At 66.2% G+C, this 53169-nt stretch carries 45 protein-coding genes, 2 tRNA genes and 1 pseudogene (1 of these 48 only partly in view); 24 read left to right on the top strand and 24 right to left on the bottom strand.

The genetic code is table 11. The features are described from left to right. From C5O79_RS30950 to C5O79_RS38700, 3 genes are all read left to right on the top strand, one after another. On the top strand, positions 1-131 hold a 131-nt coding region (locus C5O79_RS30950; protein WP_240687930.1), incomplete at its 5' end, for a putative glycoside hydrolase. Then, positions 77-2464: an exo-beta-N-acetylmuramidase NamZ domain-containing protein gene (locus tag C5O79_RS30945; protein WP_174242096.1), complete on the top strand. Its 2388-nt coding sequence runs from the start codon at positions 77-79 to the stop codon at positions 2462-2464. The genes C5O79_RS30950 and C5O79_RS30945, both read left to right, overlap by 55 nt. A gap of 490 nt (positions 2465-2954) precedes the next feature. Next, on the top strand, positions 2955-3125 hold the full coding sequence (locus C5O79_RS38700; RefSeq protein WP_236862294.1) for a hypothetical protein: 171 nt from the start codon (positions 2955-2957) through the stop codon (positions 3123-3125). A 228-nt stretch (positions 3126-3353) separates the two neighbouring features. On the opposite strand, the gene C5O79_RS30935 is transcribed toward C5O79_RS38700, so the two are convergent. The 4 genes from C5O79_RS30935 to C5O79_RS30920 form a co-directional block, all read right to left on the bottom strand. Further along, a complete protein-coding gene (locus C5O79_RS30935; protein WP_046545930.1) occupies positions 3354-3584 on the bottom strand; it encodes a hypothetical protein in 231 nt (76 codons plus the stop codon). 115 nt (positions 3585-3699) lie between these two features. Then, positions 3700-4809 (bottom strand): class II histone deacetylase, encoded by a 1110-nt coding sequence (locus C5O79_RS30930; protein WP_122474077.1) that lies wholly within the window; start codon positions 4807-4809, stop codon positions 3700-3702. Positions 4810-4825: 16 nt separating this feature from the next. After that, a complete protein-coding gene (locus C5O79_RS30925; protein ID WP_046545928.1) occupies positions 4826-6025 on the bottom strand; it encodes an MFS transporter in 1200 nt (399 codons plus the stop codon). A 21-nt stretch (positions 6026-6046) separates the two neighbouring features. After that, positions 6047-7093, bottom strand: a complete 1047-nt coding sequence (locus tag C5O79_RS30920) for a porin (RefSeq protein ID WP_122474076.1) — start codon at positions 7091-7093, stop codon at positions 6047-6049. Between the two features lie 302 nt (positions 7094-7395). Between C5O79_RS30920 and C5O79_RS30910 the strand changes: the two genes are divergently transcribed. Next, positions 7396-8541 carry a helix-turn-helix transcriptional regulator gene (locus C5O79_RS30910; protein ID WP_046545926.1) on the top strand — a complete coding sequence of 382 codons (1146 nt, stop codon included), beginning with the start codon at positions 7396-7398 and terminating at the stop codon, positions 8539-8541. A gap of 97 nt (positions 8542-8638) precedes the next feature. Beyond that, positions 8639-9637, top strand: coding sequence for a 2-dehydropantoate 2-reductase (locus C5O79_RS30905; RefSeq protein WP_047850748.1), 999 nt, complete (start codon positions 8639-8641; stop codon positions 9635-9637). Positions 9638-9809: 172 nt separating this feature from the next. Here C5O79_RS30905 and C5O79_RS30900 read toward each other — a convergent pair whose 3' ends face one another. Continuing rightward, positions 9810-10259: a MarR family transcriptional regulator gene (locus tag C5O79_RS30900; RefSeq protein ID WP_039367176.1), complete on the bottom strand. Its 450-nt coding sequence runs from the start codon at positions 10257-10259 to the stop codon at positions 9810-9812. Positions 10260-10321: 62 nt separating this feature from the next. Then, on the bottom strand, positions 10322-11467 hold the full coding sequence (locus tag C5O79_RS30895; protein ID WP_122474075.1) for a glycerate kinase: 1146 nt from the start codon (positions 11465-11467) through the stop codon (positions 10322-10324). 388 nt (positions 11468-11855) lie between these two features. Here C5O79_RS30895 and tig point away from each other — a divergent pair, with 388 nt between their 5' ends. The 7 genes from tig to C5O79_RS30855 all read left to right on the top strand — a co-directional run bounded on the left by tig (position 11856) and on the right by C5O79_RS30855 (position 20698). Beyond that, positions 11856-13202 (top strand): trigger factor, encoded by a 1347-nt coding sequence (tig, locus tag C5O79_RS30890; protein ID WP_046545923.1) that lies wholly within the window; start codon positions 11856-11858, stop codon positions 13200-13202. 140 nt (positions 13203-13342) lie between these two features. Then, entirely contained in the window at positions 13343-13996 is a 654-nt protein-coding gene (gene clpP / locus C5O79_RS30885; RefSeq protein ID WP_010092137.1) for an ATP-dependent Clp endopeptidase proteolytic subunit ClpP, read from the top strand. 164 nt (positions 13997-14160) lie between these two features. Further along, positions 14161-15432, top strand: a complete 1272-nt coding sequence (clpX, locus tag C5O79_RS30880; protein ID WP_006489345.1) for an ATP-dependent Clp protease ATP-binding subunit ClpX — start codon at positions 14161-14163, stop codon at positions 15430-15432. 197 nt (positions 15433-15629) lie between these two features. Next, a complete protein-coding gene (lon, locus tag C5O79_RS30875) occupies positions 15630-18053 on the top strand; it encodes an endopeptidase La (RefSeq protein WP_011352361.1) in 2424 nt (807 codons plus the stop codon). Positions 18054-18258: 205 nt separating this feature from the next. Further along, positions 18259-18334 (top strand) — tRNA-Val (locus C5O79_RS30870). Positions 18335-18357: 23 nt separating this feature from the next. Next, positions 18358-18434, top strand: a tRNA-Asp gene (locus C5O79_RS30865). A gap of 329 nt (positions 18435-18763) precedes the next feature. Beyond that, a complete protein-coding gene (locus C5O79_RS30855; RefSeq protein WP_046545922.1) occupies positions 18764-20698 on the top strand; it encodes a SurA N-terminal domain-containing protein in 1935 nt (644 codons plus the stop codon). Between the two features lie 70 nt (positions 20699-20768). Here the strand turns inward: C5O79_RS30855 and C5O79_RS30850 are convergent, their stop codons facing one another. Further along, complete coding sequence (locus C5O79_RS30850; RefSeq protein ID WP_039367155.1) at positions 20769-21443, bottom strand: arylesterase; 675 nt, start codon at positions 21441-21443, stop codon at positions 20769-20771. On the opposite strand from C5O79_RS30850, the gene C5O79_RS30845 reads away from it, so the two are divergent. Next, the gene (locus C5O79_RS30845; protein ID WP_047850750.1) at positions 21442-22155 is read left to right on the top strand and encodes an ABC transporter ATP-binding protein; all 714 of its coding nucleotides are present in this window, start codon (positions 21442-21444) and stop codon (positions 22153-22155) included. The two genes, C5O79_RS30850 and C5O79_RS30845, sit on opposite strands and share 2 nt — an antisense overlap. A 68-nt stretch (positions 22156-22223) precedes the next feature. Here the strand turns inward: C5O79_RS30845 and pgi are convergent, their stop codons facing one another. The 3 genes from pgi to C5O79_RS30830 form a co-directional block, all read right to left on the bottom strand. Further along, positions 22224-23846, bottom strand: a complete 1623-nt coding sequence (gene pgi, locus C5O79_RS30840) for a glucose-6-phosphate isomerase (protein ID WP_122474074.1) — start codon at positions 23844-23846, stop codon at positions 22224-22226. Between the two features lie 111 nt (positions 23847-23957). Continuing rightward, positions 23958-25505: an NAD(P)H-hydrate dehydratase gene (locus C5O79_RS30835; RefSeq protein WP_122474073.1), complete on the bottom strand. Its 1548-nt coding sequence runs from the start codon at positions 25503-25505 to the stop codon at positions 23958-23960. A gap of 52 nt (positions 25506-25557) precedes the next feature. Beyond that, positions 25558-26859 carry an FAD-dependent oxidoreductase gene (locus C5O79_RS30830; RefSeq protein WP_122474072.1) on the bottom strand — a complete coding sequence of 434 codons (1302 nt, stop codon included), beginning with the start codon at positions 26857-26859 and terminating at the stop codon, positions 25558-25560. A gap of 330 nt (positions 26860-27189) precedes the next feature. Here C5O79_RS30830 and purL point away from each other — a divergent pair, with 330 nt between their 5' ends. Together purL and C5O79_RS30820 are read left to right on the top strand one after the other, a co-directional pair. Further along, entirely contained in the window at positions 27190-31254 is a 4065-nt protein-coding gene (gene purL, locus C5O79_RS30825; RefSeq protein ID WP_122474071.1) for a phosphoribosylformylglycinamidine synthase, read from the top strand. 5 nt (positions 31255-31259) lie between these two features. Next, complete coding sequence (locus C5O79_RS30820; RefSeq protein WP_046546367.1) at positions 31260-31805, top strand: N-acetyltransferase; 546 nt, start codon at positions 31260-31262, stop codon at positions 31803-31805. A gap of 177 nt (positions 31806-31982) precedes the next feature. Here the strand turns inward: C5O79_RS30820 and C5O79_RS30815 are convergent, their stop codons facing one another. From C5O79_RS30815 to C5O79_RS30795, 5 genes are all read right to left on the bottom strand, one after another. After that, positions 31983-32765 (bottom strand): peptidylprolyl isomerase, encoded by a 783-nt coding sequence (locus tag C5O79_RS30815; protein ID WP_046545916.1) that lies wholly within the window; start codon positions 32763-32765, stop codon positions 31983-31985. Between the two features lie 18 nt (positions 32766-32783). Then, entirely contained in the window at positions 32784-33092 is a 309-nt protein-coding gene (locus C5O79_RS30810) for a BolA family protein (RefSeq protein WP_046545915.1), read from the bottom strand. A 1-nt stretch (position 33093) separates the two neighbouring features. Further along, positions 33094-33624: a septation protein A gene (locus C5O79_RS30805; protein WP_011352350.1), complete on the bottom strand. Its 531-nt coding sequence runs from the start codon at positions 33622-33624 to the stop codon at positions 33094-33096. Between the two features lie 124 nt (positions 33625-33748). Beyond that, positions 33749-34180 carry a peptide-methionine (R)-S-oxide reductase MsrB gene (gene msrB, locus C5O79_RS30800; protein ID WP_046545914.1) on the bottom strand — a complete coding sequence of 144 codons (432 nt, stop codon included), beginning with the start codon at positions 34178-34180 and terminating at the stop codon, positions 33749-33751. A 44-nt stretch (positions 34181-34224) separates the two neighbouring features. Further along, positions 34225-35793: a protein adenylyltransferase SelO gene (locus C5O79_RS30795; RefSeq protein WP_046545913.1), complete on the bottom strand. Its 1569-nt coding sequence runs from the start codon at positions 35791-35793 to the stop codon at positions 34225-34227. 146 nt (positions 35794-35939) lie between these two features. Here C5O79_RS30795 and C5O79_RS30790 point away from each other — a divergent pair, with 146 nt between their 5' ends. The 5 genes from C5O79_RS30790 to C5O79_RS30770 all read left to right on the top strand — a co-directional run bounded on the left by C5O79_RS30790 (position 35940) and on the right by C5O79_RS30770 (position 43438). Next, the gene (locus C5O79_RS30790) at positions 35940-37586 is read left to right on the top strand and encodes a 3-(methylthio)propionyl-CoA ligase (protein WP_122474070.1); all 1647 of its coding nucleotides are present in this window, start codon (positions 35940-35942) and stop codon (positions 37584-37586) included. Between the two features lie 214 nt (positions 37587-37800). Beyond that, positions 37801-39885 (top strand): 3-hydroxyacyl-CoA dehydrogenase NAD-binding domain-containing protein, encoded by a 2085-nt coding sequence (locus C5O79_RS30785; protein WP_122474069.1) that lies wholly within the window; start codon positions 37801-37803, stop codon positions 39883-39885. A gap of 40 nt (positions 39886-39925) precedes the next feature. After that, complete coding sequence (pncA, locus tag C5O79_RS30780) at positions 39926-40558, top strand: bifunctional nicotinamidase/pyrazinamidase (RefSeq protein ID WP_046545910.1); 633 nt, start codon at positions 39926-39928, stop codon at positions 40556-40558. 39 nt (positions 40559-40597) lie between these two features. Beyond that, positions 40598-41776: an acetyl-CoA C-acyltransferase gene (locus C5O79_RS30775; protein WP_046545909.1), complete on the top strand. Its 1179-nt coding sequence runs from the start codon at positions 40598-40600 to the stop codon at positions 41774-41776. A gap of 261 nt (positions 41777-42037) precedes the next feature. Further along, positions 42038-43438, top strand: coding sequence for a GGDEF domain-containing protein (locus C5O79_RS30770; RefSeq protein ID WP_046545908.1), 1401 nt, complete (start codon positions 42038-42040; stop codon positions 43436-43438). Between the two features lie 170 nt (positions 43439-43608). On the opposite strand, the gene C5O79_RS30765 is transcribed toward C5O79_RS30770, so the two are convergent. Then, complete coding sequence (locus tag C5O79_RS30765) at positions 43609-45753, bottom strand: hypothetical protein (protein WP_122474068.1); 2145 nt, start codon at positions 45751-45753, stop codon at positions 43609-43611. 798 nt (positions 45754-46551) lie between these two features. Here C5O79_RS30765 and C5O79_RS30760 point away from each other — a divergent pair. Next, positions 46552-47082: an isochorismatase family protein gene (locus tag C5O79_RS30760; RefSeq protein ID WP_122474067.1), complete on the top strand. Its 531-nt coding sequence runs from the start codon at positions 46552-46554 to the stop codon at positions 47080-47082. A gap of 185 nt (positions 47083-47267) precedes the next feature. Here the strand turns inward: C5O79_RS30760 and C5O79_RS30755 are convergent, their stop codons facing one another. The 8 genes and pseudogenes from C5O79_RS30755 to C5O79_RS30720 form a co-directional block, all read right to left on the bottom strand. Next, positions 47268-48191, bottom strand: a complete 924-nt coding sequence (locus tag C5O79_RS30755) for a recombination-associated protein RdgC (RefSeq protein WP_047850762.1) — start codon at positions 48189-48191, stop codon at positions 47268-47270. A 259-nt stretch (positions 48192-48450) separates the two neighbouring features. Then, entirely contained in the window at positions 48451-48735 is a 285-nt protein-coding gene (locus C5O79_RS30750) for a hypothetical protein (RefSeq protein ID WP_081421133.1), read from the bottom strand. Positions 48736-48870: 135 nt separating this feature from the next. Beyond that, positions 48871-49086, bottom strand: coding sequence for a hypothetical protein (locus C5O79_RS38695; RefSeq protein ID WP_082138556.1), 216 nt, complete (start codon positions 49084-49086; stop codon positions 48871-48873). A gap of 496 nt (positions 49087-49582) precedes the next feature. Continuing rightward, positions 49583-49789, bottom strand: coding sequence for a hypothetical protein (locus C5O79_RS30740; RefSeq protein ID WP_046545903.1), 207 nt, complete (start codon positions 49787-49789; stop codon positions 49583-49585). A 9-nt stretch (positions 49790-49798) separates the two neighbouring features. Continuing rightward, entirely contained in the window at positions 49799-50011 is a 213-nt protein-coding gene (gene rpsU, locus C5O79_RS30735) for a 30S ribosomal protein S21 (protein ID WP_039367060.1), read from the bottom strand. Positions 50012-50044: 33 nt separating this feature from the next. Continuing rightward, on the bottom strand, positions 50045-50254 hold the full coding sequence (locus C5O79_RS30730; RefSeq protein ID WP_039367051.1) for a hypothetical protein: 210 nt from the start codon (positions 50252-50254) through the stop codon (positions 50045-50047). Positions 50255-50301: 47 nt separating this feature from the next. Further along, positions 50302-50586, bottom strand: a complete 285-nt coding sequence (locus C5O79_RS30725; RefSeq protein WP_046546366.1) for a hypothetical protein — start codon at positions 50584-50586, stop codon at positions 50302-50304. A gap of 385 nt (positions 50587-50971) precedes the next feature. Next, a pseudogene (locus C5O79_RS30720) lies at positions 50972-51187 on the bottom strand (transposase); the annotation flags it as partial. 370 nt (positions 51188-51557) lie between these two features. On the opposite strand from C5O79_RS30720, the gene C5O79_RS30715 reads away from it, so the two are divergent. The 3 genes from C5O79_RS30715 to C5O79_RS30705 form a co-directional block, all read left to right on the top strand. Then, positions 51558-51872, top strand: coding sequence for a Dabb family protein (locus tag C5O79_RS30715; RefSeq protein ID WP_039367048.1), 315 nt, complete (start codon positions 51558-51560; stop codon positions 51870-51872). Beyond that, positions 51869-52348 carry a PaaI family thioesterase gene (locus tag C5O79_RS30710; protein WP_046545900.1) on the top strand — a complete coding sequence of 160 codons (480 nt, stop codon included), beginning with the start codon at positions 51869-51871 and terminating at the stop codon, positions 52346-52348. Before C5O79_RS30715 ends, C5O79_RS30710 begins: the two co-directional genes overlap by 4 nt. Before the next feature lie 173 nt (positions 52349-52521). Continuing rightward, a protein-coding gene (locus C5O79_RS30705) for an alpha/beta hydrolase (RefSeq protein ID WP_047851135.1) crosses the window boundary here: on the top strand, positions 52522-53169 show its 5' portion. 312 nt of this gene lie beyond the right edge of the window; only the first 648 of its 960 coding nucleotides appear in the window; the start codon lies at positions 52522-52524; the stop codon falls past the right edge of the window.

Genomic DNA, 53169 nt, shown 5'->3' with positions numbered 1-53169 from the left:
CGTTCGACCGGCGCGCATTCGACGCGGCGGATATCCGTGCTCAGGTGGACGCCGCCGACGCGGCCGGCACGGACGGATGGATGCTGTGGAATCCGCGCAATCGCTACGATCCCGCTGCGCTGCCGCGTTGACCGGCGCGCTGCTGTCGGCGCTGCTGCCAGCCGATGCACATGCCGCGCCCGATGCGGGGTTGGCGACGATGCCGCAACGGCAGGCTGCCGCGATCGATGCGGCAATCGCGGCCGAGATCGCCGACGGTCATCTTGCCGGCGCGGTGGTCGTGGCGGGCGACGCGGACGGCGTGCAGGTGCGCGTGGCGCGCGGCCTGCGCGTGACGGGCGAGCACGCCGAGGCGATGACGGCCGATACCGTCTTCGATCTCGCGTCGCTGACCAAGCCCGTGGCGACGGCCGTCGCGATCCTGCAGCTTGCGGAGCGCGGCCTGCTGAGCCTCGATGCGCCGGCCGCGCGCTATTGGCCCCCATTCGCCGCGCACGGCAAGCGCGCCGTCACAATCCGCCAACTGCTCGCGCACGTGTCGGGACTGCCGGCCGGCGTGTCGTCGTCGCGCGTCCTGCGCAGCCGTGCCGCGGTGCTCGCCGACATCGTCGCGATGACGCCCGCGGAGCCGCCCGGCACGCGTGTGCGCTACAGCGACGTCAATTACGTGGCGCTTGGCGAGATCGTCGAGCGCGTGTCGGGACAGCCGCTCGACGCGTGGTGCGCGGCACACGTATTCGTGCCGCTCGGCATGGCCGACACCGCATTCAGGCCCGGCCCCGCGACGCTGGCACGTGTCGCGCCGACGATCGTTCGCGATGGCCGGTTGCTGCGGGGGCGTGTGCACGATCCGGTCGCGGCGGCGCTGGGCGGCGTCGCGGGCAAAGCGGGGCTGTTCGCAAGTGCCGACGACCTCGCGCGCTTCGCGCGCATGCTGTTGAACGGCGGCACCCTTGGCACGACACGTGTGCTCGGCGCCGCGAGCGTCGCCGTGCTTGAGACGCCGGCCACGCTCGACGCCGAAGGCGACTGGCATACGCCAGGCTGGCAGGTGGGTGCGCCGCTCGTCGCGAACCGCTACCGGGTGCCGCCGGCCGGCGCGCTGCAGCATCTCGGCTACACGGGCACGGGGCTGTGGATCGATCCTGTGACGCACCGCTTCGCGATCGTGCTGACGAGCCGGCTGTATCCGGATGAAACCGGCACCGCGATGCCGCTGCGCGCGCTCGTGCTCGGCATCGTATCGAGCGCGGCCGGGCCGGTCACGTCTTCGCTAATCGCGACGCGCGTGCCGACGATGGCGGCGGCCGTCGCGCAGGCTGGCCGGTTGCCGGTTTCGCGCGGGCCGGTACTGGCCGGTATCGACGTGCTCGCGGAGAGCGGCTTCGCCGCGGTGGCAGGCAAGCGAATCGCTCTCCTGACGAATCGAAGCGGATTCGACCGGTTCGGCCGGCGTACGGCCGACCTGCTCGTGCAGGCGCCGGGTGCGCGGCTCGTCGCCCTGTTCGCGCCCGAGCACGGGCTCGGCACGGACGTCGACGAAACGTTCGGCGATACGACCGACGCCGCGACCGGCGTGACTGTCCACAGCCTCTACAGCGACCGACGCGGGATCGCGCCCGAGTGGCTTGCCGGCGTCGACATCGTGGTGATCGACCTGCAGGACGCTGGCGTGCGCTTCTTCACGTACCTGGCCACGCTCGGCTATGCGCTCGAGGCGGCGGCCGCAGCGCACCGCCCGGTGCTCGTGCTCGACCGCCCGGACCCGCTGGGCGCCGACGTGGTCGACGGCCCCGTGGCCGATGCGGAGCCGGCCACGTTCACCAATTACTACCCGTTGCCGCTGCAGCCCGGCATGACACTCGGCGAACTTGCGCGGCTCTTCAACGCGCGCCTGCGCATCGGCGCGGCGCTCACCGTGGTACCGATGGCGAACTACACACGCACGATGCGTTTCGACGATACCGGGCTCGGCTGGGTACCGCCGTCGCCGAACCTGCGCGACGGTGCGGCAGTCTCGCTTTATCCGGAAACGGGGCTCATCGAGGGGGCGGCGCTCAGCGTCGGGCGGGGGACTCCAACGCCGTTCGGCGTAATCGGCGCGCCGTGGATCGACGGGCGCATCCTCGCCAGCGATCTTCGAGCGATGGGGCTCGCTGCGACGTTCACGCCGGTCCGCTTCGTGCCGACGGAGGGGCCGTATCGCGGCAAGCTGTGCGACGGTGTGCGGATCGAACGGCGGTCCGGTGCGACGCGACCGGGCGAAATCGGGCTGGCACTTGCACTGACGCTGCACCAGCGTTATCCGGCGCAGTTCCAGATCGATGCGATACGTGTGTCCATCGGCTCGCGGGAAGTTACCGACATGCTCGAAGCGGGGCAGCCGCTCGACGAAATCGAACGTGTCGTCGAAGCACAAAATGCAGTGTTCGCGCGCGAGCGTGCAATGTTTCTGCTGTACTGAGTTCGAACCGGCTCGAGTAGTTGGGATCGATCGAGCGGCCGTCTTTGTTTCTTCGGCTGGCCGACTTTGCAGCCGGTCGTTCTATACTTGACATAATTAACACTCTCGTCGGATCTGCTGGGGCTTGGGTCAGTCCTACGACCGAGTGCTGAGTATTACCGAGGACACGAACAGAGCTTCGGCAATCCCAGGAACGTGTAATGGGGGCAACTATGGGGGCCACTTCTGAGCGACCAAAGCCCATCTGCTTGATAGTAAAGGCTCAGATTCACTAGTTCGAATCAGGCCTCAGCACCAGAAGTCGGATGCGCCTCAGTCCGAGGCCGTTCACCCAAAAGCGCTGTCGGTCGATTGACCGCAGCGCTTTTTTGTTGATGCTGGTGTTTTTCCCGGTACGAGAGCCAGGGCAAGCGGTGCGCGAATATTCGTGCCGCGTGTAATATCGTGTTCGCTTCCCCTATAAGAAACACAATTACGCCGAGGGCCATCGATGAAAAACACCGTCCGCGTTCCGATTTTCGTACTGGCGCTGATACTCGCTGCGCCGGCATTTGCCACGACGCCCGCCGACAACATAGCCTGGAGCGCACAAGCCTGTGCAGCGGTTCGTCATGCCCCCGGAGTGTTATGTCTACTCGAAGCGGCAGATTTCGAGCGATGAGTCGTTGACGACGGAACGTGTGCAGATAGCGGCCGCCAGGTTCCTGACCGGCACTGGGCCCACCCTCGTTATCGGCGGGACCCGGGGCACAGTCCCCGATCCGTGTGCGTCCTCGGGCCTGTGACCGGCCCGCAAGCGAACTGCGGGAATTCCCGCCTCATCTGAAACAAGCCGGATACCAGCGCCGCGCGTCGCCCGACCCGCGGCGCTTCATCATTCCAGGCGCGCTTATTCCCAGAAACTGCGGATCGCGACCGCCACGATCACCGGCACCGAGAACACCAGCGGGATCGCGAAATACTGCGCTTCGCGATCGACGACCCAGCTATAGATCACCCACGCCGCGCCGATCGCGAACGTGATGAGGCCGACCGTCACGGCGGCGATGTTCAGGACCAGCTTCGAAGGCTGGCGGCGCGTCTTGGCCTCGTCATTGTTATCGCGCGGGGACGATTTCATCGGAAGAGTGCGGCTTCGGGCCGAAACGGGGATAAAAGCACAGGAAACCCCATCCACTCCAATCGCGCAAGAGGGGCCGGCGCCGGCCGGCCCTCGTCGCGTCCGCCGGCGCGCTTTACAACCCGAACGACGTAGCCAGTTCGTCGAGCAATTCACGCTGGAACGCTACGAACCGCTCGCCCGGCTGCTGCGCGATCGCGAGGTCGAGCATCGGATCGGCGACGTCGGTCCGAACACCCGCCAACTCCTCGACGATCGCGAGCCCGCAGAACGGCACGTACGCCTCCGAATAGCCGCCTTCGTGCACGATCACGAGCCGGCCGCCGCAATGGCGTTGCGCGGCTTCCTTTGCCGCCTGTGTCATGAACCGGTAGCTGTCGGTGTGCAGCTGCATGCGCGCGAGCGGATCGACTGCGCTCGCGTCGAGGCCGCTCGCGATCACGATGAGCTCGGGCCGGAAACGCTCCAGCGCCGGCAGCACGATTCGCTCGAACGCGTAGCGATACGCATCGTCGCCGCTACCCGCGAGCAGCGGCACGTTCAGGTTCGCACCGACGCCTGCGCCTTCGCCGCGGTCATCGGCGCCGTTGTAGCCGGGCGGGAAGCAGCGGTCCTGATGCAGCGAGATCGTCAGCGTGTCCGGATCGTCATAGTAGATCGACTGCGTGCCGTTGCCATGATGCACGTCCCAGTCGATCACCGCGACGCGCTCGACGCCGTGTTTCGCGCGGGCGGCCTCGATCGCGATCGGGATGTTCGCCAGCAGGCAGAAGCCCATCGGGCGATCGCGCAGGCAATGATGGCCGGGTGGTCGCGACAGCGAGAAAGCGTTTGCCGCACGTTCGCCGAGGACCGTATCGACGGCCGCGATCGCGAGTCCGGCCGACAACGCGGCGATCTCGTAGCTGCCCTTGCCGAACGGCGCGAGGTCGCCGAGGTCGCCGCCATTCGCATCGCTGAGTGCGCGGAACGCGTCGAGATAGTGCGCGGGGTGAATGCGCAGCAGGTCGGCGGTCGTGGCCGGCCCGGCGCCGCGCAGGTCGAGCTGCGCGGCCAGGCCCGATGCCTGCACGAGCGACAGGAAGCGGCGCTTCGAATCGGGCGATTCGGCGTAGCCCGCGCTCGACGGCGGCTGGACCCAGCCGCCGACCGGGAAGAACAGCGCGTGCGTGCCGCCGGTATGCCAGAAAGTGCGTTCGTCGGTGAAGAAGGCAGTGCGATTCATGGATGTGCGTGACCTGTCACGGTTGGGTGGAAATGGAAGGGCGCGTCCGGCGGTCGATGTGGCGCAGCGCGGCGAACGACACGATCGCGACGGCCGTCGCGGCCGTGAACAGCACGCGCATCGTGCCGCCTGCGTCGAGCATCAGCCCGGCGAGCAAGGGGCCGGCCGCGAGGCCCGCGCCGATCACGAAATTGAGCGTGGCCACGAGGCGCCCCGACGTGTCGATCTGCGCGACGGTCGCGAGGATGAACGGCAGTACGAACGTCCACGCGAACTTGAATGCGAAGATCGCCGCGCTGTAGCCGCCGGCATGCCGCATCACGGCGAGCGCGACGAGCGAGGCCGCCAGCAGCGCGTAACCGGCCGCGAGCATCGCGCGCCGGGCAAGCCGGCCGCCCGCGCAAGACGCGAGCGCCGCACCGGCGATGCCCATCACGCTCGCGATCGCGAGTACGTTGCCGGTCGACTGCGGATCGAGCCCGGCTTCGGCCGCGGCGCGGCTTGCGAACGTCCACACGCTGCCGATCGCGAGATAGAACGTCAGCACCGCGCCGATCGCGAGCACGACGAAGCTTTGCGGTGTATGCGCCGCAGCGTTGCGCGCGAGCGTGGCTCGCGCGCCCAGTGAGGGCGGAAAGCCGCGCGACAGTGGCGCCGCGAGCAGCGCGAGTGCGGCGAGCGCGACATACAGCGCGCGCAGCCCGAACGCCGCGAACACATGCGGCAGCACGAACAGGCCGATCGCGCCCGCGATCAACTGGCCGACGACCCACAGGCCGTACACGCGGTCGCTGTTCTCGCTGGTTGCGGCGCTCGTCATGCAGAGCACCATCAGCGAGCCGCCGCCGAGCGCGGTGACGGCGCGCAGCGCGAGCAGCGCGACGAAACCCGGCATCCACAGTGCGGTCAGCAGGTTGCCCGCGCCGAACAGCGCGATGGCGAATGCGGCGACGCGGCGCGCGTCGACCCGGCCGAGCCACAGGTACGACGGCACGGTCGCCAGGCTGAACGCGCCGAGTTCGACGAAGAAGTAAGTGCCGATCTGCGACGCGGACAACCCGAGCTGCGTCGCGAGCTGGCCCGCGACGGCAGGCGCCACGAGCAGCAGCAGCGGCGTGACGGCCGCGAACACGACGAGCGCGACGAGCGTCGAGCGCGCGAAGGCCGATGCGCGGCCGGCGGGCGGGAGTGCGGCATCCGGGGACAGGGTTTTCATGGCGGGATCTCGTTGGGGAAATCAGAACAGGTGGTACATGCCGACCATCGCGCCGAACTGCGATGAACCGGCGAGCGGCGTCGGGTCGTATTCGTAGACAGTTTGCGAACTCTGGCCGCTGTTGCGCGCGTAGCCGAGGTTCACGTACGCGACGGTGCGTTTCGACAGCGCGTACGTGGTGCTCGCGATGAACAACGTCGGGTGGCCGATCGCCGGCGTGCGCGAGTCGGTGTGATAGACACCCGCGTTCAGGCCGATCTCGCTCGACATCTGGTAGCGCGCTCCACCCCAGACGATCGTGCGCGCCGCGTCGAGGTCGCCGGTCAGGCGTTCGACGCCCGCATGGACGGTGAGCGGCAGTGTGGCGAACGCATAGCGCGCGGCGAGCGTGCCGAGTTCGCGGCGGCGCGCTGACATGTCGTCGCCTGCGGAAACATCGCCGTGTGCCTGATGCAGCACCGCGCTGACCGACAGGCCGTTGCTCGTGTACTGGCCGCCGAGCTCGAGCACGCGTCCGGCGCGCGTATTGCCGGCGACGCCGGACGTCGCGGCAAGCGCCTCCACGTCGAAGCCGGCGAACGTCGGCGACTGGTACTTGACCGAGTGGTCGACGAAGTTCGCGTTCATCGGCACGATGACGCCCTGGCCGCTGTACGACGCGTACCAGAGCGGGTCGTAGAACAGCGTCTTGTCGAACAGCACGCTGAACTGCCGGCCGAGCGTGACGGTGCCGACGGGCCCCGCGATGCCCACGTACGCGCCGCGGAAGAACGCATAGCCGGGCACGGTCGAGGTGCCGTCGTTGAGGTTGAGGCCCTGTTCGAGCTTGAACAGCGCACGCCAGCCGCCGCCGAGATCCTCGTGGCCCTTCAGGCCGATCTGCGAAGGCAGGATGCCGTAGTTCTGCAACTGCACGGCCGAGTGGCGTCCGTCGGCACGCGTCAGGTATTGCATGCCGGCGTCGAGCGCGCCGTACAGCGTGAGACTCGACTGCGCGTGCGCGGCAGCGCCGCACGCGGCAAATGTCGCGACGGCCGCGGCCGTGCGGATGAAGCGGGGTTTCGTCACGTGGAGTTCTCCATACCGTCCTGCATCGGTTTGTCGTTGGTGTTGTCGCGACGCAGTGTCCGCAGCGGGAAAACCTTCGAACAGTCGTACAGATGAACGGTGTGGAAAACCCGTGGTGCACGACATCCACACGGCGCGCTGCCGTGCCGCGGCGTGCTGCGGAGCAGCAACCTGCCGTGCACCGTTCAAATGGATGGGGCTGGCGCCCGTTCCGGCACCGTGGCCCGTCAAAAAAGCCGCTCGCTATAATCGGCCGGTGTCGTTGCGCACATCAGCAGCCCGATCGGGCAGGGGAGCGGAAGGTGAGGATCACGACGGATTTCGGGCAGGATCTCGATGCGCTGCGCGACGTGCCGGCCGCCATCGTGCTCGACGATTTCGCCTGGCCGCCGCTGCCGTCCCGGCGCGCCGATTTCGACGGCGTCACGCGCGGCGACGCATCGCAGCGCGAACTCGGGCTGATGCTGCTCGACCTGTACGCGGTTGCCGCCCGATCCGGCATCGGCGAATTCGAATACCGCTTCTTTTCGCTGCTGCAGGCGCTTATCCCGTTCGACGCCGCATGGACGGGCGTCGCAACTCACGTGCCGACCGGCCCGGTGATGCACAACAGCTTCCTGTACCGTCTGCCGCATGCGTTCTTCAGCGACTGGAAGCGCGTGCGCGATTGCGACCCGCTCGCGCACCGCACGCTGCGCGGCGCGCACGGCCATGCGGTGCGGCTGTCGGTCGTCGAACCGGGGCTCGATGCCCGGTTTCGCGACTGGTGCGTGAAGTACGGGCTCGCACAACTGATGTGCGTGTGCACGCTCGATCGCCGGTTCGGCCTGACGACGTTCATGTCGATCTACCGCCAGGGCCTGAATCGCCCGTTCAGCGACGACGACGCGCGCCGCTTCGAGGAAGTGATCCCGCATCTCGCGGCGGCGCTGACGATCAATCGCGCCGCGCAGCTCACGCGCGAACGCGGCGATACGGTCGCGCCGGCGGCGCGGGCACTGTGCGACAACTTCGGCGTGCTTCACCATGCCGATCACGGTTTCGACGACGTGCTGCGCACCGAATGGCCGGCATGGGCCGGCGCCCGCGTGCCGGAGCCGCTCGTCGCGCACTTGCGGCGACAGCCGGGCCACCCGTTCGTCGGCGATGCGCTGCGAATCCAGTGCGTGCCGGTTGCGGGGCTGTTCCAGATCGAGGCGCGGCCGCGATCGCTGCTCGACCGCCTGAGCCCGCGCGAGCTCGCGGCGATCCGCTATTACGGCGCAGGGCGCTCGCACAAGGAAGTCGCGCAACAGATGGCGATTTCGCCGACGACCGTGCGCCACTACCTGCGCTGCGCGTACCGCAAGCTCGGCATGCACGACAAGAGCCAGATCGCCGGCGTGCTCGGCGCGACGGGCGGCGCGGCCGACGACGAGCCGGTGGAAGCCGGTGGCGATCCTCGCTGAACTGCACGTTGCGCACGTTGCATGCGATCGCATGAATGGTTGTGCCCGCAACCATTGAAGGTTATGCTCGTCAGCTTCCAGGAGACGGAATTCCATCATGAACGACACGAATTCAGGGTCGGTGCGCGCGGCGGTGGTCGGGGTCGGCGCGATCGGCGGGTTGCTCGCGACCGCGCTGTCGCGGGCCGGCATGACCGTGAGCGCGTATGCGCGCGGCGCGACGCTCGACGCGCTGAATGCGCACGGCGTGCGAGTGATCGACGAGGCCGGCGAGACATCGTCGGTGCCGGTGCGAGCGAGTGACGATGCGGCCGCGCTCGGCGTGCAGGATTACGTGGTGATCGCCCTGAAGGCGCAGGCGTTGCCGGCGCTGGCCGCGGGCATCGCGCCGCTGGTCGGGCCGGACACGGTGATCGTCGCTGCAATGAACGGGCTGCCGTGGTGGTTCACGCACGGGCTCCGAGGCGCGCTCGACGGCGTGCCGCTCGATGCGGTCGATCCGGCCGGCGCGGTGTCGGCGGCGTTGCCGCCCGCACAGGCGATCGGTTGCGTCGTGCACCTGTCGTCGAGTACCGACGCGCCGGGCGTCGTGCGCCGCGGGCGCGGCAACCGGTTGATCGTCGGTGCGCCCGATCCGCGGCTTGACGTCGCCACGGCCCGATTCGCCGCGGCGCTTGCGGCGGGCGGTTTCGACGTCGAGTCGACGCCCGTGATCCGGACCGAGATCTGGACGAAGCTATGGGGCAACATGAACATGAATCCGCTGAGCGCGCTGACGGGGTCGACGGCCGAGCAGTTGCTCGACGATCCGTTCACGCAGGATCTCGCGTTGCGGATGATGGAGGAGGCGGCCGCGATCGGCGCGAAGCTGGGCCTGTCGACGGGGATGAGCGGGCCCGAGCGGATCGCGGTCACGCGCAAGCTCGGCGCGTTCAAGACGTCGATGCTGCAGGATTTCGAAGCGGGGCGCGCCCTCGAGATCGGGCCGATCCTCGGCGTGTTCCCTGAACTCGGTCGCAAGCTCGGCGTGCCGACCCCGTATTGCGACGCGGTGCTCGGGCTGTTGCGCCAGCGCGCGGCGAACAGCGGACTGTAGCGCGCTTGGGGCCGCTGCATGCGCGAGCCGGCGACGCGGAGCGCGGCGCTCCGCTTGCAACGCGTAGCCCCGTATCACGCAAAGCGGGCCGCCCGCGTCGCCGGTCAGGCGACCGGGGCGGCCCGTCGAATTCATCTGATTAATACTGCGGGCGCCGTGCCCGTGTTGCGGCTCAGTCGTCCCGCTCGGTCGCGTGCGCGACGACCTTGTCGAGCAGTCGTTCGAACGTCTGGCGTTCGCTGTCGGACAGGCACGCGAGCAGGCCGTCGTTCCACTTGCGCACGATCGGCATGATCTTGCGATGCAGCGCGCGGCCGTCGGCGGTCAGCGCGATCAGCACGATCCGGCCATCCTCCTCGCTTGCGCTGCGTTCGAGCAGCCCCTGGCGCAGCAGCGCCTCGGCTGCCCGGCTCGCCTGGCTCTTGTCGAGATTGGTGTGGCGCGCGAGATCCATGATCGAGAACGGGCCGAAGGCGCCGACGGCGGCGATCACGCGCGCCTCGGGCAGCGAGATGTCGAGCTTGTGCCGGTACACCTCGCCGATCCCGCGGTCGGATCGCTTCGTGAGCGCGTGGAGGCGATAGGTCAGAAACTGATCGAGCCCGGCTTGACGGCCTTTCATGTCGAATCCTGAAGAAAAAGGGCGGGCCCGATTGTTCCTGTATCGCGCGCTCGGGTCAACGGTCAGTGTGCGCCGTACTTCAGGCGTGTCAATTGCTCCGCTTCGTTCGCGAGCAGATTGGCCGCGTCGCGGATCGCGACGTCGAGCGTGATCGGCCCGGGAGCCGGCGAGAAGCAGCCGGAAAAATGTTCGGACAGGCGCGGCAGCGCGGCCGGGTCGACCGCGCCCGACAGCAGCGATGCGGGCACGCCGGCGGCCTGCGCGTGGCGGCACGCGATGAACGGTGCCTTGCCGTGCAGCGTCTGCACGTCGGAGCGGCCTTCGCCGGTGATCAGCCAGTCGGCGCCGGCAAGCGCCCCGTCGAGGCCGACTTGCCGCGCCACCACTTCGGCGCCCGCCTCGAACTGCGCGCCGAGCATGTGCAGCGCGAAACCGAGGCCACCCGCGGCGCCGGCGCCCGGCAGGTCGCGGCTGCGACGGTCGAGCGCAGCTTCGAGCAGGTCGGCGAAGCGGGCGAGGGCGGCGTCGAGGGTCGCAACCTGGCCGGGCGCTACGCCCTTTTGCGGGCCGAACACGGCGGTCGCGCCGTGCGCACCCGTCAGCGGGTTGTCGACGTCGGACATGCCGATGAATTCCGTTTCCTTCAGCCGCGGGTCGAGCCCCGACGCGTCGATGCGCGCGATGTCGGCGAGCCGCGATGGCACGGGTTCGACCAGTTGGCCGGCCGCGTCGAAGCACTGCAGGCCAAGGCCCGCGAGCAGCCCGGCGCCCGCATCGTTGGTGCTGCTGCCGCCGAGCGCAACGAAGAAGCGGCGCACGCCTTCGTCGAGCAGCGTACGGATCGCCTCGCCCATCCCGCGCGTACTGCGTGCGTCGACCGGCACGCTCATGCCGACCGGATCCGTAATGCCGACGATCTCTGCCGTCTCGACGATCGCGGTGCGCGCGTCGATCACGCCGACCGCCGCATCGCGTGCCGCGAGCGACGCGCCGGCCACCCGCAACGCACGCCGCGTGCCGCCGCCTGCGAGCATCGCGTCGAGCGTGCCTTCGCCGCCGTCGGCCATCGGGCAGCAGCGCACGACCGCGTCGGGCCGCGCGCGGCGGATGCCGGTGGCGATCGCGTCCGCGACCTGCTCGGCGGAAAGCGAGCCTTTGAACGAATCGGGCGCGATGACGACGACAGGCGCGGACGGGTGTTGCGGCATGGTGTCTCCGGAAGGCGTGATTGGTGTGAAGAATATCGGGGCTGCGACGGTGGCGACCCCTCAATCGGAGCTTACAGGATGGCGGGCCCGTGGAGGATACGGCGTTCGGCATAGCGGCGATCCGCTTGCATTGCCGTGCAAAGGGCTGTTGATGGGGCGCGGACGCATGTGCGTCGCGCCGATCTGGCGGTGTGATGAAAATTGTTTGCTAGAATAGTCGATTCTTCCGGCCAAAGCCGTGCTCCGAGCCGCTTGCGCTAGCCATTCGGCGCGTGCAGGGATGGCGTGGCGCTCCGGCGCGGCGAGTGGATGTGACACACATCACGCCGCAGGCAGGCACGGCAAGGAAAACCCGATTCGCTCGAATAATTTTAGGACGATTGAAGCCATGGCTAACGTTGTTGAGAACCTCGGCAAGCTTGAACGCCGCGTGACGATTTCCCTGCCGAAAGACACCGTGCAGAAGGAAATCGACGCCCGTATCCAGAAACTCGCGAAGACCGTGCGCATGCCGGGTTTCCGCCCGGGCAAGGTGCCGGTGAAGATGGTCGCGCAACAGTACGCGGGTCAGGTCGAAGCGGAAGTGCTGAGCGACAAGATCGGCCAGGAATTCTTCACGATCAGCCGCGCGGAAAACCTGCGCGTCGCTGGCCAGCCGAGCTTCGAGCCGAAGCAGGAACAGGCTGAAGGTGCATACGCGTTCGACGCGACGTTCGAGGTCTACCCGGAAGTCAAGATCGGCGATCTGGCGACGGCTGAAGTCGAGCGCTCGACGACGTCGATCGGCGACGCCGAAATCGACCGCACGCTGGACATCCTGCGCAAGCAGCGCGTGCACTTCCACGCACGTGGCGAAGCCGGCGAGCACGGCGACGGCGGCGCGGACACCGCAGCGAAGAACGGCGACCGCGTGACGGTCGACTTCGTCGGCAAGATCGACGACGTCGCGTTCCAGGGCGGCACGGCCGAAGATTTCCCGTTCGTGCTCGGCGAAGGCCGCATGCTGCCGGAATTCGAAACTGCGGCGCTGGGCCTGAAGGTCGGCGAGTCGCGCACGTTCGACCTGGCGTTCCCGGAGGACTACCACGGCAAGGACGTCGCGGGCAAGACGGCGCAGTTCACGGTCACGATGAAGAAGATCGAGTGGCCGCACCTGCCGGAAATCGACGCTGAATTCGCGAAGTCGCTCGGCATCGAAGACGGCGACCTCACGAAGATGCGTGCCGAGATCAAGGAAAACCTCGAGCGCGAAGCGAAGCGTCGCACGCAGTCGATCGTCAAGAACCAGGTGATGGACGCGCTGCTGAAGATCTCCGAACTCGACGTGCCGAAGGCGCTGATCGAGCAGGATCAGCAACGCCTCGTCGAAATGGCTCGCCAGGATCTGGCGCAGCGTGGCGTGCCGAACGCGAAGGACGCACCGATCCCGGCCGAGATGTTCACCGAGCAGGCAGAACGCCGCGTGAAGCTGGGCCTCGTGCTGGCCGAGCTCGTGAAGTCGAACGGCCTCGAAGCGAAGCCGGAACAGATCCGCGCGGAAGTCGACGAGTTCGCAAAGAGCTACGAAGACCCGAAGGAAGTGGTCCGCTGGTATTATTCGAACCAGCAGCGCCTCGCCGAGATGGAAGCGTTCGTCGTTGAAAGCAACGTCGTCGATTTCGTGCTGGGCAAGGCGAAGGTGACGGACAAGGAAGTGAGCTTCGAAGCACTCGCGAGCGCATCGGCGCAAGCGTAAGTGTTGCTCTAGCGGCGTGCCGGCTGTCGGAGCGACGGCCCGCACGCCGTTTTTACGTCAAGCGCACGGTTGCCATTAATATGGCGATTGGGCGGGCGGCTTCCTTCCGTTCAATTTTCCATTCGAACAAGGTTCATTGAATGATCACTCGCGCTGAATTGCTGGACATGCTTGCTTCGAACGCGCCGCAGGGTTTCGAGGCGCAAGCGCTGGGGCTGGTGCCGATCGTCGTCGAAACGAGCGGCCGCGGCGAGCGTTCGTACGATATCTACTCGCGTCTCCTGAAGGAGCGCCTAGTGTTCATGGTCGGCGAAGTGAACGACCAGACCGCCAACCTCGTGGTTGCGCAGCTGCTGTTCCTCGAGAGCGAGAATCCGGACAAGGACATCAGCCTGTACATCAACAGCCCGGGCGGGTCGGTGTCGGCCGGCATGGCGATCTACGACACGATGCAGTTCATCAAGCCGGACGTGTCGACGCTGTGCATGGGCCTCGCGGCCAGCATGGGCGCGTTCCTGCTCGCGTCGGGTGCGAAGGGCAAGCGTTTCGCGCTGCCGAACTCGCGCGTGATGATTCACCAGCCGCTCGGCGGCGCACGCGGCCAGGCATCCGACATCGAGATCCAGGCACGCGAAATCCTCTACCTGAAGGAGCGGCTGAACCAGTTGCTCGCGCAGCACACGGGCCAGGACGTCGAACGCATCGCGCGCGACACCGACCGTGATAACTTCATGTCGAGCGAGGATGCGAAGGCATACGGGCTGATCGATCAGGTGCTGCTGAAGCGTCCGTGAGCTTAAGTAGGGTGCCGCCCCGATTCCTGCGGCGCCCCTGCAACGTCCCGTACGCCCGGAGCATCTGCGGCAAGCGCATCCAGCCGACTCCGGTCGCGCCCTAGGCGCGGCATCAGGAGCATTCGGCGTATCATGTCATCTACCTGTCCGGAGGCTCTACATTCATGGCGGACAAAAAAGGTTCGAACAGCGAGAAGCTGTTGTATTGCTCGTTTTGCGGAAAGAGCCAGCATGAGGTGAAAAAACTCATCGCGGGTCCGTCGGTGTTCATCTGCGATGAATGCATCGACCTCTGCAACGAAATCATTCGCGACGAGGCGGCTGCCGCCGGCGTCGAGGCCAGCCTGTCCCGGTCGGATCTCCCGAGCCCGCAGGAAATTCGCGACATCCTCGATCAGTACGTGATCGGTCAGGAGCGTGCGAAGAAGATCCTCGCGGTGGCCGTGTACAACCACTACAAGCGCCTGAAGCATCTCGACAAGAAGGACGACGTCGAGCTGTCGAAGAGCAACATCCTGCTGATCGGCCCGACGGGCTCCGGCAAGACGCTGCTCGCGCAGACGCTCGCGCGGTTGCTCAACGTGCCGTTCGTGATCGCCGATGCGACGACGCTGACCGAAGCCGGCTACGTCGGCGAAGACGTCGAGAACATCATCCAGAAGCTGTTGCAGAACTGCAACTACGAGGTCGACAAGGCCCAGCGCGGGATCGTCTACATCGACGAAATCGACAAGATCAGCCGCAAGTCGGACAACCCGTCGATCACGCGCGACGTGTCGGGCGAGGGCGTCCAGCAGGCGCTGCTGAAGCTCGTCGAGGGCACGATGGCGTCGGTGCCGCCGCAGGGGGGCCGCAAGCACCCGAACCAGGATTTCATCCAGGTCGACACGACCAACATCCTGTTCATCTGCGGCGGTGCATTCGACGGCCTCGAAAAGGTGATCACCGACCGTACCGAAAAAACCGGCATCGGCTTCGGCGCGACGGTCAAGAGCAAGCAGGAACGTGACGCGGGCGAAGTGCTGCGCGAAACGGAGCCGGAAGACCTGATCAAATTCGGTCTGATCCCCGAATTGATCGGCCGCCTGCCGGTGGTCGCGACGCTCGGCAAGCTCGATGAAGCCGCGCTGATGAAGATCCTGGTCGAGCCGAAGAATGCGCTCGTCAAGCAATATCACAAGCTGTTCGCGATGGAGCGCGTCGAGCTGGAAATCCGGCCGGGCGCACTGCAGGCAGTCGCCCGCAAGGCGATCCGCCGCAAGACCGGCGCGCGCGGTTTGCGTTCGATCATCGAACAGGCGTTGCTCGACGTGATGTACGAGCTGCCGACGATGAAAGGGGTCAGCAAGGTCATCATCGACGAGAACGTCATCGATGGCGACGGCAAGCCTTTGCTGATCTACGAGGACACGCCGAAGGTGGCGGGTTCGAACTGACCGGCTTGCCGACGATGTTCTGCGAAAAAGGCCGTTCATGAGACCGTGGGCGGCTTTTTTTCGTTTATCTTGTGGGTAACTCTGACTCGACACGCGGTGGTTACTTTCTTACCGAATATTTCCCGCACTTGAAGGCTTGCAATTCGTTGTGGCGGCCTCAATTACCGAACAATTGATTCCACTCATGGGGAAATGAAATGTCAGGCACCCAACTTCTCCCGCCGGAACGCATCACGCTCCCGCTGCTGCCGCTGCGGGATGTCGTCGTTTTCCCGCACATGGTGATTCCGCTCTTCGTGGGCCGGCCGAAATCGATCAAGGCCCTCGAAGCAGCGATGGAAGGCGGCAAGCACATCATGCTCGTCGCCCAGAAGACCGCGGCCAAGGACGAACCGACCGAAAAGGACATGTACGAGGTCGGTTGTATCGCCAACATCCTGCAGATGCTGAAGCTGCCGGACGGCACCGTGAAGGTGCTCGTCGAGGGCCTGCAGCGCGCGAAGGCGTTGTCGATCGAAGAGCAGGAAACGCAATTCTCCTGCGAAGTGATGCCGCTCGAGCCCGATCACGCCGACAGCGCTGAAACGGAAGCGCTGCGCCGCGCGATCGTGTCGCAGTTCGACCAGTACGTGAAGCTGAACAAGAAGATCCCGCCGGAGATCCTCACGTCGCTGTCGGGTATCGACGAAGCGGGCCGCCTCGCCGACATGATCGCCGAGCGCCTGCCGCTGAAGCTCGACCAGAAGCAGCACATCCTCGAGATGTTCCCGGTCATCGAGCGTCTCGAGCACCTGCTCGCGCAGCTCGAAGCCGAGATCGACATCCTGCAGGTCGAAAAGCGCATCCGCGGGCGCGTGAAGCGCCAGATGGAAAAGAGCCAGCGCGAGTACTACCTGAACGAACAGGTCAAGGCGATCCAGAAGGAACTGGGCGAAGGCGAGGAAGGTGCGGATCTCGAGGAACTCGAGAAGCGCATCAACGCCGCGCGCATGCCGAAGGAAGCGAAGAAGAAGGCCGACGCAGAGCTGAAGAAGCTGAAGCTGATGTCGCCGATGTCGGCGGAAGCGACCGTCGTGCGCAACTACATCGACACGCTGATCGGCCTGCCGTGGCGCAAGAAGAGCAAGGTCAACAACGACCTGTCGAACGCCGAGCAGGTGCTCGACGAGGATCACTTCGGCCTCGAGAAAGTGAAGGAACGCATCCTCGAGTATCTCGCCGTGCAACAGCGCGTCGACAAGGTGAAGGCGCCGATCCTGTGCCTCGTCGGGCCCCCCGGCGTCGGCAAGACCTCGCTCGGCCAGTCGATCGCCCGCGCGACGAACCGCAAGTTCGTCCGGATGGCGCTCGGTGGCGTGCGTGACGAAGCCGAAATCCGTGGCCACCGCCGTACGTACATCGGTTCGATGCCGGGCAAGATCCTGCAGAGCCTCACGAAGGTCGGCGTGCGCAATCCGCTCTTCCTGCTCGACGAAGTCGACAAGATGGGCATGGATTTCCGCGGCGATCCGTCGTCGGCGCTGCTCGAAGTGCTCGATCCTGAACAGAACCACACGTTCGCCGACCACTACATCGAAGTCGACTTCGACCTGTCGGACGTGATGTTCGTCGCGACGTCGAACTCGCTGAACATCCCGCCGCCGCTGCTCGACCGGATGGAAGTGATCCGCCTGTCGGGTTACACGGAAGACGAGAAGGTCAGCATTGCCCAGCGTTACCTGCTGCCGAAGCAGAAGAAGAACAACGGGCTGAAGGAAGGCGAGATCGAGGTCACCGAGCAGGCGATCCGCGACATCATCCGCTACTACACGCGTGAAGCCGGTGTGCGTTCGCTCGAGCGGGAAGTGTCGAAGATCTGCCGCAAGGTCGTGAAGATGCTGCTGCTGAAGAAGGCCTCGGGCGCGATCAAGGTCGACGGCGAAAACCTCGATACGTTCCTCGGCGTACGCAAGTACGACTTCGGCCTCGCGGCGAAGGAAAACCAGGTCGGTCAGGTGACGGGCCTCGCGTGGACGGAAGTTGGTGGCGATCTGCTGACGATCGAAGCTGCGGTGATGCCGGGCAAGGGCAACGTGATCCGTACGGGTTCGCTCGGCGACGTGATGAAGGAGTCGGTCGAGGCGGCACGTTCGGTCGTGCGCTCGCGCTCGCGTCGTCTCGGCATCAAGGACGAAGCGTTCGAGAAGCAGGACATCCACATTCACGTGCCGGAAGGCGCGACGCCGAAGGACGGTCCGTCCGCCGGCGGTGCGATGACGACCGCGCTGGTGTCGGTGCTGACGGGTATCCCCGTGCGTGCCGATGTCGCGATGACGGGCGAAATCACGCTGCGTGGTGAAGTCCTGCCGATCGGTGGTCTGAAGGAGAAGCTGCTCGCCGCGCATCGCGGTGGCATCAAGCTCGTGCTGATCCCGGAAGAGAACGTGAAGGATCTCGCCGAGATTCCGGACAACGTGAAGAACGCGATCGAGATCGTGCCGGTCCGCTGGATCGACAAGGTGCTGGAACTCGCGCTCGAGCGTTCGCCGACCCCGCTGCCGCCGGAAGAAGAGGCGAAGGCGGCGGCACCGGTCGCCGATGCGGCGAAGGATGCCGGCTCGACGGAATTCGTCAAGCACTGAGCATCGGGGCGCCGTCGTTCCTGACGGTTGTTCACGAAACCCGCGGCATGGCCGCGGGTTTTTTTATGCGTTGCGGAATCGTGCGCGCGAACGTTGTAAAAAATTCGCGCCAGGGCTTTGCAAAATGATCGGGGATGAATTAAACTTGCGGGCTCGCTGGTTGTTGATGCCGAAACGCAGATCGCAGCCAGAACGAATCGGAAACGGGTGCTTAGCTCAGCTGGTAGAGCGGCGCCCTTACAAGGCGTAGGTCGGGGGTTCGAACCCCTCAGCACCCACCAGTTTCCTGATTCAGCCAGACCAAGGAGCGGTAGTTCAGTCGGTTAGAATACCGGCCTGTCACGCCGGGGGTCGCGGGTTCGAGTCCCGTCCGCTCCGCCAGAAAATGAAGAAGCCCGCCTCGTGCGGGCTTTTTCATTTGCGTTTCCGGTTGCGCCCGCTTGCGGGCGCGTGACTGCGGAGTGGAGGAAGCTGCCTGCGCAGCTTCCGGCGGGACTCGAAGGGATGCGCGTGCACGCGCAGCCGCGGCCTGCAGGATGTAGGCGAGTCCCGTCCGCTCCGCCAGAAAATGAAGAAGCCCGCCTTGTGCGGGCATTTTCGTTTTGTGCGCCTGTTTGCCGCGCCGTACTCGCCCGCAGCACGACTGCTTTTCTCCCGTCCCACCCCGTATGTTGTAATATCGGTCGTTTTGTCCAATTTTCCCGTCACGCATGCTCGATTTCTTCCGTAATCACCAGCGCCTGATGATGGCGCTCCTGCTCCTGATCGTGTTGCCGGGGCTGGGTTTCGTCGGGATCCAAGGCTTCCGCGGTTTCTTCGACGATAGCGCGAACGTCGCGGCAGTCAACGGGCACAAGATCACGCGGGTCGAATTCGACGGCGCGTTCCGCCAGCAGATCGACCAGGCGCGTCAGGCGCTCGGCGGGCAGTTCGACATCAAGATGTTCGATACGCCCGAGCACCGCAAGCAGGTGCTCGACGGCCTGATCCAGCAACGCGTGCTGGCCGACGAGACCCAACGTCTGCATCTGACCGCATCCGACAACGCCGTGCGCGACGCGCTCATGAGCGACCCGATGATCGCATCGCTGAAGAAGCCCGACGGTTCGATCGACGTCGAGCGCTATGCGCAACTGCTGTCGTTCCAGGGGATGACGCCCGAGCAGTATCAGGAGCGCGTGCGCTACAGCCTCTCGCTGCAACAGATTCCGGCCAGCATCGTATCGAGCGCATTCACGCCGAAGAGCCTCGCGCAACGCCTGTCCGAACTCGCCGCGCAGCAGCGCGAAGTGCAGGCGCTCGTGCTGAAGACGAGCGACTTCGCCGCGAAGGTCCAGCCGACCGATGCGCAGCTCGCCGCGTACTATGACGCGCACAAGCAGAGCTTCGCGACGCCGGAGACCGCGACGATCCAGTACCTCGTCTATTCGCCGGCCGCAGCCGCCGCGAGCGCGCAACCGACCGATGCGGACATCAAGAAGTTCTACGACGACAACCCGACGCACTTCCGCACCGAAGCACAGGTGCGCGTGAGCCACATCTTCATCGCCGCGCCGGGCAGCGCAAGCGCGGCCGACAAGGCTGCAGCGAAGACGAAGGCCGAGCAGCTGCTGGCCGACGTGAAGGCGCATCCGGACCAGTTCGCGCAGATCGCGCAGAAGAGCTCGCAGGACGCTCCGTCGGCGGCGAAGGGCGGCGACCTCGGCTTCATCACGCGCGGCTCGACGGCGGGCGGCAAGGCGTTCGACGATGCCGCGTTCGCGCTCAAGCAGGGCGACGTGAGCGGTGTCGTGCAGTCGGATCTGGGCTTCCACATCCTGAAGGCAACGGAAGTGAAGCCGGCGGCCGTCAAGCCGTTCGCCGACGTGAAGGACCAGATCGCGGTCGAGCTCAAGCAGCAGTACGCATCGAAGGCATTCACGGACAACGCGGAAGGCTTCACGTCCACCGTCTACGAAAAGGCGAAGACGCTGCAGCCCGCCGCGGACAAGTACAAGCTGACGATCCAGACGGCCACCGTCACCCCGACGCCGAATCCGCAGCTGCCGCCGACGAGCCCGCTGAACAATCCGAAGTTCCTGGCCGCCGTATTCGCCAGCGACTCGGTGAAGAGCCAGAACAACACGCAGGCGATCGACGTCGGCAACAACACGCTGATTTCGGCGCGCGTGGCCGACTACAAGCCGGCCGCCGTGCCCGCGCTCGACGCGATCAAGGACGTCGTGCGCCAGAAGGTCGTTGCCGAGCAGGCTGCGGAACTCGCGAAGAAGGACGGCGCGACGAAGCTCGCCGAACTGCAGAAGTCGAAGTCGGTCGACGGGTTCGCGGCTGCGCAGAAGGTCTCGCGCACGCAGTCGCAGGGCCTGACGCCGGCTGCACTGAGCGCCGTCTACAAGGTCGACGCGAAGACGCTGCCTGCGTACGTCGGTGTCGATCTCGGCGCGGACGGCTACGCGATCTACCGCGTGAACGCGGTGATCCCGGGTTCGGCGGTCGATCCGCAGCAACTGGCCGCCGCGCAGCAGCAGATGGCGCAGGTCGATGCGCAGAGCGAAGGCGAAGCATATCTCGCCGCGCTGCGTGATCGCTCGAAGGTGAAGCTGTACGGCTCGACGGCCAGCCAGTCGCAGGACGGCGACAACTGAGCGTCGTTTCGCACGCAACGAAAAGCCCCGCATCAAGCGGGGCTTTTTGTTTTCCGGCGGGGCGGCAGCGTCAGCCGCGCGGCTTGCCGAGCAGCGGCTTCAGCGCCGGCCAGACGTTGTCGAGCAGAATGCCTTGCGCCTGCTGTGCAGGGTGCATCTGGTCGGCCTGGAACAACTCCGGCTTGTTTTCGATGCCGGCCAGCAGGAACGGCACGAGCGGCACGCCCAGATCCTTCGACAGTCGCGTATAGACGGCGTGGAACTTCTGCGTGTAGTCGGGGCCGTAATTGGGTGGCACATACATGCCGACCAGCACGACTTTCGCCCGCGCCTGTCGCGCACCGGCGATGATGTCGCGCAGGTTCTGTTCTGTCGTTGCGAGCGGCACGCCGCGCAGCGCATCGTTCGACCCGAGCTCGACGACGACGATCGCCGGCTTGAGCCGCTGCAGCACCGCGGGCAGCCGCGCACGGCCGCCGCTCGTGGTGTCGCCGCTGACGCTGGCGTTCGCGACGCTATAATCGATTCGCTCGGTCGTGAGCCGTTGCCGCAGCAATGCTACCCAGCCGGTGTCGCGCGGCAGCCCGTATTCGGCCGACAGGCTGTCGCCGAGCACGACGATCACGGGCTGGCCCGATGTCGCTGCCGGCGTCGTTGCGGCGCGTGCCGGCACGGTAGCCGCGAGCAGGGTGCCCAGCAGCGCGGCGAATGCCGCGCGTCTTTTCCAGCGAAATGTCGTGTCCATGTTCAAGATTACCGATCCGATCATCGAAGTCCAAGACGTATGCAAGCGGGTCGCCGATGCAACGGGCGAGCTGACGATCCTCGACGGCATCACGCTCGCCGTGCAGCCGGGCAGCAGCCTCGCGATCGTCGGCGCGTCGGGGTCGGGTAAATCGACGCTGCTCGGCCTGCTTGCCGGGTTGGACAGCGCGACGAGCGGCACGGTTCGCCTCCTCGGTCGCGCGCTCGACCAGCTCGACGAGGATGCGCGCGCGGCGCTGCGCAACGGCGCAGTCGGGTTCGTGTTCCAGTCGTTCCAGTTGATGCCGCACCTCACGGCGCTCGAGAACGTGATGCTGCCGCTCGAGCTGCAGGGCGGCATCAGCGCGCGTGAGGCAGCCGATCGTGCCCGGGCGCTGCTCGTGCAGGTCGGTCTCGGCGAGCGCACCGCGCATTATCCGAAGCTGTTGTCCGGGGGCGAGCAGCAGCGTGTCGCGCTTGCGCGCGCATTCGTCACGCGCCCGGCGATCCTGTTTGCCGACGAGCCGACCGGCAGCCTCGATGCAGCCACGGGCCATGCGGTCATCGACCTGATGTTCGAACTGAACCGCACACATGGCGCCACGCTCGTGCTTGTCACGCACGATGTCGAACTCGCACGCCGCTGTGCGACGACCGTGACGATCGACGCCGGACGCATCGTCGAGCCGCATACGGAGCAGCGCGGCACCTGAATCGAGCGGCCGGCCGCGCAAGCAGGGCTGCGCGGCCGGCGTCTGCATGACGCCGCTACCTCAGAGCATCAGCGCTTCAGCGCCGCACGGGCGCGCTCGATCAGCGCGGTGGTCGACGAGTCGTGCTTTGCCGGATCGACCGACTCGGCCGTCAGGTCGGCTTCCACCACCTTGCCGAGAATCTTGCCGAGCTCGACACCCCACTGGTCGAACGGATTGATGTCCCACACCGTTGCCTGCACGAGCACCTTGTGTTCGTACAGCGCGATCAGCGCGCCAAGCGTGCGCGGCGTCAGCGCATCGACGAGCAGCGTCGTCGTCGGGCGGTTGCCGGGGAACGTCAGATGCGGCGCGAGCGCCTCCTTGCCCGGCCCCGCGACCTTGCGCGCTTCGTCGAGTGTGCGGCCGAGCATCAGCGCCTCGCTCTGCGCAAAGCAGTTTGCCAGCAGCTTCGGATGATGGCTCGCGAGCGGATGCTCGGGTGTCAGCACCGCGATGAAGTCGATCGGCACGATCGTCGGCCCCTGGTGCAGCATCTGGAAGAACGCGTGCTGGCCGTTGGTGCCCGGCTCGCCCCACGTGACCGCGGAGGTCGGGTAGTCGACGAAGGTGCCGTCCAGGCGCGCGGATTTGCCGTTGCTCTCCATTTCGAGCTGCTGCAGGTATGACGGCAGGTAGTGCAGCGCTTCCGAATACGGTGCGACGAGATAGCTCTGCGAACCGAAGAAATTCCGATACCAGATACCGATCAGGCCGAGCAGCACGGGCAGGTTGCGCTCGAGCGGCGCTTCGCGGAAATGACGGTCCATGTCATTCGCGCCGGCCAGCAGTTCGTCGAACTGCTCGGGGCCGATCGCGATCATGATCGACAGGCCGACCGCCGACCACAGCGAATAGCGGCCGCCGACCCAGTCCCACATTTCGAACACGTTGTCCGCGGCGATGCCGAACTTCACGACTTCGGCCGGGTTCGCCGACACACCGACGAAGTGCTTCGCGAGCGCGTCCTCGGGGCAGCCGCGTGCGACGAACCAGTCGCGCAGCGAGCGCGCGTTCGTCATCGTCTCGAGCGTCGTGAAGGTCTTCGACACGATGATCGCGAGCGTTTCTTCCGGATCGACCTGTTCGAGCACGCGCGCGAGATCGGCACCGTCGACGTTCGACACGAAGTGCGTGGTGATGTCAGGCGTCGCGACGTGGTGCAGCGCATGCACGACCATCTTCGGCCCGAGATCGGAGCCGCCGATGCCGATGTTGATCACATGGCGGATGCGCTTGCCGGTGTAGCCCGTCCACGTGCCGCTGCGCACGGCGCGCGCGAAGGTCGCCATCTTCGCGCGCTCGGCGCTGATTTGCGCGTGGAACGGCGCTTGCGGATCGGTCGCGCGCAGCGCGGTGTGCAGCGCGGCACGGCCTTCGGTCGGGTTGACGATCTCGCCCGCGAACATCGCGTCGCGGCGTGCCTCGACGCCCGCGTCGCGCGCGAGCTGCACGAGCAGGCGCAGCGTCTCGTCATTGATGCGGTTCTTCGAGAAATCGGCCGCGAGGCCGCCGCCCGCGAGCGTGAAACGTTCGGCGCGCGTCGGCGCGTGGTCGTTTTCCGGCGCGAACCAGTCGCGCAGGCGAGCATGGCGGATTTGCTCGAAGTGGGATTGAAGGGCAGTCCAGGCGGGGAGCGAATTCAGCGTCATGGCGGTTCGAGTGAAGCGTGAATCGGGAGGAATGCCGCGCCGGCTCATCGGGATCGGAAGGCCGGCGGACGAGAGGGCCCGCCGTGCGGCGGGGCAGTCAGTATAGCGGCCTTATGTGTCGGCGCGCGGCGACGCGTAAAAAAGGCGATTGAGCAGCGTGCGCACCATCGGCGCGAGTTCACCGGCCGTGAGTCCGGCCGGGCCGGTGCCGTGCGCGGTCAGCGTGTCGGCCGCGAGGCCGTGCAGGTAGACGCCCGCGAGCGCCGCTTCGTACGGCGCGACGCGCTGCGCGAGCAACGCGCCGATCAGTCCGCCGAGCACGTCGCCGGTGCCGCCCGTAGCGAGCGCCGCATTGCCGGTCGGATTGATCGTCACGCGGCCGTCCGGCGCCGCAATCACCGTGCCCGAGCCTTTCAGCACGACGTTCGCTACATAACGCGCCGCGAGCGCCTGCGCGGCGGCGACACGGTCGTGCTGGATCGTCGCCGTGTCGCTGCCGAGCAACCGGGCGGCTTCGAGCGGGTGCGGCGTCAGCACGCACGGATTGCCGCGCGTACCGCGCGTAGCGACGGCGGCTGCGAGATCGGCATGTGTCGCGATGACGTTCAGCGCATCGGCATCGAGCAGCGTTGCGGCATCGTGTTCGAGCACGTCGCGCACGAGCGTCGCCGCGGCCTCGCGCGTACCCAGCCCGCAGCCGGCCGCGATGGCGGTCATCGCGCCGAGATCGAGGCCGTCAGCCGGATGCAGCATCAGTTCGGGAAACGGCGGGTCGTACGGCGGCGCGCCGGCGCCGAGGAAGCCGACGTGCACCTTGCCGGCACCGGCGAACAGCGCGGCGCGTGCGGCCAGGATCGGCGCACCGCACATGCCCGTGTCGCCGCCGAGCACCGCGAGACTGCCGAACGTGCCCTTGTGGGACGCGAATGCGCGCGGGGGCAGGGCGGCGGCGAACCGCGCGGGCGCGTTCAGCACGATGGCCGGCGCGGCGGGCGGCGCGACGTCGAGCGATGCGACGTCGATCTCGCCGGCGAGATCACGACCCTCGCCGGTATAGAGGCCCGGCTTCGCGGCGATGAAAGTGAGCGTATGGGTGGCGGCGACAGCGACACCCGCGCCGACGATCTGGCCCGTATCGCTGTCGAGCCCGCTCGGGACATCGAGTGCGAGCACCTGGCCGCCGCTGCGCGCATGCGCGGCGATGCGCTGGGCCTGCTCGGCGAATGCGCCGTCGAGTGCGCGGCCGAGACCGATGCCGAACAGCCCGTCGACGACCCACGCAAAGCCGTCCAGCGAAGCAGGCGGTGCGGCGGACAGCGGTACGCCGGCTGCGCGCGCGAGGCCGAGCGCCCATTGCGCGTCGTCCGGTTTCACCGGCACCGGCATCCAAGCTTGCGTGGCGACGCCAAGCTGCTGGAGGTGGGCGGCGGCAACGAGCGCGTCGCCGCCGTTGTTGCCCGGGCCGACCGCGAACCACACGGGGCGGTCGTCGCCGGCCATGCGCTCGGACAGCCAGTGCGCGGCGGCGGCGCCGGCGCGACCCATCAGCGTATGCGGCGGCAGCACGGCCGCGCCGTCGGTTTCGGTTGTGCGCAGGTCGGCGACGCGCAGCAGCGCGATCGGATCGGAATCGGGAAGCGGGCGGGTATTAACGGTCATCGCGGGGTCGTGGCGGCTGGCTAGGAGGCCGCCGGGGACGGCCCCGCGGCGGTCAGGTCGTGAAGCGCCCGGCGCGCAGCGCGGCGAGCGTGTCGGCGGGCCAGTGCTGTACGTCCCCGCCCAGATAGTCGGTCACCACTTTAGCAGACCCGCATGCAAGCCCCCAGCCGGCCGGGCCGTGTCCGAAATTGACGAACACGCGCGGATGCGGGGTCGGACCGACGACCGGCAGGCCGTCCGGCGACAGCAACTGCGTGCCTTGCCACGACAACGCAGCGGAGATCCGCGCGGCGCCGGGCACCCAGTCGTGGACGGCCTGGCCGAGCAGCGCGAGCGCGGCCTCGGACAGCGGCTCCGCGAGCGGCTTCGCGGTGTCGGGCAGGCTCTGCAACACGGCGCCGCCGCCGACACGCAGCCGCTGGTGGGTGCGCGTGATCGAGATCCGCTTGATCGAATCGATGACGTTCAGGTGCGGCGCGTGTTCTTCGTAGGCGACCGGCGCGGTGAGCGTATGAACGCGCACCGGGTGCAGCGGCAGGCGCCAGCCGAGCCGGTCGAGCAGTGGCAGGCTGCCGGCGCCGGCGGCGACCACGATCGCATCGGCGGAAATCACGTCGACCTCGCGTGCGTTCGACGCGCGCCGGTCGCCGGGCGGGACGAGCTCGACCGCGGCACGGCCGGTGTCGACGCGGATTGCGGCGACTTCCGCGCCGAATCTGAACTGCACGCCATGCTCGTCGAGCGTCTGCTTGACCAGTTTCGCGAACAGCGGGCAATTGCCGGTGCGCTCGGTCTCGAGCAGCACGCCGCCGGCGAAGCCGGGTTCGGGCGGCACCGACGGCTCGAGCGCAGCGCATTCGTCGGCGGAGAGCAGGCGGTACGGCTGGTCGAGCGTGCGCAGCAGGTCGAGTGCGGGCTGCATCGCCTCCCAGTCGCGCGGATCGCGCACCACGTGCAGGATGCCGGGCTTCTGTTCGAATTCGAGTTCGAGGCGCGTCTCGATGTCGGCGAGCGTGTCGCGCGACGCATCGATCAGCGGGCGCAGCCGCGCGTACTGGGCGGCGAACGCGTCGGGTTCGCGCAACGTGCCGAGCTGCTTGACGAAGCGGCGCACGCCGCCGTTGAAGCCCGGCTTGTAGACGACGCCGCTGTCGCGCGGCTGGCGCTGGCGCATGAAGGTCGGGCCGAACCAGACGTCGAGCGGGCTCGGCAGCAGCGCGCCGCCGTCGCCGTAGGTCGCACCCTGCGCGACGGTGGCGTGACGTTCGACCACGCACACGCGATGGCCGGCCGCGCGCAACTGGTAGGCGGTGGCGACGCCGCTGATTCCGCCGCCGATGACGATGACATCCATGGATTGCTTCGATGACGGGCGGCGCGCGTGCGCTACCCGGTGAGAATTTGCTGAGGGCCCGGCCCGGTGAACCCGGAATGATAGCGCCAAAATCGCGGGAACCGGCGCCGGGCGAGCACGGACCGTGCAGCCGCGCAGCGGCCGCCGGCTGCCGCGCCCGCGCGCGGCCGCCCGGCGGGCGGGACGTACGCGGCGCGCACCGTGGCACCGTCGCGGTGCATGCGGGCTACCGATTGGCCGGTCTGGGGCGGCCGACTTCCGGGTATAATTACGGCCTTCCTTTCGCCCCACGTCGCCACCTCGCGCGACTCATCGACGTCAGTCCAGCCCATGGCTCACTTCTCGTGTTTTCCCGGCGCTTCGGCCCTCTCCGATTTCCGTCAAACCCGTCTGCTCGACACGCTCAGGCAAATCGACGCCAACATCGTCGCGGTGCGCGGGCGGTTCCTGCACTTCGTCAATGCGGCCGAGCCGCTGTCGGCCGACGACAGCGCGCGCATCGACGCACTGATGCACTACGGCGCGCCGTTCGAGCCGGCGGCCGAGAAGGGCGCGGCCGAGACCTTCGTCGTGCTGCCGCGCTTCGGCACGGTCTCGCCGTGGGCGAGCAAGGCGACCGACATCGCGCAGCATTGCGGCCTCACGCAGGTGCGCCGCATCGAGCGCGGCGTCGAATTCACGGTCACGCTGAAGTCGGGCCTGCTCGGCGGCAAGAAGGCGCTGTCGGACGACGCGCGCGCAGCCGTCGCGGCCGCGCTGCATGACCGGATGACCGAAAGCGTGGTCGCGGCGCGCGACGACGCGAAGCACCTGTTCGACGAACTGCCGGCCAAGCCGCTCGCGAGCGTCGACGTGCTGGGCGTCGGCCGCGGCGCGCTCGAACGCGCGAACGTCGAACTGGGCCTCGCGCTCGCCGACGACGAGATCGACTACCTGGTCGACGCGTTCCGCAAGCTCGAACGCAACCCGACCGACGTGGAACTGATGATGTTCGCGCAGGCGAACAGCGAGCACTGCCGCCACAAGATCTTCAACGCGCAGTGGACGATCGACGGCGAAGCACAGGACATGTCGCTGTTCGCGATGATCCGCAACACCGAGAAGCTGAACCCGCAAGGCACGATCGTCGCGTATTCGGACAACTCGTCGATCATGGTCGGTGCCGAAGCCGAACGCTGGTTCCCGCGCAACGCGGGCGCGGCCGGCGAGCCGGGCGAACGCTATGGCCGCCACACCGAGCTCACGCACACGCTGATGAAGGTCGAGACGCACAACCACCCGACGGCGATCTCGCCGTTCCCGGGTGCGGCGACCGGCGCGGGCGGCGAGATCCGCGACGAAGGCGCGACGGGCCGCGGTGCGCGCCCGAAGGCCGGCCTCACGGGCTTCACCGTATCGAACCTCGATCTGCCCGACGCACGCCAGTCGTGGGAAAACGCACGCGACGCGGCGCAGCCGGTTGCCGAGCGCAACCCGAACGAAGCGCACGGCCCGTACGGCCGCCCGGACCGCATCGCGTCGCCGCTGCAGATCATGATCGACGGCCCGCTCGGCGGCGCCGCGTTCAACAACGAATTCGGCCGTCCGAACCTCGGCGGCTATTTTCGCGTGTACGAGCAGAACGTCGGCGGGAAGGTGCACGGCTATCACAAGCCGATCATGATCGCGGGCGGTCTCGGCAACATCGCCGACCAACATACGCACAAGCACGACGTCCCGGCCGGCTCGCTGCTGATCCAGATCGGCGGCCCGGGCATGCGGATCGGGATGGGCGGCGGCGCCGCGAGCTCGATGGCGACCGGCGCGAACACGGCCGAACTCGATTTCGACTCGGTACAGCGCGGCAACCCTGAAATCGAGCGTCGCGCCCAGGAAGTGATCAACGGCTGCTGGCAGCTCGGCGCGGAAAACCCGATCCTGAGCATCCACGACGTCGGCGCGGGCGGCCTGTCGAACGCGTTCCCCGAGATCGTCGACGGTGCGGGCAAGGGCGCGCGCTTCGAGCTGCGCAAGGTCGCGCTCGAGGAATCGGGCCTGTCGCCGCGCGAAATCTGGTCGAACGAAGCGCAGGAGCGCTACGTGCTGGCGATCGCGCCGGCCGACCTGCCGCGCTTCGAGGCGATCTGCGCCCGTGAGCGCTGCCCGTTCGCGGTGGTCGGTGTCGCGACCGACGAACGCCAGTTGAAGCTCGTCGACGACGAAGCGACGGGCGCCGACGAATACCCGGTCGACATGCCGATGGAAGTGCTGCTCGGCAAACCGCCGCGCATGCATCGCGACGTCACGCGCGTGACGACCGAGCGCGCGCCGGTCGACGTGACGGGCATCGCATTGTCGGCGGTCGCCGTCGACGTGCTGAAGCACCCGACGGTCGGCAGCAAGTCGTTCCTGATCACGATCGGCGACCGCTCGGTCGGCGGCACGTCGGTGCGCGACCAGATGGTCGGCCCGTGGCAGGTGCCGGTGGCCGACTGCGCAATCACCGCGCTCGACTACGCGGGCTTCAAGGGCGAGGCGATGACGATGGCCGAGCGCACGCCGCTCGCCGTGATCAATGCGCCGGCATCGGGCCGCATGGCGGTCGGCGAGGCGATCACGAACATCGCGAGCGCGCCGATCGCGGCGCTCGACAAGCTGAAGCTGTCGGCGAACTGGATGGCGGCATGCGGCACGGCCGGCGAGGACGCCGCGCTGTTCGACACGGTCAAGGCGATCGGCATGGAGCTGTGCCCGGCGCTCGGGATCGGCATCCCGGTCGGCAAGGATTCGCTGTCGATGAAGACGAAGTGGGATGAGCAGGGCGTTGCGAAGGAAGTGGTGTCGCCGGTGTCGCTGATCATCTCCGCGTTCGCACCGGTCGAGGACGTGCGCCGTCACCTGACGCCGCAACTGCGCCGCATCGCCGACGTGGGCGACAGCGTGCTGATCGCGATCGATCTCGGCCGCGGCAAGAACCGGATGGGCGGCAGCATCTTCGCGCAGGTTACGCAGCAGGTCGGCGACACGACGCCGGACGTCGACGATGCGGAAGACCTGAAGCGCTTCTTCAACGCGATCCAGTCGCTCAATGCGCAAGGCAAGCTGCTGGCATACCACGACCGCTCGGACGGCGGCCTGTGGGCGACGGTGTGCGAAATGGCGTTCGCGGGCCACGCGGGCGTGTCGCTGAACGTCGACATGCTGACGCTCGACCCGAATCACGAATCCGACTACGGCGACGCGAAGGACTGGGCGAAGCAGACGAGCGGCCGCCGCGAGGATCGCACGCTGCGCGCGCTGTTCTCCGAGGAACTCGGCGCCGTCGTGCAGGTGCGTGCGACCGAGCGCGACGCGGTGCTCGGCGCGCTGCGCGAGTTCGGCCTGTCGGCGTGCTCGCACGTGATCGGCTCGGTCAACGATCGCGACGTGATCGAGGTGTACCGCGACGCGAAGAAGATCTTCGACGCACCGCGCACCGAACTCCATCGCGCATGGAGCGAAGTGAGCTGGCGCATCGCGCGCCTGCGTGATAACCCGGCCTGCGCGGATGCCGAATACGACGCGCTGCTCGACGCGGCCGATCCGGGCATCTCGCCGGTGCTGAGCTTCGATCCGGCCGATGACATCGCCGCGCCGTTCATCGCGACGGGCGCACGGCCGCGCGTCGCGATCCTGCGTGAGCAGGGCGTGAACTCGCATCTGGAAACGGCCTACGCGTTCGATCGCGCGGGCTTCGATGCGCACGACGTGCACATGAGCGACCTGCTGGCCGGCCGTGCCACGCTCGCCGATTTCGCGGGCGCGGTCGCATGCGGCGGCTTCTCGTACGGCGACGTGCTGGGCGCGGGCGAAGGCTGGGCGAAGACGGTCCGCTTCAACGCGAACCTCGCCGACATGTTCTCGGCCTTCTTCGCACGTCCCGACACGTTCGCGCTCGGCATCTGCAACGGCTGCCAGATGCTGTCGAGCCTCGCGTCGATGATTCCGGGCGCGGAAGCGTGGCCGAAGTTCACGCGCAACAAGTCCGAGCAGTTCGAGGCGCGCTTCTCGTTCGTCGAAGTGCAGAAGTCGCCGTCGATCTTCTTCGCGGGGATGGAAGGCTCGCGGATTCCGGTCGCGGTCGCGCACGGCGAAGGCTACGCGGATTTCTCGCAGCAGGGCGACATCGATCGCGTCGCGGTCGCGATGCGTTACGTCGACCACCGCGGCGAAGCGACCGAGCGCTATCCGTTCAACCCGAACGGCTCGCCGGCCGGCATCACGTCGGTCACGACGGCCGACGGCCGCTTCTCGGTGCTGATGCCGCACATGGAGCGTGTGCATCGCACCGTTGCAATGAGCTGGCACCCGGAAAGCTGGGGTGAAGCGAGCCCGTGGATGCGCGTGTTCCGCAACGCGCGCCGCTGGATCGGCTGATCGGGATGATGTTCGACCCGAACGCGCCGGTCGAGGTCGTCACGCTGCGCGATGCGCGTGCAAGCGAGGCCGACGCGATCGGCCGCGTGATCGTCGCCGCGTTCGCGGGTGAGCCGGAGGGTGGCCAGTTCGAACGGCGGATCGTCGATGCGCTGCGTGCCGACGGTGCGTTGAGCGTCTCGCTCGTCGCTGAGCGCGACGGACGCCTGATCGGGCACGTTGCGTTCTCGCCGGTGTCGATCGGCGGCGAGCCGTCCGGCAGCCAGGGCTGGTATGGGCTGGCGCCGCTCGCGGTGCTGCCCGATTGCCAGCGGCAGAGCATCGGTGCGGGTTTGGTGCGCACGGGGCTCGACGCGTTGCGCCGGCTTGGCGCGCGCGGTTGCGTGCTGCTCGGCGAACCCGCGTACTACACGCGGTTCGGCTTTGCGCCATCCGGCGACATCGTGTTCCCGGGCGTGCCGCCCGAGTATTTCCTCGCGCTGTCGCTCGACGATTCGGCACCGCGGCCGTCGGGTGACGTTCGTTATCACGACGTGTTCCATCCCGCGTAGCCAGCCGCGCTTGCGGCGCGCGCGAATCCGGCACGGGAAAGGCCGCTCATTCGAGCGGCCTCTTCTTTTTGCCGGGCGAGCTGACGCACATCGTGATGCACCGGCAGCCCGCGCGGGCAATAAAAAATGCCGCTCCGAAGAGCGGCATTTTGGATGCATCGGCGACGAGCGCCTGCGTTACTGGATCTTTGCCTGCTGGCGCAGACCTTCCTCGAACGCCTGCAGCTTCTGCTGCACGAGTTGTTGCGCGATCTGCGCCTTCACCTGATCGAACGGCGGCGGGGCGATATCGCGGACGTCGTCGACACGGATGATGTGCCAGCCGAACTGCGTCTTCACGGGCGTGTCGGTCATCTGGCCTTTCTGCAGCTTCTGCGCGGCCGCCGCGAATTCCGGCACGTACGCCTTCGGGTCGGACCAGTCGAGATCGCCGCCGTTCTTGCCCGAACCCGGATCCTTCGAGAACTGCTTCGCGAGATCTTCGAACTTCGCACCGGCCTTGATCTTCGCGATCAGGTCCTTCGCCTGCTGCTCGTTGTCGACGAGGATGTGGTGCAGGTGGTATTCGCGATTGCCGCCGGCGCCCTTCACGAGGTCGTCGTAGCGCGCCTTCACTTCGGCGTCGGTCGGCTGGTTCTTCTTCAGGAAGCTCTCGATCATCGAACGCAGCACGACGGTCTGCTGCGCGACGGCGACCTGCGCCTTCACGTCCGGACGGTTCGGGATGCCTTCACGGATCGCTTCCTGCATCAGGATTTCGCGGTTCACGAGCTCCTGGCGGACGGCCTGCTGCAGTTGCGGGCTGTCGGTCTGGCCTTGCTGGACGAGCTGAGCAACCATCGCGTCGGCGCGCGACTTCGGAATCGGCGTGCCGTTGACGACGGCGATGTTCTGGGCAAATGCCGGTGCCGCTGCAAAAGCAGCCGCCGCGACCCACAGGCGGGGGGATTTCAGGATCATCGGGAATTCCTAATGAGACTAGATTGAAGATTCGTTGAATTCTTCGGGCGTGTAAGCCACGATCGCGAGCGCGTGAATGCCGCGCTGCATCGCATCAGCGAGCGCATCATACACCAGCCGGTGCCGCGCGACGCGCGGCTTGCCCGCGAAGGCGGCCGACACGATCGTGACCGTGAAATGGCCGCCGGCGGACGCGCCGGCGTGGCCCGCGTGCTGCGCGCTGTCGTCGCGCACGGTGAGCGACAGCGGGGCGAGCGCCGCGGTGAGGCGCGCTTCGATCAGCGCGATGCGTTCGCCGGGCGACGCGTGGAGAAAGGCGTCCGTCATGTCACTCGTCCTTCAGGTATTTCGTGAGCCACAGGCTCTGCAGGATGATGAATACGACCATCGCGCCCGTCGTGCCGAACAGCTTGAAGTTCACCCATTGCGATTCGGTGAAGTTGTGCACCACGTACAGGTTCGCGACGCCGAGCACCGCGAAGAACAGCGCCCAGGCGACGTTCAGCTTGTCCCATACGGGGTGCGGCAGCGTGAGCTGCTTGCCCATCATCTTCTCGATCAGGTTGTTGCCGAACGCATAGCGCGCAGCGAGCAGCCCGATCGCAAACAGCCAGTACAGCACAGTCGGTTTCCATTGGATGAATTTCTCGTCATGCAGGACGAGGGTGGCGCCACCGAAAACGACGATCACGCCGAGGCTGACCCACAGCATCGTGTCGACCTTCCGGTGCCGGAAGGCAACCCAGGCGACCTGGGCCAGCGTCGCGACGATCGCGACGGCGGTGGCGGTAAAGATGCCCCAGACCTTGAAGGCGGCAAAAAACAGGATGATCGGAAACAGATCGAACAGGAATTTCATGGCGCTCGCAGCTGCGTGAAAGGCCGCTTGAGCGGCCTTTCACCGTTGTAGGGACCCGCCAGGCACCGCCGGAGCGGATCAGGGCGGTGGCGCGAGGGGCGCCCGCGGATCCGCCCGGCGCCGCTCATTCGTTTTCGGGTCGGGACTCGAAGTTTAACGCAGCCGAATTGATGCAGTACCGCAAACCGGTCTTGTCGCGCGGGCCGTCCTCGAAGACGTGCCCGAGATGCGCGCCGCAGTGGTTGCAGCGCACCTCGACGCGGACCATCCCGTGCGAGTAGTCGACCTTTTCGTCGATCACCTCGCCGTTGAGCGGCTTGAAGTAGCTGGGCCAGCCGCAGCCCGAGTGGAACTTGGCGCCTGACTCGAACAGCGGCGTGCTGCAGACGACGCATTTGTAGATGCCGTCGTCTTCGGTGTCGGTGTATTCGCCGGTGAATGCGCGCTCGGTCGCCGCATGCTGCGTGACTTCGTACTGCATCGGCGTGAGCCGGCGGCGCAGCTCGGCGTCGTCCTTCTCGTACGGGAAGGTCTTGTCGTCGGAATCGTGGGACATGTGGGGTTCTCCTGATCGATGGGGCGATACTCGCGGGTTGCGGCTCAGGACGAGCAGCTCACTTCGAGCGATCCGGCCCAGTCGGGCGGCAACGCCGCGTACGCTTCATGCTCCGGTTGTTCGTCGAACGGGCGGCGCAGGATCTGCGCGAGCCGCTCGATTTCCGAAAAATCCTTTTCCTTCGCGCGCCGGATCGCGACTTCGGCCAGATGGTTGCGAAGCACGTATTTGGGGTTCGCGCGGTTCATTGCAACCGCGCGAGCCGCGTCGTCGCGCGTTTCCTCGGACAGCCGCGCGCGGTAGAGGTTCGCCCACGCATCGAATGCGTCGCGGTCGATGAAGAGGTCGCGCACGGGTGCGTCGCGGCTCGCGTCGTGCTTCGAGATCTGCGCGAGCCGGCGGAACGTCAGCGTGAAATCCGCGTGGCTCGCATGCATGGTCTCGAGCAGCTTGTTGGCGAGTTCGGCATCGTGCTCGCGTTCGAGCTCCAGGCCGAGCTTCGCGCGCATCGCACGTTCGAGCGCGGGGCCGAAGCGTTCCGGGAACTTCGCGAGTACGGCCTGCGCGTCCTCCACTGCACGTTCGGCGCGCGCATCGTCGTCGGCGATGCCGTGCTGCAGGCCGATCAGCGGCAGCAGCGCCTGCGCGAGGCAATAGCAGTTCCAGTGCGCGATGCGCGGCTGCATCCGGTATGCGTAGCGGCCGCTCGTATCCGAGTGGTTGCAGATGTGGTTCGCGTCGAACGCATCGACGAAGCCGAACGGACCGTAGTCGATCGTCACGCCGAGGATCGACATGTTGTCGGTGTTCATCACGCCGTGGCAGAAGCCGACGGCCTGCCACTGCGCGACGAGATCCGCCGTGCGCAGCGTCGCGGCCTCGAGCAGCGCGAGGTACGGATCGTCGGCGTGGCGGCAATCCGGATAGAAGCGGTCGATCACGTGATCGGCGAGCTGGCGCAGCAGGTCGGGGCGATCGTTCGAGAAGAAGTGCTCGAAGTGGCCGAAGCGCACGAAGCTCTCCGACACGCGCGTGACGACCGCGGACGTCTCGATCTCCTCGCGCACCACCGGCTGGTCGGAGCCGATCACCGTCAGTGCGCGCGTGGTCGGGATGCCGAGGTGATGCATCGCTTCCGAGCACAGGAATTCGCGGATCGACGAGCGCAGCACCGCGCGGCCGTCACCCATCCGCGAGTATGGCGTGCGGCCGCTGCCTTTCAGCTGCAGCTCGTAGCGGCGGCCGTCCGTGCCGGTGCGCTCGCCGATCGTCAGCGCGCGGCCGTCGCCGAGCTGGCCGGCCCACACGCCGAACTGATGGCCGGAATACACCGACGCATACGGCATCGCGTTCGCGGGCCAGTCGCGCGTCGGGTTGCCGGCGAACAGCTCGGCGAAGCCGGGCTGCGCGGCGATCGACCGCGGCAGATCGAGCAGTTGCGCGACTTCGCCGGAAAGGCCGACGACGTACGGCGCGGCGAGCGGCGCGGCCGGCAGCCGCGTATGAAACGCGTCGCCGAGCGTGATGAACGCGCCGGCGGCAGGCTCGCCGAGCGTGGCGGCGAGGTCGGGGAGGGTGTCAGCCGGATCGGCTGCGCTTCGGGAAAACGACATGTTGAGCGCCTCTGGGTAAGCCGATATTGTAAGGCGGCGCTGCGCCGCCCGCATGGTGGCCCGCGCACCGTGCGCCACGCCCGTCCGGGGCCGCTGACGGGCGCGCTGCAGAGGCACCGATTCGCATCCTCACGGAGAACAAGACGATGGGTAAGCCGTTGCTGGGCCAGATGATGGACATGCCGTTGCTGGTGTCGTCGCTGATTTCTCACGCCGCGCGCCACGCCGGCGATACGGAGATCGTGTCGAAGCGCGTGGAAGGCGATCTGCATCGCTACACGTACCGCGATTGCGAACGCCGCGCGAAGCAGCTGGCGCAGGCGCTTGCGCGGCTCGGCGTCGAAACCGGCGATCGCGTCGGTACGCTGGCATGGAACGGCTACCGGCATCTGGAAGCGTATTACGGGATCGGCGGGATGGGTGCCGTATGCCACACGATCAACCCGCGCCTCTTTCCCGAGCAGATCGCGTACATCGTCAATCACGCGGAAGACCGCTACGTCTTCTTCGACATCAATTTCGCGCCGCTCGTCGAGGCCATCGCACCGCAATGCCCGCACGTGAAGGGCTGGGTCGCGATGACGGACGCCGCGCACCTGCCGTCCGGCACGACGCCGTTCCTCTGCTACGAAACGCTCGTCGAAGCGGAGGACGGTCGCTACGACTGGCCGCGCCTCGACGAGCAGCAGGCGTCGGGGCTCTGCTACACGTCGGGCACGACCGGCAACCCGAAGGGCGTGCTGTATTCGAACCGCTCGACCGTGCTGCACGCGTACGGTGCAGCGCTGCCCGACGCGATGAACCTGTCCGCGATGGACGCCGTGCTGCCCGTCGTACCGATGTTCCACGTCAACGCATGGGGGCTGCCGTACGCGGTGCCGCTCACGGGCGGCAAGCTCGTGCTGCCCGGCAAGGATCTCGACGGGAAATCGCTGTACCAGCTGATGGAGGCCGAGCGCGTGACGTTCTCCGCGGGCGTGCCGACCGTGTGGCTCGGCCTGCTCAACTACATGCGCGAGGCCGGCGTGCGCTTCTCGACGCTGAACCGCACGGTGATCGGCGGCTCCGCGTGCCCGCCCGCGATGCTGCGCACCTTCGAGGACGAATACGGCGTGCGCGTGATTCACGCATGGGGGATGACCGAGCTGTCGCCGCTCGGCACGCTCGCGAAGCTCAACTGGGCGCAGTCGCAGCGGCCGCTCGACGCGCAGCGCAAGCTGCTCGAGAAGCAGGGGCGCGTGATCTGCGGCGTCGACATGCGCATCGTCGGGGAGGACGGCCACGAACTGCCGTGGGACGGCGTCGCATTCGGCGAACTGCAGGTGCGTGGCCCGTGGGTGATCGATCACTACTTCCGCGGCGATACGTCGCCGCTGTCGCCGGACGGCTGGTTCCCGACCGGCGACGTCGCGACGATCGACCCCGACGGCTTCCTGCAGATCACCGACCGCAGCAAGGACGTGATCAAGTCGGGCGGCGAGTGGATCAGCTCGATCGACATCGAGAACGTCGCGATCGCGCACCCGGGCGTGGCCGAGGCCGCGTGCATCGCCTGTGCGCACCCGAAATGGACCGAGCGCCCGCTGCTCGTCGTGGTGCCGCGCGAAGGGGCGAACCTGAGCCGCGACGCGCTGCTCGCGTTCTACGAGGGCAAGGTCGCGAAATGGTGGATTCCCGACGACGTCGTATTCGTCGAATCGCTGCCGCACACCGCGACCGGCAAGCTGCAGAAGCTGAAGTTGCGCGAGACGTTCCGCGACTACGTGTTGCCGACGGCGGTCTGCGAGCCGTAACGCCGGCCCGGGCCCGGAGCGGCTCGTGATGCGGTCGCCCGGATCCGTCCCCCGATCCGTCCCCGGATCGGGCGACCGGCATCGGGAACAAAATTCAAATTGAACGACCGTGCTTTTTCGTTGTATGCTGCCTCCGTTCATCAGGACATGCGGCTGTTCGACCGCGCACAATGAAGCGCAGCCACCCCGGCGCGCGATGCATGGAGGCAGGCAGATGGCAGTGGATTACTCGACTCGCGACGGCGTGGCCGTCCTTACGCTCAACAATCCGCCCGTCAACGGGCTCGGCCTGTCGACCCGTCAGGGCGTCATGGACGCGCTCGATCGCGCCGCGCAGGACCCGTCGGTGACAGCCATCGTGCTGACCGGCGCGGGACGCGCATTCTCGGGCGGCGCCGACATCACCGAATTCAATACGCCGAAGGCGCTGCAGGAGCCCACGCTGCACACCGTGATTCACGCGGTGGAGGCGAGCGCGAAGCCCGTCGTCGCGGCGCTGCACAGCGTCGTGATGGGCGGCGGCCTCGAGCTTGCGCTCGGCGCGCACTACCGCGTCGCGGCACCCGGCGCACAGATCGCGCTGCCCGAAGTGAAGCTCGGCCTGCTGCCGGGCGCGGGCGGCACGCAGCGCCTGCCGCGTGCGGTGGGGCTCGAAACCGCGCTGAACATGATCGTGTCGGGCGTGCCGGTGCCGTCGGAGCAGCTTGCGAAGAGCGGGCTGTTCGACGAAATGGCCGACGGCGACCTGCTCGACGCGGCCGTCGCGTTCGCGGGCAAGGTCGGCGCGCAGAAGGGGCCGCATCCGCGCGTGCGCGATCGCAAGATCGTTCACCCGAACGCAGCGGGCTTCATCCAGTTCGCGCGCAATTCCGCGAAGGCCGCCGCGCCGAATTTCCCCGCACCGCACAAGTGCATCGACGCGATCGAGGCCGGCGTGCTGCACGGCTTCGACAAGGGCAGCGTGGCCGAGCGCGAGGGTTTCGTCGCGCTGATGATGACGCCGGAAAGCCGTGCGCTGCGGCATGCGTTCTTCGGCGAGCGCGCGGCGAGCAAGATTCCCGACGTGCCGGCCGATACGCCGCTGCGCGAGATCCGCCGCGTCGGCGTGATCGGCGCGGGCACGATGGGCGGCGGGATCGCGATGAACTTCGTCAACGCAGGCCTGCCCGTCACGCTGCTCGAGACGAAACAGGACGCGCTCGAGCGCGGCGTCGCGACGATCCGCAAGAACTACGACGCGCAGGTGAAGAAGGGCAAGCTCACGCAGGAGAAGCTCGACGCGCGCATGGCGCTGATCACGCCGACGCTGTCCTACGACGACCTGAAGGACGCCGACCTGATCGTCGAGGCCGTGTTCGAGGAACTCGGTGTGAAGGAGCAGGTGTTCACGAAGCTCGACGAAGTCGCGAAGGCGGGGGCGATCCTCGCGTCGAACACGTCGACGCTCGACGTCGACAAGATCGCGGCGTTCACGAAGCGTCCGCAGGACGTCGTCGGCATGCACTTCTTCAGCCCGGCGAACGTGATGAAGCTGCTCGAGGTCGTGCGCGGCGCGCAGACCGCGAAGGACGTGCTTGCCACCGTGATGGCCGTCGCGAAGAAGATCCGCAAGACGGCGGTCGTGTCGGGCGTGTGCGACGGCTTCATCGGCAACCGGATGATCGAGCAGTACATCCGCCAGGCGCTGTTCATGCTCGAGGAAGGCGCGCTGCCCGCGCAGGTCGATCGTGCGATCGAGAAGTTCGGTTTCGCGATGGGCCCGTTCCGGATGAGCGACCTTGCCGGCAACGACATCGGCTGGGCGATCCGCAAGCGCCGCTACATCGAGCAGCCCGATCTCGAGTACTCGAAGATCGCCGACCGTCTGTGCGAGCAGGGCCGCTTCGGCCAGAAGACGGGCGCCGGCTGGTACGACTACGTGCCGGGCGAGCGCAAGGCCAAGCCGTCGTCGCTCGTCGACGAGATGGTCGTTGCATATTCGAAGGAGCGCGGTGTCGAGCGTCGCAAGATCGGCGACGACGAGATCGTCGAGCGGCTCGTGTTCGCACTCGTCAACGAAGGCGCGAAGATCCTCGAAGAGAAGATCGCGTCGAAGGCGTCCGACATCGACATGGTCTACCTGACCGGCTATGGCTTCCCGCTGTGGCGCGGCGGCCCGATGCTGTACGCGGACATGGTTGGCCTCTACAACGTCGAGCGCGCGATTCGCCGCTACGCGGCCGCGCCGAACGGCGACGCATGGAAGCTCGCACCGTCGATCGCGGAACTCGCGAAGGCCGGCCGCGGGTTCAACGGCTGACGCGCCGGATCGCGGCGCGACGCACACCCGGAGAAATGCAATGAAACGCACCGACGACGTACTGCTCGTGATCGACGTGCAATACGACTTCATGCCGGGCGGCGCGCTCGCGGTGCCCGACGGCGACGCGGTCGTGCCGGTGATCAACGCGCTCGCGCAACGCTTCGACCAGGTCGTGCTGACGCAGGACTGGCATCCGCGCGAGCACGTGTCGTTCGCGGCGAACCATCCGGGCCGCGAACCGTTTTCCACGCTCGCGCTGCCGTACGGAGAGCAGGTGCTGTGGCCCGTGCACTGCGTGCAGGACACGGATGGCGCGGCGCTGCATCGCGATCTCGACATCCCGCATGCGCGGCTCGTGATCCGCAAGGGCGGCGACGCGCAGGTCGACAGCTATTCCGCGTTCGTCGAAGCCGACCGCACGACGCGCACCGGGCTCGCGGGTTATCTGCGCGAGCTCGGCGCGAAGCGCGTGTGGTGCTGCGGGCTCGCGACCGACTATTGCGTCGCGTGGTCGGCGCTCGATGCGCGCGCGGCCGGTTTCGAAGCCGCGGTGATCAACGATGCGTGCCGCGCGATCGACCTGAACGGGTCGCTCGCCCACGCGTGGCAACAGATGCAGGCAGCGGGCGTCGCGCATGTGACGTCCGCGGGCGCGCGCCCGGCGGCGTAGCGCAGACCCCAACATGAAGCAGGACCGAAGGAGACTCGCATGACCGAAGCCGTAATCGTATCGACCGCCCGCACGCCGCTGGCGAAATCCTGGCGCGGTGCTTTCAACATGACGCACGGCGCGACGCTCGGCGGCCACGCGGTCGCGGCCGCTGTCGAACGCGCGAAGCTCGACCCCGCACGCGTCGAGGACGTGATCATGGGTTGCGCGAACCCCGAAGGCGCGACCGGCGCGAACATCGCGCGGCAGATCGCACTGCGCGCGGGGCTGCCCGTGACGGTGCCGGGGATGACCGTGAACCGTTTCTGCTCGTCCGGGCTGCAGACCATCGCGCTGGCCGCGCAGCGGATCATCGCGGGCGAAGGCGAAGTGTATGTGGCGGGCGGCGTCGAATCGATCTCGTGCGTGCAGAACGAGATGAACCACCACATGATCCAGGAAGGCTGGCTCGTCCAGCACAAGCCCGAGATCTACTGGAACATGCTGCAGACGGCCGAGAACGTTGCGAAGCGCTACGGCATCTCGAAGGAGCGCCAGGACGAGTACGGCGTGCAGTCGCAACTGCGCGCCGCGGCTGCGCAGGAAGCCGGGCGCTTTCGCGACGAGATCGTGCCGATCACCGTGCTCGCGGGCGTTGCCGACAAGGCGACGGGCCGCCTGTTCACGAAGGAAGTGACGGTCTCGGCCGACGAAGGGATCCGCCCCGACACGACGCTCGAAGGCGTGTCGAAGATTCGCTCGGCCGTGCCGGGCGGCGTGATCACCGCGGGCAACGCGAGCCAGTTCTCGGACGGCGCGTCGGCCTGCGTCGTGATGAGCGCCGACGCCGCGCGGCGCGAAGGACTGCAACCGCTCGGCGTGTTCCGCGGTTTCGCGGTGGCCGGTTGCGAGCCGGACGAGATGGGCATCGGCCCCGTGTTCGCGGTGCCCAAGCTGCTGAAGCAGGCGGGGCTGAAGGTCGACGATATCGGCCTGTGGGAACTGAACGAAGCATTCGCGGTGCAGGTGCTGTACTGCCGCGACACGCTCGGGATTCCTGAGGATCGTCTGAACGTGAACGGCGGCGCGATCGCGGTCGGCCATCCGTACGGTGTGTCGGGCGCACGCCTGACGGGCCATGCGCTGATCGAAGGCAAGCGGCGCGGCGTGAAGTACGTGGTCGTCACGATGTGTATCGGCGGCGGACAGGGCGCGGCCGGGCTGTTCGAAATCCTCTGATCTTTGACGCGGAGCGGCCGCGGTTTCGCTTCGGCGAGACAGGCGGCCGAGACGCGAATCGGTGCGACTGATCCGCCATTCGAAACAATCGGCAAGCAAAAGGCATGCGCCCGGCAATGCCGTTTCCCCTTACTTGTCAAACGAATTGCCCCACCTATACTTGCTCTGACATTTGCCTTTCGGCACGATGGGCAGGATCGTGCGTCGAGTGATCCGTGCCGCGAAGGTTCGAACCCACGCAGCAGACCGACCGGGGACCGAATGAGTACGACCTATGCAGCCGGGGAACCGCCGCGCGTCGTCAGCGCGGCCGCAAGGCTCTACGCGAAATGCCTGCTGGTCGGATTCGCGTTGCTGCCCGCCTATCTGATTGCGTATCTGTGGTTCTTCAGCGACCCGCACGTCGTGTTCGAGAACCATGCATTCCATGAAATCGCGATCGCGGCCGCCACCCTCGAAGGCGCGTTCGTCACCTACGTGACGTGGGTCTGCTACCGGTCGTCCGGCGAGCCGCTGCTGCGCTGGATGACACTTGGCTTTCTGGGCTTCGCGATGATCTATGCGCTGCACGGTGCATTCACCGGGATGGCGCATCACAACATCTGGCTGTTCCTGCTGTACGGGCCCGCGTCGCGGCTCGCGATGTCGATCCTGCTGCTCACGGGCCTGCTGTCGTATTCGCGGCCGCCCGATCGCATCGAGAAGCGCACGAGCGTACGCACGTGGCTGCCGTGGATCGTCTTCTTCGTGATCGTCAACGTGGTCGTGGCGTACATCGCGTATTCGCCGGTCGCGGGCGCGCCGGGCACGCGGCTGTCGATGGAAGGCGGCGCGCTCGTATTCTCGCTGCTGAACGTCGCCCTGCTGCTCGCGCGGCGGATCCGCTCGCCGCTGATGGTGATCTACGGCGTGTCGATCATGGCGTTTGCACTGTCGTCGCTCGCGTTCATTCTCGGCAAGCCGTGGAATCACATGTGGTGGCTCGCGCACGCGATCTTCGCCGGCGGCTTCTTCCTGCTCAGCTACGGCGTCGTGCAGGCGCTGCAGACGACGCGCTCGTTCTCGGCGATCTACCGCCAGGAAGACCTGATGAGCCGGCTGTCGGAATCGATGGCGCGCACCGAGAGCGCGTTGCAGGAACTGCGGCGCACGAACCAGAAGCTCGAATACATGGCCGCTACCGACCCGATGACGGGCGCGTCGAACCGCCGGCAATTCATCGCGCAGGTCGAGCGGGAGATGGTGCGGGCCGAGCGCGACGGTACGCCGTTCTGCCTGCTCGCGCTCGATCTCGACAATTTCAAGAACATCAACGATGCGTACGGGCATCAGATCGGCGATGAGGTGCTGCGCGGCGTCGTGCGCCAGTGCCTCGACGCGATCCGGCCGGCCGGCGGGCTCGCGCGGGTCGGCGGCGAGGAATTCATGGCGCTGCTGCCGGAGATGCCGCTCGAAGGCGCACGGATGACCGCCGAGCGCGTGCGCTCGTCGATCGCGAGCTCGCCGTTCGGGCTCGATTTCAAGCGCGTGCAGGTGACGGTCAGCGTCGGCGTTGCGCAATACGGGGCCGACGGCAGCACGGTCGATGCGTTGCTGCGCGTGGTCGACGAACGGTTGTACCAGGCGAAGCGGGAAGGGCGGAACCGGGTCGTGGCGCGGTGATGCGGGTTTGCGCGGCACGCGGGCGCCGGTGAACGGACGCGGAACATTCGGCAGCCCGGGCGTACAGAGGCCGTGTCCGGCGCCTCGATCTCTGACGAAGCCCCGGAGGCGGCAACGCCACCGGGGCTTTTGCATGGCGGTCAGCATGCGGCTGGCGACGCGCTACCGCGCTACCGCGCTGCCAGCGCCGCCGCGCGCTGTTTCGGCTGGGCATCCTGCATCTGCTGCGACGCCTGCCACCAGTACTTGCCCGCGCGCTGCTGCGGATCGCGGATCGCGAGATACGTCGTGCTCCAGAGCTGCGCAGCGTTCGCCTCGGTGGCGTCGGCGCTACGCGTACCGAATGCATCGGTCTGGTACTTGCCGTTCACGTACGACCACGTCCACATCTCGGACGTGCGCATGTCGCGTCCGTTCGAGATCACCTGCCAGATCGTCTGCCGCGCCTGCGTGAGCAGCGTGCGTGTCGCAGCCGACAAGTCCTGGCGCGCGAGCTGGCGATCGAGCCCGGCCACCCACATCGCCTGCTGCCACGACCAGATCACCGTGCCGTGATACGCGGAACTGGTGAATTTCGGCCACAGCGCCTGGCTTGCATACGCGGGATTCGCGATCAGCATCCCGGCATCGGTCACGAGCCCGGTCGGGAACGGCCGCGTGACGTCGGTGACGATCCGCTGAAGCTCGTCATCCGGCGGCGTGCCGAACAGCAGCGCGAAGCCGCCATCCGAATTCATCACCGGAATCGGGTTGCCCTGCTGATCGAGCGACAGCGCGTAGAACGCCAGTGGCGCGCCCGGTGCGGCGCCGGCAGGCACGCCCGCGGACGGCGCATAGGCCGACACGTCGGTGGCCGCCTGCGCGGCCGGCACGCTGACCTGGAACAGCGGCGGTGCCTGCGTTTCCCACGTGGCAGCCTGATTTGCCGTGTTGGCGAGCGTCGCGCGCTGTCCGGCATCCAGGTACGGATCGAGCAGGCCGCGCGCGAGGAATGCGTTCGCCGCGCGCAACGCGGCCGGCACGAGCACCGCGTTGACGTCATATGGATAGACGCCGCCGCCAAGCCCGTCGGTGCTGTCGCGCCAATTGCCGACGATTTCGCCGGGCCGCAGGTGGATCAGGTTCGCGACACTCGGCTGCTGCGCGAACGGCTGCGTGGTTGTCGCGACGTGCAGCAGGTTGACGACCAGACGGCTGCCATTGGTCTGTCCGTCGCTGCCGCGCTGCGCGAGATACGCGGCAGCGCGGGCCTGGCCGCGCGTATCGTCGATCAGCCACGCGGCCGCGATCGGCGCGAGCAGGTAGTCGCTGTCGATCATCTTGTAGTCGTAGGTCGGTGTCGAATCGTTCGGCCGCCCGTTCTTCTGGTTGTCGACGAGGGCGAATTCGCCGATCCCTTCCTCGTGCGCGACCTTGCCGTCGGTCGAGAGCCGGCTCAGCACCGACGACAGGCCGGCCTCGATCGCCGCAGGTTCGAGCACGGGCATCAGCATGCGTACCGAGATCAGCGTGTCGCGGCCGAAGTAGGTGTCGTACTGCCACGAGCCGGCCAGCAGCTTGTCGTGGAAGCTCAGGAATTCGAGCACGTTCTGGCTCACCGGGTCGGGGTTCACCGACGGCGCGAGAAGGTCGGCGCGCGTGATCGGCGACAACGGCGTCTCGCCCGACAGCGCATCGACATGCAACCGCAACGTGTGCGAGCCCGCCGGTGCGCTCAGGACGAGCTTGCCGCCCGCTGCCGGCGCGATGCTGCCGCCGTCGCGCAGCGTGATGCGCAGTGAATAGCCGGGCGCGCCGTCGATCCGGTCGCGTTGCCATTGCGCGGCGCTGCCCTGGACCGTCGGCGCGGTGAGGATCTGCTGCGGAATCGTTGCACCGCCGTTGAAGTCGCGCAGGAAGCGCACGTTGCTGAGCACGCCCTGTCGGATCGTCAGCGTGTTGGTGTCCACCGACACGTCGGCGCCGATGCCGTAAAGCGGACGGCCGTGCGTGTCGGGCGCCGATAGCGCGGACGGCGGCGTGTCTAGGCTCCAGTTCACCGGCTGCGCGGTATCGTCGAACCACAGCCCGGTGCCGCTGTTGCCGGCGGGGAAGACCACGAGCAGGCGCGGCTTCGTCGACGAACGCACGAGCAGGTGTGCGGCGACGTTGTCCTGCCGGTAGAACGCGTTGATCTGGCCGCCGGCGTCCATGCGGAACGACAGTGCTGCGTTGTTCGACGGCGGGTTGCTCGATTTGACGTCGTCGTCATTGCAGGCCGCGAGCAGGCCGGCGCAGATGAATCCGAGACACAGCGACTTCGCAAGGCGATGCATGTTGATGTCCCTCCTGATGACTGGCGATTTTTATGAGAATTATCGAATGAGCGGGTGCTCGATCTGCTTAGTCCGGTATTGCAGAATTCCTGGGAAATTCAGAATTAATACGCGTGTACTTCGGGGGCGAGTTGAATGAGAAATAACCGGTTGTCGGTTAATGCCGGAATTGAAAACAAACGGAGGCGCTGCCCCGGCCGGGCATGCAAGGCTTCTCTGCTGGCGTTCCGGTACCGTGCCGATATGGGCGCGTGCGCGGGGTGAAAATCGAAACGTAAGCTGTCGTTGGGGATTCTAAAGTTCGGATAAAGTCGAAGTCAATAATGATTTTGTGGTTTTCGGATAATGTTCTGGAATGAGGTCGCAATTATTGCTTGTTGGATCGGTAAAATATGCGAATTCATCGGAGAGTAGCGGTGCGCAGATTATCGGGTTGGGTGAAAATCGATTGGCAATCTATGTCGGTATTGGTGATTGATTCCGAACCGGAATTGAATCGTGGCGGTTTGCCTGTCGCCGTGTCTCGGGCGGTGGACTCGACAATACGAAGCGGTGAGCAACCGGCGTTCCTGCCACTGGACCGGCGGGTGATTCCGTGAACCTGGGTCCATGCGATCACGTCAGCGGTGCCGGCAAGTTTGGTAGGCTTGGGGGCCGCTTCCGTTTACCGAATTCACGCAACCGGTGATTGGTGCGATTCGACATCGGTCTTATGCGGGACTGACGATCTTGCGACAAAGCGACTTTTCATCGACGGTCGATGGTGGTTGACGTCGCTTTCACTCCGGAGAATGCGCCGTGCTGCACGTGTCCGACGATTCAGTGGTCGTATTGGTTGATTTTCAGGCGCGGCTGATGCCGGTGATCCACGACGGGGCATCGGTCGTCACGCAGGCTGTCCGACTCGCCCGCATTGCGCAGATTCTCGGGGTGCCGGTGATGGGTACCGAGCAGAGCCCCATCCAGCTGGGCCGGAACGTACCCGAGATCAAGGGTCTGTGCTCCGACACCGTCGTCAAGGACCATTTCGACGCGTGTGCGGAGGGCCTGGTCGACGCATTGCCGGACGGGCGCAACAGCGTCATCGTCGCCGGTTGCGAGGCGCACGTGTGCGTGTTGCAAACGGCGTTCGGGCTGTTGCGCAGCGGCCGCAAAGTCACGGTGGTCAGCGATGCCGTGGGGTCTCGCAGGACAACCGACCGGGACGCCGGGGTCGCCCGGCTCGGTGCGGCGGGGGTGCAAATCGCGACGGTCGAGATGATCGGGTTCGAATGGGTGGGCTCCAGCCGGCATCCGCGTTTTCGCGATGTGCTGCGCCTGATCAAATGAGTCGCGGCGCCCGTGTGCTGACGGAAACAGCATTCCGGGAGCCGAATGCGTGAATCTCGGCATGTCGGCCCCTTGGCGCCGGCAAGTTGGGTAGGCTGGCTGCCGGCGGTCGTGGGCGGGATCGTCGCGCCGGCTAGAAACCTCGCGTCGCGAGGGAGGCGAGGTTTCTCTGCCGCCGATGGCGTTCAGGCTGCTGCCGCCTGATGAACCGAGTCACGCTGCTCGCCACCCAGGATATCGATCAGGCTGGTCAGCATCCGCTCCAATTCACCGGTCATCAGCGTGACATCCGAGTCGAAGCGTTCATCGTCGTTCTGCGCGGTCGGATCAGCCGCTTCCTTGATCACGTCGAGCGGCGTCACGCGCTTGATCGTCAACGACGGCGTCAGCACGAAGGAGATCCGGTTGTCCCAGGTCATCGCAAGGCGCATGCATTGTTTGCCGGCCTCGATGTGCCGGCGCATGTCGTTCGCTTCCAGCGCGTGGCCGACGTATCGCACCGTGGCGCCGCCTTCGCCGCTCGAGCGCAGCTCGGCGTCCTGGTCCACGGTGAATCCGCCCGGCGCCTCGCCGGACAACAGCCAATCCGTCATCGCGGCGACTGGCGAACGCACCACCTGCACGCCAGCGAGCGGCAACTGATCGATCGATTTGACGAGGAGGCCGCGAACGTCGTCGGCAAGCGCCTGTGAAGCCGCATCGATGACGAGCCAGCCGTTCACCGTATCGATCCACACGCGGGTATCGCGCTGGATGGTGAACGCGCGCGGGAGCAGTTCGTCGGTTACCTGCTCCTTGAGTTCGCGCATCTGCTTTCGCCCCACCTTGAAGCCCTGCTGCTCCTCCATTTCAAGCGCGCGGGCCTTGGTCACCTGAGTGACGACCGACGCCGGGAGCAACTTCTTCTCGGCACGAAACGTCAGCAACATCTGCCGGTTGATCGAATACACGAGTGCGCCGTCGTCACGCGGCGACGCCCATCCGCAGCTCTGCATCTCGACGCTGGTGCCTGGCTGGAACGCGTGGGGCGCCAGCCATTTTTCCATCTGATCGGGGGTAACTGCCCAAGGTGCCGGAAGACGATGAAGCTGAAGGTTCTTGAACCACATAGGAGTACGGGCAAAGCGCACCATTCTATATGACGGTGATGCTTTCGGTGCGATTCGGTTGCTCGACGTGACGGTCCAATCCGAGCGAACGTAGCGCGTTTCGTCGCCGCCTGGCGGCACAACAGGAGCGCAATCGACGCTGCGAAAGAACGAGTGCTGGCTGATGTCGCTGCTGCCGACGGGGCTGCTGACGGGCTGCGCGAGCAGGGCGTCGCGCTCGTCGTCACTGGGAACCGGAACGCTGCTCGGAATGAAAATTTCAGAGATTTGCAAGCAACCGCAACTGATGCTCGGTCTCGGTCCCCATTACCAGGGCATAGAACCGCGCCTCGCGACGCTCAGGTACTGAAAGATCCTGTGCGTCGGAAAACATGTTCCATTCGTCACCGTCGATGCCTTCAAGTTTGCCATGGGACCGTGCAAAGGCAAGCAACAACCGACTAGCTTCACGTCGGATGACGATGCGATCCACATTCAATACATAGGGTCGCCATCCGTTCAGAAGAACAACGTAGTGAGGCACGGAACTTTGGTCGACTGTCATCGCCGGCGTTGCCATTCATCGAGATCCGGTTAGTCAATCAGATTCCTTCCAACGTAGCAATCCGCAGAGGGTTTCAACGTGGAAGAATGGTTTCCTCAGCCAAGTTCGTCGCGTTCGAGTGATTGAGGCCGTTCGTCAACCGTATCGTGAAGTCAGCCATTCTTCTGCCCATTTTGTTGCGTACGCAACTGCATCGTCACGATTGTAGAAAGCAGCCAGGTCGCTACTATCATGTACTTCTTGTTCCGCGCCGTCCATCAGTGTTGTGGTGATCCGCACGTGCGCGACATACTGAACATCGGCTCTGCGCGGTGTCGAATCGATTCGGAATCGTGTCGAATTGAAGCGCATTTTTCCTCCATATATCGTGTTTCGGCCATCGAGTCAGCTGCTGACGATTTCTTCTCGTCAGCTTGCTGCTGTTGTTCGAGTGTCCGAGTGCTGGCCCCGTAAGAGGAATCAGATCCGCTCCCGAAGATACTGGGTGCACTTCAGTCGCAGGCCCAACCGATTCGCGAGCGCACCTCGCGGGTGTGTTGTCGCATCATCCGCCATGCCAGGACGCTGTTCGGAAGGCGCGGAGCTATCCACGGCGTGGACGGACTTCGCTATTTGAAGGGCAGCATGACCTATCCAGACCCGATCGCGCCACTCGCATTTCGCTCGATGGACGACTAGCCATGCCTGTAGCGATTCGACGAGCTGAGGGGGTGACAGCCACTGACGAGTTTTCCTTTGGGTGACGAGCTGCAGCCCAACAAGGAAACAGAGCAAATCAACATACCGGGTTGCGACGCGCATGGCTGGTCTTCTGGTTTTCAATGTTTGTGAACGCGTCGGCGTGAGTTCATCCTTGGATACTGAGCGCCTTCTCCAATGCCGCAATCAATTTGAACGCGTCGTCCCGACCGATCAGAAAGCCTCGGCTGGTGTACTCACACCCGAATGCATAGAAGCTCGGCAACAGTGTCACCATGTCTTTCTGTCGATTGAAATCGACTTCGCATTTGGTCAGCGGAAAAAATGGAGGCGCCTCGGTCGGCATGTTGTACACGATGCTCTCCTAGTACATTTTTCGGGGCGGCAACATGCGCTTCGCACGCAAGTGTTGCCTGGCAACGGCGCTGGCTTTTTTCCGCTTGCGTTCCGTCGTCGGCTTTTCATAGGAGGTGCGACTGCGCAACTCGCGAATCAGCCCTGTTTTCTCGATGTCACGCCGGAAGCGCCGCAACGCGACATCGATCGGTTCGTTAAGCTTAAGAGTAATTGTCGTCATGTAGATCCTGTATCGAAAGATTCAAACGGAAAGTCAGCCGAGCCGTGTCATGACGGCGCTTGCAATCTCGTCGGATTCGAATTCCGAATATCCGGCTCCGATCGATAGTGCACGTATGGCAGTGAACATTTGCAGCTCATGTGGGCGGCACATTGCTGAATCGGCGATTCTGACGGGTACGACGGTGTCGATCCAGGTGACCTCCCGCCGTCTGATCAAGCCGAGCAGTTCGTCGATGATCATTTTGACCTCCAACAGACCGGGAAATTGTGTTGCGCTGACGAGCCGCCTCAGCGCGCGCCGGAAAAGAACCCCTGTTTGTCGCGGTTATCGTCGATGATGTTCTCGGCATAGCGCACCGAGGCACGACGGGCGTCGCCGGCGTTGTCAAAGGGGGATGTGTCGCGCAATCTGAAAGTCTGGCTCTGTGTCAGCGTATCGGTGGTCCCGCGAAGGCAAATCTTGACTGCCGCGTCGAACCCGGCGTCGTAGTTATGCGGGCAGCCATTCGGCGCCGGCGCGTGAGGGTAAATCAGTGGATAAATCTCGAATCCACGGTAGACGTGCATGCTCATGGCAAACTCCTGGCGTTCGGCCACGACGAGTCGCATGGGCAAACGCATCCAGCCGGTATCCACGTTGCGGAGCGGGCTGGTTGATGAAAGGGACTGCGTTGCAGCGCGAAAGAGGGGCGATGCAGCAAGAGGGCGGATGGAGGGGCGAAAGGTCAGGGGACTATTGGTCGCCCTGATGAGCCCATCATACGCGCATCGTTTGTTGCCCGTCCGATTTATTTCGGCTTTGCGCTGATCTGCCCTTCAACAGGGCCAATGGGCTTCCGGCAAAGTCCCTATGAACCCGCTCCTGGAAAGCGGCAGGCGCAGCCGCGGTTGCCCGGTTGCCTCACGGTACAGGCGATAGGTGCGCTGGTGATTGGCGTGCGTGCCTTTGCGTATCGCGCATTGCCTCGGCCAGCCGTTTCTTCAGCCGGGCATTCTCCACCTCGAAGTCCTTGAGCCGGCGGGCTTCCGAGACTTCCATGCCGCCGAACTTCGTACGCCAGGTGTGGAACGACGGATCACTGAACCCGTGCTTCCTCCACAGTTCCTCGACCGGCATAGCGGTCTCGACTTCCTTCAGAAACCCGATGATTCGCTGATCCGTAAAGCGCTTCATCGTGTTCGTCTTCTTCTCCGAAAACGAGCTTTACCAGACTCCGGCTGCTCCTGTGTGCAGGGCGCAGGTCATTACATCGCCAGAGCTTGGAGTCGAACGGCTTCACCAACAGATACAGTCCATTGGCGTCGGTAAGTTTGGTAGGCTAGTCGCCTGCCTTCGCTTGTCGGATCTTGCTGCCGGTAAGTGGCACGGTGAAAAAGGCGGTATCGTCTCTGGATTGTCGAACTGCTACCCCTTTTCATCCCCCATTTTTTCTAGGCTGGACACGATTTCCGGCGACGCAAGCGAACGGTAAAAGGGCGTGAAACGCCCGACTGGCAAGGGGTTGCGGCAAGTTGCCGACCCATCACGAACTGGAGCGAACGAAGTGATCAGACACATTGTCATGTGGAAGTTGAAAGAATCGGCCGAAGGCGCGACGCGCGCGCAGAACGCGCTGAAGCTGAAGGAAAAGCTCGAAGGCTGCCGCGACCTCGTGCCGGGCACGCTGCAGATCGACGTCGGCGTGGCGACACCTGGCCTCGATGCGACTGCCGACATCGTGCTCGTGTCCGATTTCGCGGACAAAGCCGCACTCGATGCATACCAGGTGCATCCGGTTCACCAGGAAGTGAAGAAATTCGTCGTCGCGGTGGCCGAATCGCGCGAGTGCGTCGACTACCTCGTCGACAGCGCACGATGAGCGACGCGGCAACCCCGACGGACGGCCCGTCGATCGAAAGCCCGTTCGTCGACATGCTCGGCGTGCAGCTCGTGTCCGCGAAGGACGGCGCAAGCGAGATTGTGCTGCCGCTCGAAGAGCGGCACATGAACACGTGGAGCATCGCGCACGGCGGCGTGACGATGACGCTCGCGGATATCGCGCTCGCGATGGCCGCACGCAGCCTGACCGACGACGGTATCGGCGTCGTCACGGTCGAAATGAAGGTGAACTTCATGCAGCCGGGGCGGGGCGAACTGCGCGCTTACGGGCGTGTGATGCATCGCTCGACGACGATGGCTTACTGCGAAGGCGAAGTGCGCGACAGCGACGGCAATTTCGTCGCGAAGGCGCTCGGCACGTTCAAGTACATGCGGCGGCTCGCGGTGGGCCGCGACATCAAGCGGCAACGTTCGCGCACGGCGCCGGACGCCCAGCCCGGCCCGAGCGACGCGTAAACGCCCGCACGCCCGGCGGCCCGGCCTCTTCACAGGCAGGGCCGTTTTGTTTGGCGGCGTGCATCGCACACCGAGGAATGTCGCAACACACGGCGCATCACGCTCGCCTGACGCGCGCATGGCATCATGCACGCTTGTCCGTTCACGGCGCCCGCCAGGCGCCGTCCTCACCGATGCCGCTGAATCCGAAGATCGCCCAGGTGCTCGACATGGTCGAGCGCGCGAAACGTCCGTCCTATCACCACCAGACGCCGCAGCAGGCGCGCGCCGCGTACGAGAAGAGCGCGCCGATTCTCGACGTCGCACCGGCGCCGATGCATTCGGTCGAGGAATGTGTCGTGCCGACGCGCGACGGCCGCACGATCGGCGCGAGGCTGTACCTGCCGGTCGCGCCGAGCCTCGCGGAGCCGCTGCCAGCGCTCGTCTATTACCACGGCGGTGGCTTCACGGTCGGCAGCGTCGATACGCACGACGCGCTGTGCCGGATGTTCGCGCACGATGCGCAATGTGCGGTGCTGTCGGTCGGCTATCGGCTCGCGCCCGAGCACAGGTTTCCGACCGCGGTGCACGACGCCGCCGACGCATTGCAATGGCTGCATCGCGAAGCGGCCGCGTTCGGCATCGATGCAGAACGATTGGCCGTCGGTGGCGACAGCGCGGGCGGCACGCTCGCGACCGTCTGCGCGGTGCTCGCACGCGACGCAGGCATTCGCCTTGCGTTGCAGATGCTGATCTACCCGGGCGTGACGGGCTTCCAGGACACTGAATCGCACGCACGGCTCGCGAACGGCTACTTGCTGACGCAGGACACGATCCAGTGG

The sequence above is a fragment of the Burkholderia sp. SRS-25 genome (genome assembly GCF_004343765.1).
GTDB classification, from domain to species: Bacteria; Pseudomonadota; Gammaproteobacteria; order Burkholderiales; family Burkholderiaceae; genus Burkholderia; species Burkholderia contaminans.
Note: the sequence above shows the minus strand (reverse complement) of the source record. Positions and strands in the feature narration are given on the sequence as shown.

What these genes read in the sequence shown, in the direction of transcription:
- tig (WP_046545923.1), top strand. Translation starts at nt 11,856, where the DNA reads ATGGCTAACGTTGTTGAGAACCTCGGCAAGCTTGAACGCCGCGTGACG.
- C5O79_RS30935 (WP_046545930.1), bottom strand. Translation starts at nt 3,584, where the DNA reads ATGAAATCGTCCCCGCGCGATAACAATGACGAGGCCAAGACGCGCCGC.
- C5O79_RS30815 (WP_046545916.1), bottom strand. Translation starts at nt 32,765, where the DNA reads ATGATCCTGAAATCCCCCCGCCTGTGGGTCGCGGCGGCTGCTTTTGCA.
- pgi (WP_122474074.1), bottom strand. Translation starts at nt 23,846, where the DNA reads ATGACGCTGAATTCGCTCCCCGCCTGGACTGCCCTTCAATCCCACTTC.
- C5O79_RS30765 (WP_122474068.1), bottom strand. Translation starts at nt 45,753, where the DNA reads ATGCATCGCCTTGCGAAGTCGCTGTGTCTCGGATTCATCTGCGCCGGC.
- rpsU (WP_039367060.1), bottom strand. Translation starts at nt 50,011, where the DNA reads ATGACGACAATTACTCTTAAGCTTAACGAACCGATCGATGTCGCGTTG.
- C5O79_RS30820 (WP_046546367.1), top strand. Translation starts at nt 31,260, where the DNA reads ATGATGTTCGACCCGAACGCGCCGGTCGAGGTCGTCACGCTGCGCGAT.
- C5O79_RS30945 (WP_174242096.1), top strand. Translation starts at nt 77, where the DNA reads ATGGATGCTGTGGAATCCGCGCAATCGCTACGATCCCGCTGCGCTGCC.
- C5O79_RS30855 (WP_046545922.1), top strand. Translation starts at nt 18,764, where the DNA reads ATGCTCGATTTCTTCCGTAATCACCAGCGCCTGATGATGGCGCTCCTG.
- C5O79_RS30835 (WP_122474073.1), bottom strand. Translation starts at nt 25,505, where the DNA reads ATGACCGTTAATACCCGCCCGCTTCCCGATTCCGATCCGATCGCGCTG.
- msrB (WP_046545914.1), bottom strand. Translation starts at nt 34,180, where the DNA reads ATGTCCCACGATTCCGACGACAAGACCTTCCCGTACGAGAAGGACGAC.
- C5O79_RS30900 (WP_039367176.1), bottom strand. Translation starts at nt 10,259, where the DNA reads ATGAAAGGCCGTCAAGCCGGGCTCGATCAGTTTCTGACCTATCGCCTC.
- C5O79_RS30810 (WP_046545915.1), bottom strand. Translation starts at nt 33,092, where the DNA reads ATGACGGACGCCTTTCTCCACGCGTCGCCCGGCGAACGCATCGCGCTG.
- C5O79_RS30790 (WP_122474070.1), top strand. Translation starts at nt 35,940, where the DNA reads ATGGGTAAGCCGTTGCTGGGCCAGATGATGGACATGCCGTTGCTGGTG.
- C5O79_RS30795 (WP_046545913.1), bottom strand. Translation starts at nt 35,793, where the DNA reads ATGTCGTTTTCCCGAAGCGCAGCCGATCCGGCTGACACCCTCCCCGAC.
- C5O79_RS30750 (WP_081421133.1), bottom strand. Translation starts at nt 48,735, where the DNA reads ATGACAGTCGACCAAAGTTCCGTGCCTCACTACGTTGTTCTTCTGAAC.
- clpX (WP_006489345.1), top strand. Translation starts at nt 14,161, where the DNA reads ATGGCGGACAAAAAAGGTTCGAACAGCGAGAAGCTGTTGTATTGCTCG.
- purL (WP_122474071.1), top strand. Translation starts at nt 27,190, where the DNA reads ATGGCTCACTTCTCGTGTTTTCCCGGCGCTTCGGCCCTCTCCGATTTC.
- C5O79_RS30770 (WP_046545908.1), top strand. Translation starts at nt 42,038, where the DNA reads ATGAGTACGACCTATGCAGCCGGGGAACCGCCGCGCGTCGTCAGCGCG.
- C5O79_RS30895 (WP_122474075.1), bottom strand. Translation starts at nt 11,467, where the DNA reads ATGCCGCAACACCCGTCCGCGCCTGTCGTCGTCATCGCGCCCGATTCG.
- C5O79_RS30850 (WP_039367155.1), bottom strand. Translation starts at nt 21,443, where the DNA reads ATGGACACGACATTTCGCTGGAAAAGACGCGCGGCATTCGCCGCGCTG.
- C5O79_RS30725 (WP_046546366.1), bottom strand. Translation starts at nt 50,586, where the DNA reads ATGAGCATGCACGTCTACCGTGGATTCGAGATTTATCCACTGATTTAC.
- C5O79_RS38695 (WP_082138556.1), bottom strand. Translation starts at nt 49,086, where the DNA reads ATGCGCTTCAATTCGACACGATTCCGAATCGATTCGACACCGCGCAGA.
- clpP (WP_010092137.1), top strand. Translation starts at nt 13,343, where the DNA reads ATGATCACTCGCGCTGAATTGCTGGACATGCTTGCTTCGAACGCGCCG.
- pncA (WP_046545910.1), top strand. Translation starts at nt 39,926, where the DNA reads ATGAAACGCACCGACGACGTACTGCTCGTGATCGACGTGCAATACGAC.
- lon (WP_011352361.1), top strand. Translation starts at nt 15,630, where the DNA reads ATGTCAGGCACCCAACTTCTCCCGCCGGAACGCATCACGCTCCCGCTG.
- C5O79_RS30755 (WP_047850762.1), bottom strand. Translation starts at nt 48,191, where the DNA reads ATGTGGTTCAAGAACCTTCAGCTTCATCGTCTTCCGGCACCTTGGGCA.
- C5O79_RS30710 (WP_046545900.1), top strand. Translation starts at nt 51,869, where the DNA reads ATGAGCGACGCGGCAACCCCGACGGACGGCCCGTCGATCGAAAGCCCG.
- C5O79_RS30830 (WP_122474072.1), bottom strand. Translation starts at nt 26,859, where the DNA reads ATGGATGTCATCGTCATCGGCGGCGGAATCAGCGGCGTCGCCACCGCC.
- C5O79_RS30785 (WP_122474069.1), top strand. Translation starts at nt 37,801, where the DNA reads ATGGCAGTGGATTACTCGACTCGCGACGGCGTGGCCGTCCTTACGCTC.
- C5O79_RS30730 (WP_039367051.1), bottom strand. Translation starts at nt 50,254, where the DNA reads ATGATCATCGACGAACTGCTCGGCTTGATCAGACGGCGGGAGGTCACC.
- C5O79_RS30805 (WP_011352350.1), bottom strand. Translation starts at nt 33,624, where the DNA reads ATGAAATTCCTGTTCGATCTGTTTCCGATCATCCTGTTTTTTGCCGCC.
- C5O79_RS30845 (WP_047850750.1), top strand. Translation starts at nt 21,442, where the DNA reads ATGTTCAAGATTACCGATCCGATCATCGAAGTCCAAGACGTATGCAAG.
- C5O79_RS30925 (WP_046545928.1), bottom strand. Translation starts at nt 6,025, where the DNA reads ATGAAAACCCTGTCCCCGGATGCCGCACTCCCGCCCGCCGGCCGCGCA.
- C5O79_RS38700 (WP_236862294.1), top strand. Translation starts at nt 2,955, where the DNA reads ATGAAAAACACCGTCCGCGTTCCGATTTTCGTACTGGCGCTGATACTC.
- C5O79_RS30930 (WP_122474077.1), bottom strand. Translation starts at nt 4,809, where the DNA reads ATGAATCGCACTGCCTTCTTCACCGACGAACGCACTTTCTGGCATACC.
- C5O79_RS30905 (WP_047850748.1), top strand. Translation starts at nt 8,639, where the DNA reads ATGAACGACACGAATTCAGGGTCGGTGCGCGCGGCGGTGGTCGGGGTC.
- C5O79_RS30775 (WP_046545909.1), top strand. Translation starts at nt 40,598, where the DNA reads ATGACCGAAGCCGTAATCGTATCGACCGCCCGCACGCCGCTGGCGAAA.